Consider the following 57,671-nt stretch of genomic DNA (forward strand, 5'->3'; position numbering starts at 1 on the left):
GTCAAGAACGAGGTGATGAGCAAGGTCACCGGAGGGAAGCAGGCGTCCGCCCGAGAAATCAAGGATTCGACCGAGGCGACACCGGATACCTCCACTGCGAAGGACAAGCCGGTCACACCGCTTCAGCCACCCCCGTCACCGTCCGCGCCTCCACCACCGGATCCGAAACTGTTGGCACCGAAACCTGCACCCGACGACCAGACGAGACTGGGTGCGGACAGCTGCGCCACCGACCACAAGATGGCGGAAGCCGGGGTCACCAAGGAACAACTCGCCAAATCGAACGAGCCCGAGTTCACCGGTGCACTCGAGGCGAAGAAGACTGCCGAGGAGCACGACGCGAATGCGCCCGCTGCTGTGCGCGAGAAGGAAGCTCAGGTCATCGCCGGCGCCACTGCGGATGCCGATGCCACGGCGAAGACCGGATTGAGTTCGATTACCGCCTCGAAAGGCAGTGCGCTGCAAGCCGCCGGTGCGGGCAAACAGGCCACAAAGTCCGCCGACGAAGGGGAACGAAGCCGGATCACCGGCGAGATCAAGAAGATCTTCGACAAGACAAAGGCCGACGTCGAGGGGATCTTGACCGGTCTCGACAAGACCGTGTCCGAGCGGTTCGAGGAAGGTGAAAGGAAGGCCAAGGAAGCGTTCGTCGCCGACCACCAGGCCCGCATGGCTGCGTACAAGGCGAAGCGATACGGCGGTCCTGGTGGGTCCGCGTTGTGGTTGAAGGACCTGCTCCTGGACATGCCGCCCGAGGCGAACGCGCTGTTCCTGGAATCGAAGAAGCTGTACGAGTCGCGGATGGAGGACGTCATCGGCGGCATCGCCGATCTCGTGGGCTCCGAACTCGCACGTGCGAAGGCCCGGGTGTCCGAGGGGCGCGCACAGGTCCAGAAGCTCGTCGCGGAGCAACCCAAGAACCTTCAGAAGCTGGCCGGTGATGCCGCCAAGGAAATTGGTTCGCAATTCGAAGATTTGGAGAAGTCCGTCGACGAGAAGCAGGAGTCGCTCGTCGACGATCTGGCGGACAAGTACATCGAGGCACGCAATGCGGTCGACGAGGAGATCAAGAAGCTTCAGGCGGAGAACAAGGGATTCGCAGGCCAGGCCGCCGAGGCGATCGGCGGCGCTATCGACACGGTGAAGAAACTCAAGGACATGCTGCTCGGCGTCTTCACCCGAGCCGCAAACGCCGTCGAGAAGATCATCAAGGACCCGATGGACTTCCTCGGGAAGTTCGTCAACGCGGTCAAGACCGGCATCCAGAACTTCATGTCGAACATACTCACGCACTTGAAGAAGGGTCTGCAGGGCTGGTTGTTCGGTACCCTCGCCGAAGCCGGCATCGAGATCCCCGAGAAGTTCGACCTGAAGGGCATCATCGGTCTGCTGCTGTCCCTTCTCGGCCTCACGTGGACGTCGATCAGAACCCGGATCGTCAACGTGGTCGGCGAGAAGGCGATGAGCGCGATCGAGAAGGGTGTCGATTTCGTCAAGATGATCCTCACCGAGGGCGTCCCGGGATTGTGGAAGTTCATCGCGCAGAAGATCTCGGACCTGAAGGAACAGGTGATGAGTCGCATCCGCGACTTCGTCATCACCAAGGTGATCATGGCCGGCGTGACGTGGCTGATCTCGCTTCTCAATCCTGCGGCGGCGTTCATCAAGGCCTGCAAGATGATCTACGACGCCGTGATGTGGTTCGTGGACAATGCACAGCGATTGAAGGACTTCGTCGACTCCGTCCTCGACTCGGTCGAGTCGATTGCCGCCGGCGGAGTCGGCAAGGTGGCGGCTCTGATCGAGGGCACGCTGTCGAAAACCGTCCCGATGCTGATCAGCGGCCTGGCCAGCCTCCTCGGTCTGGGTGGAATCGCCGACAAGATCAAGAGCATCCTCGAGAAGGTCCAAACCCCTGTCGGCAAGGCGGTGGACTGGCTGATCGCCAAGGCGGTCAAGTACGGCAAGAAGTTCCTCGACAGGCTGAAGAAGTCCAAGTTCGGGAAGGCGGCCGCGAGCGTCAAGGCGAAGGCGAAGGCCGCCTACGCCAAGGGCAAGGCTTGGGCGAAGAAGAAGTACGAGGCCGGCAAGGCATGGGTGAAGAAGAAGTACGAAGCGGGCAAGACATGGGCGAAGCGCACATACCGGAAAGCCCGACGTCGAATCAAATCCGCTACACAGTCCATCGGGGACCGAATTCGAGAAAAGTGCAAGAATCTTCTAGGTATCAAGTTTCATTCCGAATTCCAGACCAAGTCGAATGGGAATACACACACTCTATACACCCAGAGCGGAGCGCCCAAAAATCTCTACGTGGCGTCATCACCCAAACCGATCTCTCATGCATTCAAGCATCTAGACGCCACAAAGAGATCGGATCTAAGAACACTCGAAAAGCAGTTTCAGAATGAAATGGATAATTACATCCAGATAATTAACGAAATATTCAAGGATAGCGAGGTGAATCGCCTGAAACTCGATAAAGCCACACGTAAACAATTCGATAAGGCGAAGTCCTCGGCCGCGCGTGCAGAGAAAGTCCAGAAAGATATACGGGCGTTTGCCCGAGAAAACATGAAAGACCCACTGGAAGGCCCCGGGGCTCACGCACCGGGAATAGGTACCATCGCACCCTACGGGGCGAAAATTAGTAGCCTGCGAGGCAAAAATCCCGTCTTGGAATGGAAGATGGAGGCTGAACACATCATTCCCGACGCCTTTATCCGGCGCGCGATGATGGGCCTGAAGAAGTCGGGGGAGGTGACGCAGGAGGACACCGGGTACAAACTTCAGCCGACGATACTTATATATGCGGGAGCCGCTAAGACCAAGACGTTCGGATCCACCCTTGACGGCCGCGGAGACCTGAAGCTCATACGCTCGATAAGGAATATTATGGGTATGATTAGAGACAAGATTGGAGGATCCGGAAAAAGATTCCGGAAGGTAAAGTCCTCAAAAAAGGTCAAGTTCAAAGGAGACTGGCGCGCCGTCCTGAAGGATCAATTCAACCGAAGGATTGAACCGCAGATCACCCGCATAGAAAAAACTTGGCTCGAACGAACCATGAGGTACGTCAAAGCGGAACAAGAAGCTATCGGCGATAGGAGAGGGAAGGACGCCACACCTAGACCATCGGATTCAGAATTGCAGTCGTGCTTCGATTCTCAGAAGCAGGTAATTGGGCAGGCAATCGGAAAGTTGGTGGCTGAAGCCGACTTCAAGTAACCACATCCGACCCAGTTGACCACAGAGCATGATCTAGCAGTCTCACACGGGTCCCGGTTGTCACCCAACACGGAAATCGGAAGGTGCCCTTTCGCGCATCACTCCCTACCCGACCGACCGTCCCAGCGTGTCTGCGTCGATGCACCGAAACGGTGCACTATCAAACCATCTCACCGCACGCCATCCGAGGAGGCGCCATGCCGACCTACCTGTCGCCCGGGGTCTACGTCGAGGAAGTTGACTCCGGGTCCCGGCCGATCGAAGGCGTCGGGACCGCCGTCGCTGCCTTTGTCGGTTTGTCGGAGAAAGGGCCGTTCAATGAACCGACCCTCGTCAGCAACTGGACCCAGTTCACCGGTCTCTTCGGCGGTTTCGTCGATGGCGCATGCCTCGCGCGGTCGGTCTATGCGTACTTCCAGAACGGTGGCGGCAACGCGTACATCGTTCGCATCGGCGACAGCAACGGCAACAGCGGTTCGAAGTCAGCTCCCAAGCCCGTCGAGGCTGCCCCGCAGGGCATTCTCGGCAACTTCCGTGTGCTCGCGATCGACCCGGCCGCAGCCGAATCCGGCATCGAAGTAGAAGTCGTGCCGAGTGACGCAGAGCCCGCGGACGGGACCTTCAAGCTCGTCGTCCGCAGGGGCGGTGAAACCGTCGAGGAGCATTCGGGTGTCACGCCCGGACGGGGCAAGACGAATGCCGCGACCGTCGTCAACGGCCAATCCCGGACGATCAAGCTCGAACAGATCCCCAACGCCCAGGCCTCCGACGAACTCGCCGTCGGCAAGAAGGTGACGCTGGCGGCACCCGCACAACCAGCGCTGCTGCCGTCCGCTCAACTCACGACCGACGACTACGTCGGTGACGTCTCGGAACGCACCGGTTTTTCCGGTCTCGAGGCGATCGACGAGATCACCATGATCTGCGTTCCTGATCTGGTCACCGCCTACCAGCGCAGCGCGATCGACCTCGACACCGTCATCTCCGTCCAGCAGGCCATGATCGCGCACTGCGAGCTGATGGGTGACCGGATGGCGATCCTCGACCCGCCGCCCGGCCTCAATGCGCAACAGATCAAGGAGTGGAAGAGCGACAAGGCAAACTACGACTCCAAGTACGCAACCCTGTACTGGCCGTGGGTGAGCACGGACGGTGGAACTTACCTCCCGCCTTCCGGTTTCGTCGCCGGCGTCTGGGCGCGCAACGACGACACGCGAGGTGTACACAAGGCCCCCGCGAACGAGGTGCTGCGCGGTGTCGTCTCCCTGCAGACGCAGATCACCCGTAACGAACACGACCTGCTCAATCCTGTAGGCATCAACTGCATCCGCTCGTTCCCCGGCCGTGGGATCCGCGTGTGGGGAGCCCGCACGCTGTCCTCCGATCCGGCCTGGCGCTATCTCAACATCCGCAGGCTCTTCAACTACCTCGAGGAATCCATCCTCAACGGCACGGACTGGGTCGTCTTCGAGCCGAACGATCAAGCGTTGTGGGCGAAGCTGCGCCGGACGATCAGCGCCTTCCTCGTCAACGAGTGGCGTAAGGGCGCACTGTTCGGCAGCACTCCCGACGAGGCGTTCTACGTCAAGTGCGACGAGGAGACGAACCCCGCCGAGGGAATCGATGCGGGTGAAGTGGTCTGCCTGATCGGCGTGGCCCCGGTGAAGCCAGCCGAGTTCGTGATCTTCCGACTGTCCCAGTTCTCCGGCGGCACCAGCCTGGTCGCCGAGTGATCGACGTATCGAACAGTGAGGAACCGCAATGCCTCTACCGGAATTCGACAGCTCGGTAGGCCACTCGTTCGGACTCGAGTTCGACGGGCTTCAGATCAAGGCCATCACCGAGGTGACCGGCCTGAAAATGGAACAGGACGTCATCGAGTACAAGTCCAACGAAGCGAAGGACGGAAAGTACCTCGTCAAGAAGCTTCCCGGACGTTGGAAGGCCGGTGAGGTCACTCTCACCCGGCCGCTCACCGAGGACCACGGATTCGACAAGTGGATCAAGGACTCTCAGCTGGGAAAGATGAAGGACGTTCGCAAGGGCGGCGCCATCGTGGTGTACGACTACGAAGGACAGCCCGTCAAGCGATACACACTCACCAATGCCTGGCCGAAGAGCCTTGAGGTCAGCTCTATGAAGGCCGGCGACACCAGCGTCATGACGGAGAAACTGGTACTGACCTTCGAACGCGTCGAGGTGGACGGTGCGTAGAACCAGCACCTCCACCCTGACAGTGGAGCACGAGCCGGACCGTTCGGCAGAAACTTCGGGTACCCGAGAAGCGCTGCGCACGGAATTCGGTTTCCTGTTGCCCCGTGGCTACATCGATTCGGCAGGCACCGTCCACCGCGACGGTGTCATGCGCCTCGCGACGGCCCGCGACGAACTCGTCTCCCAACGCGACGACCGGGTGCGGGAGGATCCGTCGTATCTGACGGTGGTGCTGATCAGTCGGGTCGTGTCCCGGCTCGGCGGCATCGAGGACGTGCACGCCGGAATCGTGGAGAACATGTTCGCGTCCGACCTCGCCTTCCTCCAGGATCTGTATCGGCGGATCAATCAGGACGGGCACACCCGGGCGGGCGTCACCTGTCCGGAGTGCGGATGCGACTTCGCCGTCGACATCGCCGGGGGCCGCCTGGGGGAATCGTGACGTACGGGACCGAACGTCTGCACGCCGAGGTCGCGTACATCGCCTATCACCTGCATTGGTCGTTCGACACGATCCTCGACCTCGAACACGCAGATCGGCAACGGTATGTGCGCTTGAGCCGGAACTTGGCGCCGGAATCCGCGAGGAGGTGAGCGATGACCATCCGATGGCCGTGGCAGCGCCGGTCGGCCGAACCCGCCCGGACACCGCCCGAACGTCCGGACGTTCGCCCCTCGCGGACCTCTCGCGAACGGCTGTCGTTGCCCCCGGTGCAGCGGGTGGTCGAACCGATCGAGTCGACCACACAGTTCGACGGATTCACTCGAACGCTCACAACCTCCCGATCGCCGGCTCTCGTCGAACCGCTCCCGACGGTCGGCGCCGGTGTGCCGTGGTTGTCGCTGACCGCGGCCCCTACGTCTACGCCGGTGTCCCGGCACGACGGTCCAACCCCCCACACCGTCGCACAGCGGCACCACCGGCCCCCGGGCTCCCTCCAGCGAGCAAGGGTCGGTGCCGTGCCGTCCACCCCCACCGACACGGCTCCGCCGCCTGCTCCCGTTCGCCACCTCGACTCGTCGCCCGTATCGAACGAGGTACCCGGTGCACATACCGAGATCGACGAGATGGTCACTGCGTCGCCACCGGACGACGAACGGGCACTCCCTACTGTTTCGACGTTCCCGGTCGACGAGCTTCCGGTGGGACGGATCCTGCCTCTCTCTGCTCACGCGGGCCACCAGGATTCGGACCCCGCGGAGGTTGTGCAGGACCGGCCCGTGGATCCACCGTCGGTGCTGCAGCCCGAGGTCGCACAGCGAGTATCCATCGAGCCACGCCCGCAGCCCCAGCTCGAACCGCAACCGCAACCGCAACGGACGCGGGCGCGTCCCCCGCATCACGAATCGCCGCACGTGGAACGGCAGAGCATCGATCGGCTTCCTCCCCCGCGCGAGCAGCCACTCCGCCGTCCCGTCCAGCGATCGGCGGCAGAAGTATCGGCGCCGTGCCTCGAACGTTCGTCATCGCCTCCGACCCCGGGGCCGGAACCGGCTCCGGCTCCGGCTCCGGACTCGACCGAGCATCCCGCCACACCCGAACCCCACCGTCGCCCCATTCGCCTCGACATCCGAGCCGATGACACCGCGGTCGAGACGGTGCAGCCCATACTCGACCTACCGTCGGTGCAGACACCCCCGCCTGAAGAACCTCGCCCTGCGAGCACACCGATCCCCGAACCGCTGCGTGCACCTCGTTCGGCGCCCACGTCCCTGCCCTTCGAAGAGCGCGTTGTCCAACGGGTCATCCCGTCACCCGAAGCCGTCACTTCACACGAGACCGTCATCCCGCACGACCTCGTCTCTGCGCCCCGCGTAGTCCCGGAGAGGACGTCCCCGTCGTCGTCCTCGGTCCCTGCACCTCCGATAGTGCAGCGCGACGTTGTTCCGGTTCCGGATCCCGGAGACAGTCCGGATCCCGAGCCGAGTCCGACCGTCACGGGCCCGGTCCTCGAGGCGAGTGAACCCGCCCCGATTGTCCCCGTGGTCGCTCGTCACACCGCCGCTCCCGACCCGGTCGAACATCGATCTCGCGGCGAAGAAGCTCCGCTGCAGGTCGCCCCGAGCGTCCAACGGGTCGACGACGCTCCCACGAACGGAGCGTCGAGTCGATCGCGAACGCCTGATCCGGTTCCGAACCGAGCACCGGACGTCGATCCCTCGCCTACCCGGACCGTCCCCACCGTCTCGAGAAATTCCGAGACGCCGATCGACGCAACCAGCCCTACAAGCTCTCCTGTGCAGCCGATTTTGACAGACGAGATCGAGTCGATCGAGGCATCCGAGAACCCGGCCGATACGTCGAGCATCGCTGATGACATGACGCCGGTGCCGGACGATGTCGCGTCCCGGCCGGTGGTTCCGACACATCCCCTACCACCGACACCGACACCGACACCGGAGACGGTCCGCTCCAGCTCTACCGACCGAAGAGAACCACTCGTCCCACCGCATCGGATCCCGTTGCAGCGGAACCTCACATCTGAAACCGTCACCGCTCCTGCTGCGCCGCAACCCCACCCGACTACGTCGGTGCAATTCGTCCCGGATCCTCCTCACACAGCGGTGCAGGATGAGCCGGTTCCGCTCATGCGAGTAGCGGCCGTTCGTGCCGATCCGCCCGGGACGCCCGGCGCCCCGCCCCCACCCCACCGCAACGCGGGCCATGACGTAGACTCAAGCCCCTCCGCACCCATGGTCACCCTTCGCGGTGCACCGAACCCACCGATCACAGTCCAGCGACACACCGGCACTTCGCAACCCGCAGGTATCGGATCGCCGATCACGGCTCCGGCGCCGGGACCGATCTCCGGCGGAATCGACCGACCGGTGTCGCTTCGGGAGATGTTCGCCCACGTCGCACGTGAGGTCGACGACGACGACGCCGAGCCGACACGGCAAGCCCCCGTCGCTCAGCGCCTGGAGGAGCCTTCCCCTCCATCCGAGCCGGCTTCGACCACGGAACCACACCCTCCGACCACGGCAACTCCGATCGCCGGTACCGCGTCCCCGGCCGGCCCCCTCGCGGGCATGAACATCGACGATCTCGCCAACCGCCTCTACGAACCGATCGTCACCCGCATCAAGACGGAACTGTGGCTCGACCGGGAACGCGCCGGTCTGCTCGCCGATCCACAAATCTGAGCCGAAGGAGCAATCGATGTCGACCTCCGACGACGACCCTGCCGTGAGCGTGTGTTTCACGGTGGAGGTGGACGGCACGGACCTGGGCTCCTTCAACAGCTGCGAAGGACTCGGGGTGGAGATCGTCATGGAGCAGCGTGAGGAGGGCGGCAACAACACCATGGTGTGGCAGCTTCCCACTCGCATGAAGTTCACCAACGTCAAACTCACTCGACCGGTCGGCCCGAACAGCCGCAAACTGACCGAATGGCTCAGCCAGGCCCTCGAGGATCTCCAACCCACCACGGCTGGCATCACTGCTCGTACGGCGGACGGAACGGTCATCGCCGGCTGGTCGTTGCGCGGCGTCGTGCCGGTCCGGTGGACCGGCCCGAGCCTGAACGTCGACACCGCGAAGGTCGCCACCGAGACCCTTGAGATCGCACACCACGGCATCCTGCCGGGACCTACGAAGTGAAGGCCGACGAATGTCCGATCCGATCGCACTGGCCAATACCCCCGGCACGGCCCCGGCAAAGAAGGCCGGAAAGGCTGCCGCGAAGAAACCGTCGCCACCACCCGAGGCGCAGAGCCACGCGGAGCTGCTCCTCTACAAGGCGGAGAAGGCCGTGGGTGGAAGCAAGCGAGGCAGTTCGTTGGGGACGATCGCGTTCCAGTTCAATCCCAAGGAGATCACCATCTCCAAGTCCGCGAAGTGGGACCGGAGCCCGGCCAAAGGAACGAAGAAGGCAGGCCCACCGGAATACTCCGGGCCCGAGCCGTGCAAGCTCACCCTGGAGATGTTCTTCGACGCGACCTTCAAACAGGACACCGACGTCGCGAAGTGCGTCGACAAGCTCTTCTCGTGTTGCGTCCCGGTCGACGAGAAGGACAAGAAGCCCATGCCGCCGCTGGTGGTGCTGAAGTGGGGTGGAACCACGAGTTTCAATGCCTTCGTCACCCAGGTGAGCGCGAAGTACACCCTCTTCTCGGCGTCCGGCAAACCGATCCGCGCTGTGTGCAGCGTGAGCCTGGAGGAGATGCCGGGCGAGACGAGCCGGCAGAATCCGTCGTCGGGTTCGGTCACCCACTCCCGGGTCCACGAGGTGATCGAGGGCGACACGCTGCACCTGCTGGCCTATCGCGAATACGGAGATCCAGCCATGTGGCGAGCGGTGGCCGCCTACAACGGAATCGACGACCCGACGCGCCTCCCGCCCGGCCGATCGCTCGTGCTGCCGAATGTGACGGACCTGCTCACGAAGATCGGATCGCTGCGATGACATCGGCATCCGGACTGGAGATCGAGGTCGACGGCGATCGTCTGGCCGACGATCTCGTGGCCGTGCTCGCAACGGCATTCGTGGATTCGAGCCTGCAGGTGCCCGACATGTTTGCCCTGCGCTTCCGCGACACCGACCGGACCCTGCTCGCCAAATCGAAGATCAAGATCGGCTCCGAGCTGAGGATCGCCGTCGTCACCGACGCGGTCGCCGTTCCGGAACCGTTGGTGACAGGCGAGGTCACCGCCGTCGAACTCGAATTCGACGGTACGGGAACGTTCACGACCGTGCGCGGCTACGACGCGTCCCACCGGCTCTTCCGCGGCCGGCACACCCGGGCCTTCACCCAGACGACGGCGTCGGACGCGGCGGTCGGCGTTGCACGTGACGCCGGCATCGAACTGGGCAACATCACGTCCACCGGAACCGTCTTCGATCACTTGTCCCAGTGCGGCCGAACCGACTGGGAATTCCTCGTCGGCCTCGCGCGACGGGTCGGTTTCGAGGTCGCCGTGCGCGAGAACAAACTCGACTTCGGTCCCCGGAAACCCGCCGAGGAGGCCCCGCAGGCCGAGGGCACCTCCAGCCGGGATCCGCTCGTGCTGACCTTCGGAACCGATCTGCTGCGGGTGCGTTCGGTGGTGACCGCCGCCGAGCAGGTCGCCAAGGTTCAGGTACGGGGGTGGGACATCGCGCAGAAGCAGGCGATCGTGGCCGAAGCGCCCGCGGAGACGAAGAGCGCGGTGCTGCCGACGATCACCCCGGCGGAGGTCGCGGCGACCTTCGGGGACCCCACCTACGTCGCCTCCGACGTCGCCTACCGCACCCAGCCCGAAGCCGACTCGGCGGCGACCGCTCTCGCCGAGGTGATCGGCGGGTCGTTCGCTCAGGTCGAGGCCCTCGTCCGCGGGAACCCGAAACTGCGGGCGGACACCCCGATCTGCCTGGCGAACATGGGTGAACCGTTCGACGGGAAGTACCTCGTGACCGCAGCCCGCCATCGGTACGTGCCCGGCGCCGGGGGCTACACCACGTCGCTGTCCGTCACCGGCAGGGAGGAACGCAGCCTGTTCGGGCTGTCGTCCGGCACCGGTGGCGAGGCGGACTACGGAGTGGTCGTGGCCGTCGTCAGCGACGCCCGCGACCCGGAACAGCTCGGCCGGGTCCGTCTGACCTTCCCGTGGTTGTCCGAGGACTACGTCAGCGACTGGGCGCGCGTCGTGCAGCCGGGCGCCGGGAAGGATCGCGGCGCACTCGTCGTCCCCGAGGTCGGAGACGAAGTGCTCGTCGCTTTCGAACAGAACGACCCGAATCGACCCTATGTCCTCGCCGGGCTGCACAACGGAATCGACACACCGGACACGAAGGGACCGGATCTCGTCGACGCCGGATCGGGAGCGGTCAATCGTCGTTCGTTCGTCTCCCGCAACGGACACCGGATCGATCTGCTCGACGAGGACGGGAAGACCGAAGGCATCCTGGCCGAGACCGGTGACGGACGACTGCGTCTGTCGCTGGACAAGATCGGCACCAAGATCGAGATACACAGTGACGGACGGATTCTCGTCGAGGGAACTCAGGGCGTGGTGATCGACGGCGCAGACTCGAAGATCGAGCTCACGTCGGGTGAGATCGTCCTGAAGGGCAAGCGTTCGGTCAAGATCGCGGGCGCCCGGGGAACGGTCGAGGCGGACACGACCGGCGTGAAGGTCGGCGGCCCGAGCGTGAAGGTGACGGCGAGTGCGACCGCCGAGTTCAAGTCCGGCGGACCGGCAATCGTCTCCGGTGCACTCGTCAAGATCAACTGAGGAGGTGGTCGTGCCCCCTGCCGCGCGCGTCGGTGATCCCACAGGCCATCCCGGAGTCATCGGCCCTCCGGGAGTCCCCACCGTCCTCATCGCCGGTCAACCGGCGGCGACGGTGGGAACCCCGCACATCTGCAGCTTCCCACCTCCCCCACCGCACCCACCCTCGGCGATCGTCGGACCCGGCTCGGCCACCGTCCTCATCGGCGGGATGCCTGCCGCACGGATAGGAGATATGTCCGCCTGCGGAGCTCCGATCGTCTCCGGCGCCCTCACTGTCCTGATCGGAGGTTGACCCATGTCCACCGATTTCGTCGGGCGCGGCTGGAACTATCCCGTCGGCTTCGACGCCGCGGGCGCGGTGGCACTGGCGTCGGGGCCCCGCGACATCGAGCAGGCGATCGAGCTGATCCTGCGAACCACACCGGGTGAGCGGCCGATGCGACCCGAATTCGGCTGCCGCGTACAGGATCACGTCTTCTCACCCGCCGACGACGGGACCGCCGCCGCGATCGCGGCCGACGTCCACGACGCCCTCACCCGCTGGGAGCCCCGCATCGACGTGGTCGACGTGGCGGTCCGGTTCGATCCGGAAATACCGACGACCTGCTACATCGACATCTCCTACTCGCTCCGCGAGCGCAACCACATCCGCAATCTCGTCTTCCCGTTCTATCTGATCGTCGACGAACCCGTCGAGTCGTTCACGGCCGTCGAACCACCGCAGAGGAAGTGACACCGTGCTCCCCGCCCCGAACCTCGACGACCGAACCTTCCAGCAACTGGTGGACGATGCACGTCGACTGGTTCAGGACAGATGCCCCGAATGGAGCGACCACAACATTTCCGATCCCGGCATCACGCTCATCGAGACGTTCGCGATGATGGTCGATCAACTCATCTACCGGCTCAATCGCGTCCCCGACCGGAACTACCTCAAGTTCCTGGAACTGATCGGCGTGGAGCAGCGACCACCGGGAGTTGCTCAGGGAGCGGTCACCTTCTGGCTCTCCGCACCGCAACCGCAGACGGTCGTCGTGCGCGCGGAGACCGAGGTGGCGACGGATCGCACGGACGTCACCGAACCGGTCGTGTTCTCGACGGTAGAGCGCCTCGACATCGTTCCCTGCAGCGCCGCCTGGGTGGGCGTCCAGCTGGTCGGCTCGGAACCGGTCGAACGCACCAACGAGATGCGCGGCTCGGCCGGGTTCACATGCTTCTCACCGGTCCCCCGCCCCGGGGACTCCCTGGTGATCGGCTTGTCGAATGCCGTTCCGCGCTGCGCGGTACTGCTCCGGATCGACTGCGAGGTCTCCGGCATCGGTGTCGATCCACGACGACCACCGCGGGTCTGGGAGGCCAGGACCCCCACCGGCTGGCAGCGCTGCGAAGTCGACCGCGACCAGACGGGAGGCCTGAACAAGCCCGGCGACGTGGTCCTGCACATCCCCCCGGAGCACACGGAATCGGTGTTCGCCGGCGTGCGCCGGGCGTGGATCCGCTGTCGGCTGCGGGAAACCGAGAGCGGCGAACGCACCTACTCCGAACCTCCCCGCATCCGGAAGATCACCGCCCGGACGATCGGCGGCACCACTCCGGTCATCCACGCCCGTGTGGTGCACGACGAGTTCCTCGGGGTCTCCGACGGCGCTGCCGACCAGCACCTTCGGGTGCGGCACACGCCGGTCCTGCGGTGGCCGGGATGCAGCATGGTGGTCGTCGACGCCGGTCAGGAGTCGCGGTGGCATCACGTGGAACACTTCGCCGAGTCGACCGCGCAGGACAAGGTGTTCCACGTCGACGCCGTCACCGGCGAGGTGTCCTTCGGTCCCGCCCTGCGTCAGGCCGACGGGACCCTGCGGCGGTACGGTGCGGTGCCGGCGAAATCGTCGGCGATACGCATGGCCGCATATCGGACGGGCGGCGGCGCCGAAGGGAATGTCGCGACCGGACGGATCCGGGTGCTGAAGACGAGCGTGCCCTATATCTCCCGAATCGAGAATCGCGGCCCGGCGATCGGCGGTGCACCCCCGGAAACCCTGGAGGAACTCAAGATCCGCGGACCGTTGCTGTTGCGCTCCCGCGGGCGCGCGGTGACCGCCCGCGACTTCGAGGAGTTGACACGCGAGGTCGCGCCGGAGACCGCGCGTGTGCACTGTCTTCCGTCCAACGACGCGTCCGAGGCGGGCGTGGTCCGGGTCCTCCTGGTTCCCCACGTCCGTCCGGACGATGCGGGACACATCGCCCTGGCCGATCTCGAACCCCCGGACGACACCGTCCAGCGAATCCGGCGGTATCTCGACGAACGCCGGCTCGTGGGCACCCGTCTGATCATCGAACCACCGGTCTATCGGGCCGTGACGGTCGTCGTTGTGAACGTGCGTCCGGGACCCGGATTCACTGCCGCCCAGGTCGAATCGGGCCTGCTCGATGTCCTGTACCGCTATCTCGACCCCGTGCGTGGCGGACGGGACGGCCGAGGCTGGCCGCTGGGCCGCGCGGTGCGCGACGGTGAGATCGCGGCGGCGATCAGTGCGGTGCCCGGCTTCGAGATGTCGAGCAGCACGTCGATCCGGTTGTACCCCGCGGATCCCGTCACGGGCAGTCGCGGGGAACGCGCATCGGTCCTGCCGCTGGCCGCGGACACGCTCGTTTACTCGTACGACCACCAGGTGGTGATGACGGCATGAGAGGCACCCTCGCAGCGCTGTCGTCCCCGCGACCACTCGTCGAGACAATGCCCGCGGTGTATCGACAGGATGCGCGCACACAACAGCTCTGCGACGCATTCGACGAGGTCCTCGCGCCGATACTGGCGACCCTCGATTCGTTCTGTGCCTACCTGGACCCACACACCACGCCGGAGGACATGCTCGGCTGGCTCGCCGGCTGGATCGGACTCGCCTTCGACAGCCACGAATCCGAATCCCGCCGACGCGACCTCATCGCCGCAGGAGTCCGGACGATGGCGGTTCTCGGAACCGTGCACGGGATCAGGGAGGCCGTAGCGTCCGTGTTCGACCTCGAGCCCGAGATCGAGGAGTCCGGAGGGACCGTGGGTTCCACGACGGCCGGTGTCGCACCACCGGGAAGTCCCCATCCCCATCTTGTCGTCCGCCTGACCGTCACCGACCCGAGGATGGTCGACGAACGCCGATTCGACGCCTTGGTCGAGGCGGTCAAGCCTGCACATATTCCGCACCGAGTCGAGATTTCCGGAGGCGCCGTTTGATCAACTCTCGACGAGACCGAGTTCTTCCTGCACCCGTCGATGGTCGAGTCGTACATGTTCGGCGGCGCTCATGTCGCCGGCCTTCTCGCGGATATCGACCATGATCCACCAGGGCCGATCCTGATATGGGTTCAGGTCCACCGCACGGTGGGCAGCGATGTCGGCTTTCACGCTGTCACCGAGCGCCACATAGTCCTCGGCGAGTCCCACGGCTGCGCTCGCAGCGGCACTGCGCAGCCGATGTCGCTCGGAGGCCACGAACTCCGCGGGACCATCCTCCTGGAGGAGGTCGCCGGTGTAGAGAGTGAGCGCGTATTCGAGGGATGCCACCCGGTCACGTGCCGCCTCCGGGTCGGTTCGGGCGGCGGCATTCGACAACGCGCGTTCGAATTCGACCACGTCCGAGAAGACGTACCCGGGCGTCGCCAATCGATACGACTCGTCGCTGCGCTGCAGCGTCATCCCGTACTCACCGAGCAGACCTCGCACGCTCGAGACTGCGACCTGCAGTCGGTGGCATGCCACCTCGTGCGCGGCACCGGGCCACAGCGCATCTTCGAGCACCTCCCGGTGGTAATCGAGGTTCGGGGTCATCGACAGGAGATGCAGCAGTATCCGTGCCTGGGGCCGGAGACCTGTGAGGTCGACGATTTGTCCGAAGGCCTCCAGTCGGTATCCGCCGAAGCAGAAGATCCCGATCGCGGGAAGCACGGCACCGCGGATCGGATCCGGCTGATGGGCCGTCATTGGCGCAAGTTCTTTGAGAGTGGGAGAGCGACTCTTGTCGTAGCCTGTTGCGTACGACAATGCCATCATCTCGGCTCGGTGCAGTCCGACGCCGTGTGCGGCGGCGGCTGCCTGTTTCGACCGGGCGACGATGTCGGGGGCGGCCGGGTTCAGCCCCAGGACACGACTCCACACCACGAGAACCGGCGCATTCAGGCGCTCGAAGCGGCGTGCCGCATCCTCGAACCGATCGAACGCCGTCGGGTCACGTCGGTGCAGCGCGACGAGCGCAAGCCCGAATGTCAGCAGTCCAGCGCCCCAGTGATCGTCGACCTTCTCGCACTCGACCAGCATTTCCTCGCAGATGTCGGCGCGCCACTCGGCGGGAAGGTCCCGCATGAGCACCAATTCCTGCAGGCCGCGGCAAACTCTCTCGAGCCACAGCAGGCCCTCCCGATAGCATCTCGACGCCAGATCGTTCACTACCGCAGGATCTGGCATCGCTCCGCGAAGCGCATCGACGATCGTGACCACCAACCGTGACGAGATCGCGGCAATCGGCTCGTCCGCGGCTTGCGCCTCGACCATTGCCTCTCTGGCCGAGGCGATGTCGCCCGCGCTGAGGGCGCACATCCCCTCTACGAATCGCGCCTTCGGCGCTCCTGGTTCGGTTGCGGCGCGCCCAGTGTTAGGGGCCCGCAATGCGGCCCGCAGGGGCCCGAGCCAGTGTTGCAGGAGTCGCGCGTCGACCGACGCTCCCGGCAGCCATGCCAGCAGTTCGCGCCGCTCGGATTCGCACCGTGCGACGAACTCCGGGTCGTCGAGCAACTCGCGCGCCGCTCGATAGACTTGTTCGGCTTCGGCGATGGCCCCCTCCCGCACGCGCAAGCGCGCCAACGCGAGTGCCAGCCACGGATCGGTCTGCCACTCGCTGCATGTAATAAGGGGATCGTCGTTCCCTATCGGCACGGTGCAGCTGGCTGCGTGTCGGACCAGTCGCGAGACCGCCGCCCAGTCCGATGCCTTGGCATAGGCGTGGGCGGCATGTCGGTGCTCGCCGGCCTCCTCCAACACCCGGGCTGTCCGTAGGTACCACGCCTTGGTTTCCCTCTCCCCGTTGGCTTCCAGCAATGCGAGCTCGAGGTATGTCCGGAGCACCTCGTGATACCGGAAGGTCCGACCGACGTCGTCGCACTCGGTGAACAGCTGATGTTCGGTCAACTGCTGAAGAATGCGTCCGCTGTCGCTGATTCCCAGCAGAGTGTCGCAGAGGGCAGGTGTCATGAGCTCGAGCGAGGCGGTGTGCGTCATGAACCATCGCTGATCGGCCGGCAGTTCCGCCAGAACGTTACGGGCGAGGTACGCCCGGACGAGTCTGGAGTGCCCCGTGAGGTGGCCGACGGCACGCTGCCGGTCGCAGTCCGCGAGTTTGGACGTGGCGAGATGAAACAGCTGCAAGCCTGCTGCCCATCCTCCTGTCCGGCGCGTCAGTCTGGCTGCCGGCTCAGGCGAGAGTGGCTCGCCGTAGAAGGTTGCGAACAGCTCTTCCACTTCCCACGACCGGAATCGCAACTGGTCCTGATCGATCACGCGAGCCTCGCCCGACACAACGAGTCGGGGTAAGTTGATTTCCAGGGTGCGCCGCGTTCCGAGGATGATGCGTAGACGAGGAGGGCGCAATGCGACGAAACGACCCAGTGCCGTTTCGGCGCCACTATCGGCGATCTCGTGAGCATCGTCGATGATCAACAATGCATCGACGTCGCCGATTTTGTCCAATTCGCCGAGAACAGCGTCGATCGAATTCGTTTCCGGGTCGAGAGCAACGCCCATTTCCCGAGCAGCAGCGCAGAGATATTTACCGAAGGCATGTTCGGTCGAGTCGTCCTCGGTCACCCGATACCACCCGACCGGGGAGTCAGTCGACGCGGCGACCTGGGACAACAATGTCGATTTCCCTGATCCCGCCGGACCGACGACGACGACCACGGGGGTCAACTCGTCATAGCATTGTTTCAACAACCTTTCTCGCCGCAACCCACGTTGAGCGGGCACTCGAAGTTTTGCCCTCAAAATTTCCGACGTTGGCATTTCGGATCCACCCCTGGCACCGGACTGCAATCCCCACCGTTCGAATATCCTCCCGAACGAAACCGAACGCCAGTGTTCGGTGGGCCGATTTCCGAACTCATTGCAGCTCCGAGGGACGGAACACTTACGGATGCCGCGAGTTGTAGAGCCTCGACGTCCGTGTTCGTGAGGATCCGACGTCGGTTTCTACCCGCCGCACAACCTGCCTCGGTTGCGAAACGAATGTTCCGCCTATCTGTACGACGCACGCAGAGTCTTCTTGTCCAGCTTGCCCAACGGGGTGAGCGGCAGCGCGTCGAGGAAGTCCACCGACTTCGGTGCGTGCACCGAACCCTTTGCGGCGCGGACTCTCTCGATCAGCTCCTCCGCGCGGACCGACCGGCCGTCGCGCAGCACCACGCAGGCCTTGACGGCCTCGCCCCACTTGGCGTCGGGCACGCCGACGACCGCGACGGACGCGACCGCCGGATGCGCGGAGATGACGTCCTCGATCTCGCGGGGGAAGACGTTGAATCCGCCGGTGACGATCATGTCCTTCTTGCGGTCGACGATGGTGAGGAAGCCGTTCTTGTCGGCCCGGGCGACGTCGCCGGTGTGCAGCCAGCCGCCCCGCAGCGCCTCGGCGGTCTCTGCGGGCTTGCCGAGGTATCCCTTCATCACCAGCGGCCCGCGTACGCAGATCTCCCCCAGTTCCCCGCGCGGCACCTCGTTCAGGTCGTCGTCGAGCAGTCGCACGTCGAGCCACGGGACCGGCCGCCCGCACGTGGCGAGGCGTTCCGGATCGTCGGCGAGGTGGTCCTCCTTGCGCAGCACGGAGATGGTCATGCCGCATTCGCTCTGCCCGTAGAACTGGAAGAACACCGGGCCCAGCCGCTCGATGCCCTCCCGCAGCCGCGCCGGGGACATCGCCGACGCGCCGTAGAACAGGGTCTCGAGGCTGGACAGGTCGCGGCGGTCGAAATCGGGGTGGTCGAGCAGCAGGTAGATCATCGTGGGCACCAGCATGGTGGCGTTGATGCGGTGCTTCTCGATCGTCTCGAGCACCAGGCCCGGCTCGAAATACGGCAGCACGTAGAGGGATCCGCCGCGCAGCAGCGTCGGGACGAAGAACGCGGCGCCGGCGTGCGAGAGCGGCGTGCAGATCAGGAAGCGCGGCTCGTCGGGCCACTGCCATTCGGCCATCTGGATCTGGGTGAGCGTCGCGCCGGAGCGGAACGAGCCCATGACGCCCTTGGGTTTGCCGGTGGTGCCGCCGGTGTAGACGATGCTCGACGTGTCCTCGGCCGCCACCGGCGCGGCGACGAGCCGCTGCGGCGTGAACTGTGCGGCCAGGACGAGGATGTCGGTGCCGACCTCCGACGGGCCGAGGGAGAAGACGTTCTTCAGCGTCGGCACCTGTGCCCTCAGTTCGGCGGCGCGTTCCTCGAAGTGGTTCGGATCGAAGATGAGGGTATCGATGGCGGCGTCGTCGACGATGTAGAGGTGGTCCGACAGCGAACCCATGGGATTGAGCGCGCTGTTGCGGCAGCCGGCGACCATCGTCGCGCCCATCGAGATGAGAACCTCGGGGCGGTTCTTCGACAGCATCGCCACCGACGATCCCTGCCCCACCCCGACCGAGGCGAGTGCCTGCCCGAACCGGCTGATCTCGTCGCGCATCTCCCCGCCGGTGAGCACCACGTCGCCGAGGTACAGGGCCGGCTTCTCGGCGCTGCGCTCGAGGGCGGTGATGAGCAGGTCCGCGGTGAACACGGGCCGATGCAGGTCGGCGTACTCCTCGGTCATTGAGAGTCCTTCTCCTCGATGGTCAGCGTGGTGACGGCTCGACGTGGCGGGGATCACCCCTTCGTCACCATAACCGCTCCGGCGGCAGAATTGGAACATGTTTCATTTCGGGACGGGGCTGCGGCCCTGACCTAGAGTGGGGCCACCTTCACGCTCGAGCACCGGGAGTCACACCATGCAGCCGGCCGGACAGACCCTGCACACCCCCGACACGGTGTGGTCGGCGACCGTCGTCGAGCACCACCGGCTCCGCCACGACGTCGCGGTGGTACGCCTCGAATGCGACGACGCGATGGTGCCGTTCGCGCCCGGGCAGTACGTCGACGTCACCGTGCCGCAGCATCCCCGGCTGCCGCGCCGCCTCTCCCCCGCACTGCCCCCGTCGCTCGACGGCAAGCTCGAGTTCCACGTCCGTACCGTCCCCGGCGGCTGGGTCAGCGGCAGCATCGTCACCGCCACCCGGCCCGGCGACGTGTGGACGATCGGCGCGCCGCAGGGCGGCAACCTGCACGTCGACGACTCCGGCCGCATCGTGATCATGGTGGCCGGCGGCACCGGCCTGGCCCCGCTGAGGGCGCTGATCCTCGACGTCGCGCGCCGGCCGGACCCGCCCCAGACCTTCCTGTTCGTCGGCGGCCGCACGCCCCGCGACCTGTACGCCGCCGACATGCTGATCCTGCTCGCCGAGACGCTGCCGTGGCTGACCGTGGTGCCGGTGGTCGAGTCGGTCGACGACCCCGGGATCCCCGACGAGTGGTACGACCGCATCGTCGCCCACGTCGGCGATCCCGGGTTCCACCCCGACGAGCTGCTCGAGGGCAGCCTCGACGAGGTGGTCACCTCCTACGGGGCGTTCGGCGACCACCAGGTGCTCGTGTGCGGGTCCGCGGCGATGGTCCGCGCGACCCTGCACACGCTCGTCGAGACCGGGACCCCCGCCGAGAACGTCCGGTTCGACCCGTACTGACCGGGCCGCGACGGCCGGCCGGTTGACCGGGCGGTACGCCCGCGACGATACTCGAGGGGGCCACCAGCGCGACGAGTGAGGGCTGCGCCGGGTCGTGACCGTTCGAATCACGGGAGCTGCCATGGGTATTGCGGATTCGCACGCCGACCCCCCGACGCCGGCAATCCTGTCCCGCGCCCACCTCGACCGGCTGATCGAGGTGCTGCAGGCCGAGGGATATCGCGTCGTCGGCCCCACCGTCCGCGACGACGCCATCGTGCTCGACGAGCTCGGGTCGGGACGAGAGCTGCCCGACGGGTGGGGCGTGTCGACCGCACCAGGGCGGTATCGGCTCCGGCGACGCGACGACACCGCCGTGTTCGGCCATTCCGCGGGTCCGCAGTCGTGGAAGCAGTTCCTGCACCCCGCACGACAGCAACTGTGGTCGACCGCGCCGGACGGCAGTTACCGGCCCCCACCCGCGGACGAGACCCGGTACGCGTTCCTCGGCGTCCGCGGCTGCGACCTGGCCGCGATCGGCATCCTGGGCACGGTGCTGACCCGCGGCGCCCATCCCGACGGGGCCACCGCGCGACGGTTCCGCGGGCTGTTCGTCGTCGCGGTCAACTGCACCGAACCCGGCGAGGTCTGCTTCTGCGCCTCGATGGCCACCGGTCCCGCCGCGGGCCCGGGGTACGACCTGGGCCTGACCGAACGCGTCGACGAGCAGGGACACCGTTTTCTCGTGGACGTCGGGACCGACGAGGGCGCCCGCATCCTGGACCTGCTCCCCCACCGCGACGCCACCGCGGACGAGACCACCGGGGCCCGCAACGCGGTGGCGGCGGCCGGCGACCGGATGGGACGGAGCATGCCCGAGGTCGACCTGCGGGCGATGCTCCGCGACGCCCGCGAGGCGGACGTCTGGGAGGATGTCGCCGATCGCTGCCTGACGTGCGGAAACTGCACGATGGTGTGCCCCACCTGCTTCTGTACGTCGACGGAGGACGTCACCGACCTCGCCGACGGGCACGCCGGCAGGTGGCAGCACTGGGCGTCCTGTTTCGAACCGGACTTCTCCTACATCCACGGCGGTGACGTCCGGGCGTCCGGCCGGAGCCGGTACCGGCAGTGGATCTCGCACAAGCTCGGCACCTGGCACGACCAGTTCGGCAGCTCGGGATGTGTCGGCTGCGGCCGCTGCATCGACTGGTGCCCGGTCGGCATCGACATCACCGCGGAGGCGGCCCGCCTCACCGGCGCGCTCGCCACCCACGACGACGAACCGGACGGGCACCGATGACGACCCCACCGCTCGACGGCATCCGGGCTCTGGCGGGGCTGGGCCCGGAGGCGCGGGATCGGATCGCCGCGCTCGCCCACCCGGTCCGCTTCGCCGCCGGGGAGCACGTCTTCCACGAGGGCGGGGAGGCGCGCAGTTGCTGGCTGCTCCAGGAGGGCCGGGTGGATCTGTACACGGTGGTGCCCGGCCGCGGCCAGGTCACCCTCGACACGTTCGTCGACGGTGACGTCCTGGGATGGTCGTGGCTGACGCCGCCCTACCGCTGGCATTACGGGGCCGTCGCGGCCGCTGCGACCTCGGCTCTGGAGGTGGACGCCGCGGCGCTGCAGGCGCTGAGCGAGGCCGACGCCGAGTTCGGATACACGGTGATGCGGACCCTGTTCGGGGCCCTCCTGGAGCGGTTGCAGGCCACCCGGGCGCGACTGCTGGACCTGTATGCGGGTCCCGATGTTCGGTGACCTCGCGCACGACACCGCAGCGGCGCCGGGCGCGCCGATGCTGCCCAGCGCCCACCGGGTTCGCTCGCGGACCGTCGAGACCGCCGATGCGGTGACGCTGTCGCTGGCCCCGCTGGGGGCGCCGCGACCGCGGTTCCGGCCCGGGCAGTTCATGATGCTCTACGCCCCCGGGGTCGGCGAGATCGCGCTCTCGGTCAGCGGGGATCCCACCGACACGACCGGGGAACTGGTCCACACCGTGCGGAAGGTGGGTGCGGTGAGCCGGGCCCTGCACGACGCCGAGCCCGGCGCGATCGTCGGCGTGCGCGGCCCGTTCGGGGTGGGCTGGGACCTCGAGTCGTGCACCGGCCGGGACCTGGTGATCGTCGCCGGCGGGGTGGGGTTGGCCGCGGTGCGGGCCGCCGTTCTCGGCGCGGTGGCCGCGCGCGGCGACTTCCGGCGCGTCGTGCTCGTGGTCGGAGCGCGCCGGCCGGCCGAGATCCTGTATCGGCGCGAGCTACAGGACTGGGCCGACGGCGGCGTGGAGGTCCGGCTGACGATCGACCAGCCGGTCCAGGGCTGGTCCGGGTCCGTCGGATTCGTCACCGAGCCGCTGAGCCGGCTCGACCTCGATCCCGCGCGGACGACGGCCCTGCTGTGCGGGCCGGAGGCGATGATGCGGTTCTCGGCCCGGGTGCTGCTGGGCAAGGGGATACGGCCCCCGGATATCCGGGTCTCGCTGGAACGGAACATGCAGTGCGGGATCGGGCTGTGCGGGCACTGCCAGCTCGGCGAGATCCTGCTCTGCCGGGACGGCCCGGTGCTGGATTACGCGGTGGCCGGACCGCTGCTGCACGTACGGGAGCTGTGATGGACAGGCCGAAGCTCGCGGTGTGGAAGTTCGCGTCGTGCGACGGATGTCAGCTGTCCGTGCTGGACTGCGAGGACGAACTGCTCGCGCTGTCGGGGGCGGTGCAGATCGCCCATTTCCTCGAACTGTCGAGCGCCGTCGACGACGGTCCGTACGACCTGTCGCTGGTCGAGGGCTCGATCACCACCGCCGCGGACATCGCGCGCATCCACCGGGTCCGGGAGCGGTCCCGGACCCTCGTCACGATCGGCGCGTGCGCAACCGCCGGCGGCATCCAGGCGTTGCGCAACTTCGCCGACGTCGCCGAGTTCACCTCGATGGTCTACGCCCACCCGGAGTACATCGAGACCCTCGCGACCTCGACGGCGATCGCGGCGCACGTGCCGGTCGACTTCGAGTTGCGCGGCTGCCCGATCGACCGGCGCCAGTTGCTCGAGGTGATCACCGCGTTCCTGGCCGGCCGCCGGCCGAACATCCCGAACACCAGTGTGTGCACCGAATGCAAGCGCCGGGGATTGACCTGCGTGATGGTCGCCGACGGCACGCCCTGCCTCGGCCCGGTGACCCACTCCGGCTGCGGCGCCCTGTGCCCGGCGCAGTCGCGCGGCTGCTACGGCTGTTTCGGGCCGACGACCGACCCCAACATCGCGTCGCTGGCCGGGTGGCTGCGCACGTGCGGCATGAGCGACGACGACATCGACCGCGCCTTCGCGACGTTCAACGTCGGCGCCCCCGTGCTCGCCGAGAGGCACCGCCGTGAGCGGGAGCCGTAGAGAGCTGACGGTCCGTGCTCTCGCCCGCGTCGAGGGCGAGGGCAGACTGAACGTGTCGGTGCGCGACGGGCGGGTGCAGCGCGCGGAGCTGAACATCTACGAGCCGCCCCGGTTCTTCGAGTCGTTCCTGCGGGGAAGGGATTTCCGCGAGCCTCCGGACATCACCTCCCGGATCTGCGGGATCTGCCCCGTCGCCTACCAGGTCAGCGCCTGCAATGCGCTGGAGCAGGCCTGCGGGGTCGAGCTCGACGAGCCGGTGCTGAACCTGCGCCGCCTGCTCTACTGCGGCGAGTGGATCGCCAGCCACGTGCTGCACATCTACTTCCTGCACGCCCCCGACTTCCTCGGCCTTCCCGACGCGATCGCCCTCGCCGAGCGTCATCGGAGCGCGCTCGAACGCGGGCTGGCCCTGAAGAAGACCGGCAACGCGATCCTCGAGCAGGTCGGCGGACGGCCCATCCACCCGGTCAACGTGCGGATCGGCGGCTTCTATCGCGCACCGACCCGCACGGAACTCGCCCCGCTCGCCGAGCGGCTGCGCCGCGCCCTCGACGACGCGCTCGACACGGTCCGCTGGGTGTCCGGGTTCGACTTTCCCGAGGTCGATCTCGATCACGACCTGCTCGCCCTGCACCGGCCCGACCGCTACGCCATCGAGGACGGGCAGATCCGGTCGTCGACCGGATCCTCCTTCGCCGCAGCACAGTTCCCGGACCATGTGGTCGAACACCAGGTCCCGCACTCGACGGCCCTGTACGCGCGGCTCGACGGGCGCCGGTACCTGACCGGACCCCTGGCCCGATACACCCTGAACTCCGCGCAGCTGTCGGAGACCGCACAACAGTCGGCACACGCGGCGGGACTGGGGACGCAGTGCCGTAACCCATTTCGCAGCATCGTTGTTCGCGCCGTCGAAACCGTCTATGCGGTGGAGGAGGCGCTCCGCCTGATCGCCGGGTACGAGCGTCCGGGCCGGCCCGGCACCGAGGTCGCCGCCCGCGCCGCGACCGGGCACGGTGTCAGCGAGGCACCGCGGGGACTGCTGTACCACCGTTACGAGCTCGGCGACGACGGACTGATCCGCTCGGCCGTGATCGTCCCCCCGACCTCCCAGAACCAGGCTGCCGTCGAACACGATCTGCGCACGCTGATCGCCGGCCACCTGGAGCTGTCCGATGCCGATCTGACGTCGCTGTGCGAACGGGTGATCCGCAACTACGACCCGTGCATCTCGTGTGCCACACACTTCCTCGACCTCACGATCGACCGCGGGTGATCGCGACGAACTTCGTGGTGATCGGCGTCGGCAACGAGTACCGCCGCGACGACGGCGTCGGGCCCGCGGCGGCCCGGGAGGTCGGCCGGTCCCGGCCCGGATGGCGGGTCCTGATCTCCGACGGCGAGCCGACGGCAATGCTGGACGCGTGGGCCGGGACGCGGTTGGCGGTCGTCGTCGACGCCACCGTCGGCACCGGTCCGCCCGGCGCGATCCGGCGTCACGAGATCGGGGAGGCGAGTCTCGCCCGCCGCTCGCGACACGCCGGCTCGCACAGCCTCGGCCCCGCCGAGGCGTGGGCGCTGAGCCGGATCCTGGGCGTCGACCCGGGTCGGGTCGTGGTCTACACCCTCGAGGTGACGGAGGTCGGTTACGGCGTCGGCCTGACGCCCGCCACCGCCGCGGCACTGCCCGCCGTGGTGCGGGCAGTGATCGACGAATGCGAGCGGTAAGGCCATTGCCGAGTCATCCGTTCGCGGGAACGGCTGCCTTCGCGGCGTCCTGCGCGGCGATGTACCCGAACACCAGGCCCTGACCGATCGTCGCCCCCGCACCCGGGTACGTGTTGCCGAACGCGTTTGCGGCGGTGTTGCCGATCGCATAGAGACCGTCGATCACACTGCCGTCCTCGCGCAGCACCCGCGCCCGCTCGTCGGCCTTCACGCCACCGCACGTGCCGAGGTCGCTCAGCGTCATCTTCACCGCGTAGAGCGGCCCTTCGGTCAGCGGCCGCAGGTTCGGGTTCGGCTCGACCGTCGGATCGCCGTAGTAGCGGTCGTATGCGCTTCCCCCACGACCGAATTCGGAGTCCGTTCCCGACGCGGCGTCGTCGTTGAACCGGCGGAAGGTCTCGGCGAACGCGTCCTCGGGTATCCCCATCGAGCGCGCCAGCTCGACCGGATCCGTGGCCCGGTGCGCGATGCCCGCCTTGTACCAGGAGCCCGGGATGGGCTGGCGCGGGAACAGCCCCGCCGCGAACAGGTAACTGTTGCGGTACTTCTGGTCGAAGACGATCCACATCGATTCGACCGGGTCGCCGGCCCGCTCGCGCTCGAGGACGACCTGACCGAACGACATGTAGTCCGAGGACTCGTTGGTGAACCGGCGGCCCGTGTGGTCCACGATGAACGACCCCGGCAGGGACCGTTCCGCCAGCATCACCAGCGGCGGCTTGCCCGGGGCCGTCGGCGCGACGGCGGGGAACCACCATGCCTGGTCCATCAGGTCGAGGCCGGCGCCCACCTCCTGGGCGACCTTGATCGCGTCGCCGGTGTTGCCTTCGGCGCCGAGGCTTTCGTTGTCGGCGAGCCTGTCGGACTGGAACTTCCGTCGCATGGCCATGTCGTGGTCGAACCCGCCGGCCGCGAGGACCACACCGCGACGGGCGGTCACGGTCACCTCACGGCCGTTCTGTTCGAGGACGGCACCGGTCACCCGCTCGCCCTCGGTGACCAGCCGCACCAGCGACGTCTCGGTCCAGACGGGGATCCCGGCCCGCAGCACCCCCGCGAACAGGCCCGCGGCGATCGCCTGCCCGCCGGCGACGTACTGCCGGCCGAGCGCGAGGCCGCCCACACCCTGCGCCAGCCGCCGGAAGATGCGCGGGAATCCCTTGAGGGGGACCCGCATCATGAGGTTCAGCCACTTGTAGTCGGCACCGGTGGTGGGCATCGGCAGCCCCGCCTCCATCAGGCCGGGGCGCAACCGGCCGCGCTCGTCGCCGAGCACCGACGTGTCGAACGGCCGGCACTCACAGGTACGTCCGACGGCGGCGCCGCCCGGCTGCTCCGGGTGGTAGTCGGCGTAGCCCTTGGCCCAGAAGAACTTCATCGGCGTGGTGCGCCGGAGCATCTCGACGGTCGCGGCGCCGTGATCGACGAACGCCTCGCCGCGCTCGGCCGGCGCCGAGCCGTCGACCACCGACCGCACGTAGGTGTGGCCCCGCTCGGGGGTGTCGCCCGAACCGGCCTCGCGCAGCACCGGGTTGGCGGGCACCCAGAACGCGCCGCCGGAGCGGGCGGTGGAGCCACCCACGTACCGGGTCTTTTCCACGATCAGCGCCGACAGGCCGAGCTCGCGCGCGGTGAGCGCGGCGGCCATACCGGTGCCGGACCCGATCACCAGCAGATCCACGGTGGTGTCGTGGGCGGGGGTCACGGCCGGTACGGGACTCGTCGCCATTCGAATTCTCCTTCACATCGTCGCTGCCTGGTCGGGTCGCGCCTCGGACCCGAGGCGACCCACTGCACGCATGCCCGACGACGCTAGGACAGTTCCACCACGCCGGCGGGCGGGTTCCCGGCCACCGGGACGTCCGTGGGCGCGGTCGCCACCGGCTCACCGCAGCGCGCGCAAACGCGATCCCGCAACCTCCCGATGCGTGGGACGACGACCCCGGCCGGGTCCACGGTGCCGCTAGCGTCGACTCGTCTCGCGACGAACCGTCGATCCCACAGGAGCAGCCATGACCACGTCCGGCACCGTCACGCACGCCGAACGCATCCGCGCCACCGTCGTCGAGTATCTGGCGGCCGTCGCCGACGGCAGCGGCGCCGACATCGCTGCGCTGTATGCGGAGGACGCCACCCTCGAGGACCCGGTCGGCTCCGCGCCGAGGACCGGACGGGCGGCGATCGCCGAGTTCTACCGCGCACTCGAGGGCTCCCGGCGCGCGACCGAACTGCTGGCGCTGCGGGTGACCGGGTCGTGCGCGGCGTTCCACTTCCGGGTCGTCACCGAGACCGGGGGCCGGGTGCACGAGGTCGAGCCGATCGACGTGATGACCTTCGACGACCAGGCCCGGATCACGAGCATGCGCGCCTACTGGGCGCCGTCGGACATGCGGCAGCGCTGAAAGCCCCGGCACGGTCCGCCGGACGCCGGTCGCAACCCGCCGCCGGAATGACGGACACTGGAGAGATACCGAACGGCGAGAGGAACCTTATGAGCGCGGAACACACGGTGCTCGATCCCCGGACGATGCGCGACGTGCTGGGCAACTTCTGCACCGGCGTCACCGTCGTGACCGGCCACGACGGCCGCGAACCGCTGGGTTTCGCGTGCCAGTCGTTCGCGTCGGTGTCCCTGGATCCGCCGCTCGTGTCGTTCTGCCCCGCCCGCACGTCGCGGACCTGGCCGAAGATCCGTGAGATCGGCACCCTCGCGATCAACGTCCTGGCCCACGACCAGCGCGACACGTGCATGGCGTTCGCCGTCAGCGGCGGCGACAAGTTCACCGGCGTGGACTGGACGCGCGGCGACAACGGCGCGCCCGCCATCGCGGGCGCGCTGGCCCGCATCGAGGCCACCGTCGAGGCCGAGCACGACGCCGGCGACCACACCATCGTCGTCGCGCGTGTGACGGGGCTGACCGCGCTGCACGACGACGGACCGCTGTTGTTCTACCGCGGCGGCTTCGGCAGGTATGCGGGCGAGACGCTCCTCGATCCCCGCACCGCCACCGACGTGAACCCGGTGCGGTGAGCGGCGAGGCGCACGTCACGGAATAGTGGACCGGCCGGTGTGGTTGGACCGATCGTGTGCCCGGATCCCGAACCCGGGCCCCGGACACGCGAAGGATCCAGGTGACCACACCACTATCGATTCTCGACCTGGCTCACATCGGCCGCGGCGAAACCGCGCGCGACAGCTTCGCCGCGAGCGTGGACATGGCGCAGCGCGCCGAGCGGTGGGGCTACCGCCGCATCTGGTACGCCGAACACCACAACATGCCGACCATCGCCTCGTCGGCCACCAGCGTGCTGATCGCGCACGTCGCCGCCCACACGTCCACGATCCGGCTCGGCGCCGGGGGCATCATGCTGCCCAACCACTCGCCGCTGACCATCGCCGAGCAGTTCGGCACCCTCGAGACGCTGCATCCCGGCCGCATCGACCTCGGTCTCGGCCGCGCCCCCGGCAGTGACCAGAACACCCTGCGGGCGCTGCGCCGCGACCCGTCGTCGGCCGACAGCTTCCCGCAGGACGTGCTCGAGCTGCAGGGCTACCTGCGCGGCACGTCGCGCATTCCGGGCGTCGACGCCGTCCCCGGCAAGGGCACCGACGTGCCGCTGTACATCCTCGGCTCGTCGCTGTTCGGGGCGAAACTCGCCGCGCTGCTCGGCCTTCCGTACGCGTTCGCGTCGCACTTCGCGCCGCAGGCGCTCGAGGACGCCGTCGCGCTGTACCGGCGCGAGTTCCAGCCGTCCGAGCAGCTCGCCGAGCCGTACGTCATCGCAGGCGTCGGCGTGATCGCCGCGGACACCACCGACGAGGCGAATGCACTGTTCGAGGCCACCAAGCGACAGCGCATCCGGCAGATGCTCGGCCGCGGCCGCACCTTCACCGACGACGAGGTCGAGATGCTGCTCGACGCCCCCGCCGGGCAGCAGGTGCTGCAGATGCTGCGGTACACCGCCGTCGGCACCCCGGCCGAGGCGCGTGCCTACCTCGACCGCTTCACCGAGCTCGCGCAGGCCGACGAGTTGATCGTGGTGTCGTCGGCGCCCGGGCGCAAGGCGTGGCTGCGTTCGCTCGAACTGCTCGCCGACGTCAGCGGGCTCGTCCCGGCCTGAACGGCCCGTGACCGCCCGTGACCGTCCTGAACGGCCGAATGTCACATCGTGTCGATCTGATCGACGCGATGTGACATTCGGCCACAACGGTATTGGGTGATCGAGGCCGGAGGGGCCGAGCACCTACCTGTCGCGCTGGTGCTTCGGCTTCCAGACCACCAGCGCGTTGCTGCGCGGCACCGGCACCAGCGCGCGGCGCGACGCGTGCAGTTGCGCGATCTCGGCTGCCATCTCGGACAGCCGCTGCTGCAGGGCCTCGACCTGATTGGTCAGCTCGATGATCCGCTTGATGCCCGCGAGGTTCACGCCCTCGTCCTGCGACAGGCGCTGGACCTCACGCAGCAGCGCGACGTCGCGCGGGGAGTAGCGGCGCCCGCCGCCCCGCGTGCGGTGCGGGGTGACGAGGCCGAGCCGGTCGTAGTTGCGCAGCGTCTGCGCGTGCATGCCGGCCAGTTCCGCCGCCACCGAGATCACATAGACCCGGGCGTCCGGGTCCATCGGCGAATCGTGCCGGTTGCGGTTCTCGCTCATCATGCACCTGCCCAGCCCGCCCGCGGATCGAAGCCGCTCGCCTGCTCCGCGTGCATGTAGATCCGCAGTGCGTCGATCGCCTGGTCGTCGAGGTTCTGGGGCACGGCCACCTTGACGGTCACCAGCAGGTCGCCGGCGCCGCCCCCGCGCTTGGGGACGCCGCGCCCGCGTACCCGCAGCACGCGCCCGTCGGCCGTACCGGCCGGGATCTTCAACCCGACCCGGCCCTCCAGGGTGGGGACCGAGACGGTGGTGCCGAGCACCAGCTCGCCGTAGCTGACCGGCAGCACCAGCGTCAGGTCGTCGCCGTCGCGGCCGAACACCCTGTCGGCGCGCACGTGCACCGTGACGAACAGGTCACCGGGCGGGGCGCCGCGCAGTCCCGCCTCGCCCTGACCGGCCAGCCGGATGCGCTGGCCGTCCCGGACCCCGGGTGGGATCCGCACCGTGATGGTGCGGGTGCGGTTCTGGATGCCGCTGCCGCGACAGTCCGTGCAGGGCTCGTCGATGATCGACCCGGTGCCCCGGCAGTCGTCGCACGGCTCGGAGAACCCGAACGCACCCTGGTTGCGCGAGACGATGCCACTTCCGTTGCAGCGCGGGCACACCCGCGGGCTGGTGCCGGGTCGGGCGCCACTGCCGTGGCAGGTGGTGCACGGCGCAGGGCTGGTCAGCCGCAGCGGGACGGTGACGCCGAGGGCCGCGTCGCGGAAGTCGAGCGTGGTCTCGGCGTCCACGTCGGACCCGCGCCGGGGCCGCGACGTGGTGCGCGCGTCACCGCCGCCGGTCCGGTTGAACAGGCCGCCGAACAGGTCGCCGAGACCGGCGTCACCGGCCCCACCGCCGCCGCCACCGAACAGGTCACCGAGATCGAAGGTGGTGGTGCCGCCGGAGAACCCGCCGCTGCCGGCGCCGGGACGGAACCCACCGCCGAAGCCGCCGGAGGCGAACATCTGCCGGGTCTCGTCGTACTCCTTGCGCCTGGCCGGATCGGACAGCACGGCGTACGCCTCGCTGACCGCCTTGAAGCGCTCCTCCGTCCGGGTGTCGCCGGGGTTGGCGTCAGGATGCAGATCCCGCGCCAGCTTGCGGTAGGCCTTCTTGATGTCGTCGGCCGACGCGTCGGAGGAGACACCCAGCTCCTTGTAGAAGTCCTTCTCGATCCACTCCCTCTGGCTCACCGGGCGTCTCCTCCTCTCGCTGTTTCCCTGTACTTACTCGTTGTCCGCACCGGACGCCGGCTTTTCCGCCGGTGCGTCGCCCGCGTCCGTCACGGTCACCATCGCGTGCCGCAGGATCCGCTCACCGAGCCGGTATCCCTTGCGCAGCACCGTGTCGAGCACCGGGTTCGCGCCGTCGCCCTCCATGTGCACAGCCTCGTGGATCTCCGGGTCGAAGGCGTCGCCCTCGTCGCCGAAGGGCTGGAGCCCCAGGCCCGACAGGACGCCGTTCAGCTTGTCCGCCACCGACTTCAACGGCCCCTGCTCGAGGTCGCCGTGGGCGCGGGCCCGGTCGAGGTCGTCCACGACGTCGAGCAGCTGGGTGACCACCGAAGCCTTGGCCGCCTCGGTCGTGACCACCCGCTCGCGCTCCACGCGACGCCGGTAGTTGGCGTACTCCGCGGTGAGGCGCTGCAGGTCCGCCGTACGCTCGGCCAGCTGAGCCGACTCGGGCGACGGTTCGGCCGCGAGCGCGGCCTCCTCGTGTTCTCCCGCAGCCGGAGCCTCGGTGTCCGCACCGCCGACGGGCTGCGACCCGGTTTCCGGGTCGCGAACCTCGAAAGTGTCGGGGTCGATCCGACGCTTGTCGGTGACGGTCACCGGCTCCTGCTCGGGCTTCTCCGCCGTCACTTCTTCTCCGAGTCGGTCGGCTCGTCGACGACCTCGGCGTCGACGACGTTGTCCGAGCCGGCAGCCGCGCCGTCACCGGCGGCAGCACCCGCGTCGGCAGCCTGCGACTCGTACAGGGACTGGCCGAGGGCCTGCGACTCCGTCGCGAGCTTCTCGACGGCGGTCTTCACCGCGGCGATGTCCGTGCCGGCGAGGGCGTCCTTGGTCTCCTTGATCGCGGCCTCGACCTTGCTCTTGGCGTCGGCGGCGACCTTGTCCCCGTTCTCCTGGAGGAACTTCTCGGTCTGGTGCACGAGCGACTCGGCCTGGTTGCGGACCTCGGCCTCCTCGCGACGCTTGCGGTCCTCCTCGGCGTGCGCCTCGGCGTCCTTGATCATCCGGTCGATCTCCTCCTTGGAGAGGCCGGAGCCCTCCTGGATCTTGATCGTGTTCTCCTTGCCGGTGCCCTTGTCCTTCGCGGTGACGTGCACGATGCCGTTGGCGTCGATGTCGAAGGTCACCTCGATCTGCGGGACGCCGCGCGGAGCCGGGGCGATGCCACCGAGCTCGAACGAGCCGAGCAGCTTGTTGTGCGCCGCGATCTCACGCTCACCCTGGAAGACCTGGATCTGCACCGACGGCTGGTTGTCGTCGGCCGTGGTGAAGGTCTCGGAGCGCTTCGTCGGGATGGTGGTGTTGCGCTCGATGAGCTTGGTCATCACGCCACCCTTGGTCTCGATGCCGAGGGACAGCGGGGTGACGTCGAGCAGCAGCACGTCCTTGACCTCGCCCTTGAGGACGCCGGCCTGCAGGGCGGCGCCGACGGCGACGACCTCGTCCGGGTTCACGCCCTTGTTGGGCTCACGGCCACCGGTCAGCTCGCGCACCAGGTCGGTCACGGCGGGCATGCGGGTCGAGCCGCCGACCAGGACGACGTGGTCGATGTCCTTGACGGAGATGCCGGCGTCCTTGATGACCTGCTGGAACGGCGCGCGGGTGCGGTCGAGCAGATCCGAGGTGATCTTCTGGAACTCGCTGCGCGAGAGCTGCTCGTCGAGGAACAGCGGGTTCTTGTCCGCGTCGACCGTGATGTACGGCAGGTTGATGGACGTCGACTGCGAGCTCGACAGCTCGATCTTCGCCTTCTCCGCGGCCTCGCGCAGACGCTGCAGGGCCATCTTGTCCTTGGTCAGGTCGACGCCGTGCTGTGCCTTGAACTTCTCGACCAGCCAGTCGACGACGCGCTGATCCCAGTCGTCGCCACCGAGGTGGTTGTCGCCGGAGGTCGCGCGGACCTCGACGACGCCGTCGCCGATCTCGAGCAGGGACACGTCGAAGGTGCCGCCACCGAGGTCGAAGACCAGGATGGTCTGTTCCTTCTCGCCCTTGTCCAGGCCGTAGGCCAGCGCCGCGGCAGTCGGCTCGTTGACGATGCGCAGCACGTTCAGGCCGGCGATCTGCCCGGCCTCCTTGGTGGCCTGCCGCTGTGCGTCCTCGAAGTAGGCGGGGACGGTGATGACGGCGTCGGTGATCTCCTCACCGAGGTAGGCCTCCGCGTCCCGCTTCAGCTTCATGAGCGTGCGCGCGCTGATCTCCTGCGAGGTGTACTTCTTGCCGTCGATCTCCACGGTCCAGTCGGTGCCGATGTGACGCTTGACCGAGCGGATGGTGCGGTCGACGTTGGTGACCGCCTGGTTCTTGGCGGGCTGGCCGACCAGCACCTCGCCGTTCTTGGCGAAGGCGACGACCGACGGGGTGGTGCGCGATCCCTCGGAGTTGGCGACCACTACGGGCTCGCCGCCCTCCAGAACGGAAACGACGGAGTTGGTGGTTCCGAGGTCGATACCGACCGCACGAGCCATAGTGTTTCTCCATTCTTCGCTGCGGCACACCGGTGTGCCGCATAGGTGTCCTTGCACAACCTGAGCCGGATCGGCTCAGCTGAGCGCAGTCGACTCAAGCTTGCACCCGCCCGGAATCCCGAGTCAAGTCAAAGTTGAGCCTGTGACGCTCAAGTTGTCTGCCTCCTCCAACGGCAGACCGCCCCGCGATGTTCCCTTTGTGACTCGGATCACAAGAATTGCGGGAGGCTACGATCCCGGGGTGAGCACGCGCCCGCAGCCGCCCCGCCCGGAGTTCTCCGTCACCCCGCTGCACCCCACCGCCTCCCCCGCACCGCCCGTCGGCGCCGCGGTCTCGGCCTGGGTCCTGTCGTTCGTCGTCTTCGCCGGACTGCTCGGCGCCGTCCTCCTCGACCGCGAACCCGTCCGGGACGCCCTCGAGCACTCGCTGCGCAGCGCCAACCCCGGCACCACCGCCGAGAGCATCGCCGACACCGTCGCCCTCACCCTCGCCGGTTTCGCCGCCGCCGGCCTGCTCCTCGTCCTGCTCGCCGTCATCTCCCTCGAACTCCTGCGCCGCGGCCACCCCCGGGCACCCCTCGCGCTCGCCGTCGTCTCCGCCGCCACCGTCGTCACGGCCGTCGCCGCCCGCAGCGTCCTCGCCGACGCCGGCGACGCCACCGCCGGCGTCCTGCTGTGGGCTCCCCTGCTCTGGGCCGGGCTCACCGTCGTCGGCGCCGTCGCGGCCCGGCGTCGCTGACGCCGGAGCCAGCCACACAGCTGTCGGACATCGACAACCGTCGCAACCGCTGTCGATGTCCGGGAGTTGTGTCTACCGTCGGGCACGTTCGGCAGCCCGAGCCAGCCGCTCCAGCACGACGTCGAACCGGAACAGTTCGGCCCACGTCCAGCGCACCACTTCGAGACCCAGCTCCCGGATCGCATCCTCCCGCAGCTTCTCCCGCAGTACTACGTCGGCGGCCCGACCCGGTGCCCCGCTTCCGTACTTGCCCATGCCGTCGAACTCGCCGACGATGCCGGGGTCCTCCCAGAAGAAGTCGACCCGGGCGACGAAAAGGCCCGCGGGCGTGCGCAGCTCGTGCTGCAGTTCCGGCGGGCGGGTACCTGCCTCACGCATCCGCAGGCGGCTGAGCGACTCGCCAGGGCTCTCGCTACGCCCGTCGAGGAGACCGGCGATCCGGCGCGCCGCGGCGATTCCCGCCCTGCTCCCGGCCGCGTCGAGCGCGGCCCGGAGGTCGAGTGCCGGGTGCATACGCATCGCCGAATCCCCGATCACCACCGCCTGCTCGGGCGGCAGGGTACGTGCGAGGTCGACGACGGTCCGGGCTGCGGAGGTGACGGGCACACCGTCGACGATCTCGACGTCATCGACGGCCAACAGTGCCGCGTGCGAGTGCAGATGCGTGGTGCGACGCGCACCCGTGGGACGGTTGTGCGTGAGGTGGACCCGGGAAAGGTCGGCGTCCCAGACGTCGAACCCGTGGACGATCGCCGCCGAAACATGGCTGATCGCGGCTCTCGATCCGAGCGCACACCGGACGGCGCGAATCCGGGCACGGTGCAGCTCGGTCGCGTCGAGCGTTTCAAGGACGGTGCGGGAAAGGTAGGCACCGGGAGCGATGCGCTGGAGTTCGCCCGTGCGTAGCGCCTGGCGAAGTTCTGCCTCCGTGGTCCCGGAGGCGAGGGCGGCGGAGCGGAGGATCGGATCGACCATGGCGTCGAGTCTGAGATCGATCCGGCCCGGTCGAGGCGACACGGAACCGGCAACCGCGAATCTGTGGATGAGTGCTCCGACTGTGGACAAATGTGTCCACATGCGTCTCGGACTTCGACAACCGTCGCGACCGTTGTCGAAGTCCGAGACCTGTCAGCCTGCGACGTCGGCGAGGATGCCTTCCCCGCTGCGCGCCGCCACGCTGCACGCGTTCGCGGTGAACCGGTCGAGCAGGGGATGCTCGGCGCGGGCACGCCAGGTGCGGACGGCGGCGACGCCGGCGGCATGGATCTCCGCGGCGGTCGCGTCCGGCCCGAGACCCAGCCGCTGGGCAGGGCCGATACCGAAACCGCCGATCAGCCGCTGCAGTTCGAGCAGGTCGTTCTCGCTCAGCGCGACCCGGGTCGAGCGCAGGCGGCCGAGCAGGCGCAGCTCGGTGAAGCCGTGGACGTCGGCGAGCAGCCGCTGCACCGAGGCGAGCAGCGGGCCGTCGCGGTGGGCGCGCAGGACCCGTTCGAGCGACATCAGCGCCGAATGCGCCTTGAGCTGATCGGCGCGCTGGCCGAACTGCACGTCGATCACCTGACGCAGTTCGTCCAGCCCGCTGCGCGCCACCAGTTCCGCGGCCAGCGTCGGCGAGTCCCGTACCCCGAGATGGATCAGCGTGACGGCCATGCGGATCCCGAACAGGCCGAACCGGTCGACCAGGTGCGCCCGCGTCCCTGGATCGACAGGCAGCGCAATGTCGGGGCGCGCGAACCGATCCGCCGACAGCATCGCCACCTGAAGATCCTGCGACGGCACCTGCGCGAGCGCCTCGAACGCGGCGAACTCGCTCTGCCGCAACGTCCGCGCGCCCAGCGCGAGCAGCCCCGCGACCGGCACGACGGCCTGGCACAGTCCGGTGCGCTCGAGCTCGCCCGCGAACCGGGCCGCGACCTCCTTGGCGGACATCATCGCGTCCATGCGGCCGGCGCCGACCTCGTCGGCGCGGGAAACCACGCCGATCACGCCGAGCGGACCGGACTCGCCGCCCACGTGCTGGCCGATCCGGCCGAGGAACTGCACGTCGGCGGCACCGAGGGTGCGCATCAGGTAGACGACGGCGTCGGCGCCGGACGCTTCGTCGTCGGGGGTCAGCAGCTCGAACGTCCGGGCCGAGACGTCCTGTGACAGCGACGACGTGCCCGGAGTGTCGATGATCGTGGTCTGGGCGAGCGCACTGGCGGGCCACTCGACGTCGATGCGGTCCACCCGGTCCGCGGTCAGCTCGCCGAGGTCGAAGGTGAGCCGGCCGTCGCGGCGCTGCACCGGCACCGAGAGGATCCGGTCGCCGTCGTAGCGGGCGGTGACCGAGGGGGTCGAGCCGCTGCGGTACCACGTGACGACGCGCGTGCACTCGGTGGCGTCGGTGGGGGCGATGTCCTGCCCGACCAGGGCGTTGAGCAGCGTCGACTTGCCGGCCTTGAGAGAGCCGGCGAGTGCGACGCGCAGCGGCTGCTCGAGCCGCGCCGCACACAGCGCGAGCTGCTCGGCGGCGCGCGGGTCGCCGCCGTACCGGGCACGCGCGTGGGCGACGAGCTCGCGGGCCTGCTCGACGCTCACGCGCCGGCCCCGGCCAGCTGCGCGGCCCGCTCGCGGAGGGTCGTCAGCGCACGCACGTGCGTCTCGAGTTCGGCGATGCGGCGCTGCCGCTGCGCCTCCTCGACCGTCGCGGCCTCCTGCGCGGCGCGCAGCGACTCGGACAGCGACCGCAGCGTCTGCTCGGCCAGCTCGGTGAAGTGGTCGCGCAGCTGGCGCTGGATCAGCCGGAGCCGGTCCTTCGACTCCTTGCCCACCTGGAAGCCGACGTCGTCGGTGAACTTGCGGACGGCGACCTTGGCGTCGGCGCGGCGCTTGGCGATGCGCGCCTGCTTGTCGTCGCGATAGGCCTTGGTGCCGAGCACGACTCCCGCCCCGACGGAGATCGGGTTGACCAGCGCCATGCCCATGAGCGTGGTGATGAGCCCGAACATGAGCACGCCGCCGTAGGAGCCCTTCATTCCCACGAGCATCTTCTGGCCGACGCCGATGCGCCCCGACTCGAGGTCCGAGAGCCGGGAGACGGGCTCGAGCAGCCCCTCGAGGTCGCCGAGGCGCAGATCCGGCAGGTCCACCGCACCGCAGTCGGCGAAGTGCCGGGCGACGACCTCCGCGAGCCACACCGAACGTTCGTGGGCCCACACGAAGTTGTCGCCCACGGATTCGGCGACCTGCTCGCCCAGCCATTCCCCGATCCGCGGCCATTCCTCACCGGGGTCGCATTCGTCGACGGTGGCCTCCGCCTCGCGGGTGACCCGGCGCAGCCGGTCCCGCAGGTCGTGGTCGATGTCGGCGGCGAGGTCTGCGATGCCGTCGGCCAGGGTCTGCTGCCACTGGGCGGCCCTGGTGCGCAGCGCCTCCGCGGCGGTCTTGGCGCGCTGCAGTTCTGCGACGGCCGCCGCACCGGTCTCGGGGTCGCGCAGCGCCGCGAGCTCGCTGCCCAGGCCGAGCGCGACGTGTTCGACGACCGACTTCACGTCCAGCGCGACGGACCGCCGGGCGGCGTCGGCGCCGCGCGCGACGACCCGCTCACGGAGGAACCCGTACACCGATTCGAAGCCCGACTCCTCGTGCAGCGACGCGTCGTCGAGGCGCAGGGCGTGACTGCGCAGCAGCGACGAGACGGGCAGCAGGGGCACGTCGAGGCCGGCGCGCTGCAGGTGCCCGCGGTCGGCGGCGACGATCTCGCGCCAGTGCGGGTACAGGTCCGTCTTGGTGATCAGCACCGCTGCGGCCGGGCACAGCTGCAGCACCTGCCGCAGGAAGCTCAGCTCCGGCTCGGTGAACTCCTGGCTGGCGTCGGAGACGACGAACACCGCGTCGGCCGCCGGAAGCAGACCCAATGTTGCTGCGGCGTGCGGGTTTCCGTGCCCGCCGACACCGGGGGTGTCGACGAGGACGAGACCGTCGGCGAGCAGCGGGCTCGGCACGTTCACCTCGAGCCGCAGCACGTCCCGGCCGCCCGCGCGCGGCGTGCCGGGCGTGACGTGCTGCAACTCGTCGATGGGCAGGTCCACCCGGACGGGATCGCGGCCGGGCTCGGCGAGCACGAGTTCGGCGAAGGTGCGGTCGGCGTTCTGCACGACGGTGGGCACCGCGGTGGTCTCGTCGTCGCCGACCGAGCACACCTCGAGGTTGAGGAGCGAGTTCACGAACTGGCTCTTGCCCTGTTTGAGCTGGCCGACGACGACGACCCGCAGCCGGGGGTCGACGACGCGAGCGCGCGCCGCCTCGAGCCTGGCGGCGAGGTCACCGCGCTCGGCGGCGCGGATGTGTTCGGCGGCCGCGTCGATCAGTTCGACGAGGGCCGCGCGGCGAGCGGCGGCATCTGCGGACGACGTGTGCATGGTGATCGCTTCGACTCGCCTTCTGTCGGAGTGCGGGCTGCACCGAGATTATGTCCTCCGCGACGAACGCCGGCCCCGCGTGGTGCACGCGGGGCCGGCGCCGGGTCCGTGCGGTGGGTCAGCCGAGGAAGGTGTCGAAGTCGGAATCGGTGCCGGCACCGGCGCCGGCGTCGATCCCGCCGTGCAGATCGGCGTCGGCACCGGTGTCGGCGGAACCGAACAGGCCACCGGTGCCGCCCGCGCTGCCGAAGACGTCGCCGGCGTCGATGGACGACCACGCGTCCGTCGTGCCGTCGAGGGCTCCCGAGAGCTGGCCGCCGAGCTGCGAGGTGCCCTCGGCCGCGCCGCCGAGGCCCGCACCGAGCGCACCGCCGGCGTCCGTGGCTCCCTCGAGCCCGCCCGTGACGGCGCCGCCGACCTGCGACGCGCCGCCCGCGGCGCCGTCGAGGCCGCCGCTCAGGCTGCCGCCCAGGTCGGTCGCGCTGCCCAGGCCGCCCGCCAGGCCACCGGTCAGCTCGCCGCCGAGGTCCGCGGCACCCTCCAGGCCACCGGTCAGGCCGCCGCCGAGCCCCGCCCCGAGATCCGCGGCGCTCCCGAGCCCGCCGGTCAATCCACCGGCCAGCCCGCCGCCCAGGTCCGCTGCCCCGTCGAGCCCGCCGGTCAATCCACCGGCCAGGTCCCCGCCCAGGTCCGCTGCCCCGTCGAGCCCGCCCGACAGTCCACCGGCCAGCCCGCCGCCCAGGTCCGCTGCCCCGTCGAGCCCGCCGGTCAATCCACCGGCCAGGTCCCCGCCCAGGTCCGCTGCCCCGTCGAGCCCGCCCGTCAACCCACCGCTCAGGCCGCTGCCGAGTCCGGCGCCGAGGTCAGCGACGGTATCCAGTCCCCCGGACACGCCGCCGGTGAGGCCGCCGACCGCCTCGCCGCCGCCGGCGAGCTGCCCGCCGAGGTCGAGCGCGCCGTCGAGGGCGTAGCCGAGCTGGCCGGTCAGGTCCGCGTCGGCGCCGAGACCGCCGCCGAGGGTGGTGGCCAGCTGGGAGCTCAGGTCCACGGTGGAGTCGAGCGTTCCGCCGAGGCCGGCCTCGAACACCCCACCCAGCGCGGAACCGAGGTTCGCGCCGGCTTCCCCGCCGACGGAGAACGCGGAGCCGAGCACCGCGGAGAGGGTGCCGTCGGCGCTCGATTCGACGGTCGTCGACAGGTCGAGCGCGACGTTGAGGGCGTTGCCGAGCTCCAGGGTCGCGGAGTTCTCGAGACCGAGCGCGCCGCCGAGGAGGCCGCCGACCGCGGTGCCGAGGTCCACGCCGCCGGAGGCGTCGCCGCCGAGGAGGGCGCCGAGGTCGATGCCGCCGACGAGCCCGCCGTCGGCACTGCCCTCGAGTACGGCGCCGAGGGTGCCACCGAGATCACCGGCGACGGAGCCGCCCGCCTCGAGCAGCGCGGACAGGGAGGCTCCGAGTCCCGCGGTCACGCCGGTGAGGGCGTCGAGGCCACCGCCGAGGTCCAGGCCACCGGCGAGCCCGGTACCGACCTCGAGGACGGATTCGAGGGCGCCGCCGAGATGTCCGGCGAGGTCGGTGCCCAGGCCCAGCGTGCCGCCGAGGGTCGCGCCGACGGCCGTCGCGAGGTCCGCGCCACCGGCGAGGGCCGCCTCGACCGCGGTGGAGAAGCCGCCGCCCGCGGCGAGCGCGGTGTCGAGCAGACCGCCCAGGGCCCCACCGAGCTGGCCGCCGAGCTCACCGCCGACGCCGAAGGCGGCCTCGAGCGCACCCGACAGGTCCAGGGCGGTCCCGGCCGTCGCGCCGAGCGCCGCGTCGAGCGCTGCACCGAGGTCCGCAACGACGCCGGTCGCGGCGTCGAGCCCGAGGCCGCCGGCGAGGGCGCCGGCGAGCGCCGCGCCCAGGTCCAGGTCGCCCGCCAGGTCGAGCGCGCCGGAACCGATGCCGCCGAGCGCGCCGCCCGCGCCGAGGGCCGCTCCGAACGCCGCACCGAGCGCGGCACCGAGATCGCCGCCGAGTTCCAGGGCCGCGCCCAGCGTGCCGGCGAGATCGGCGGCCAGCTCGGCCGCGAAGTCGGTGTCGAGGCCGAGACCGCCGCCGAGACCGCCGCCGACGGCACCCGCCAGGCCGAGCCCCGCCCCGCCGGCGAGACCGAGGCCCGCGCCGCCGGCCAGGCCACCGGCGAGACCACCGGCCGCACCGGCACCGATCGCGCCGGCCGCACCCGCCGCCCCACCGAGCGCCGCGGTCAGCTCGGCGGCCGTCCCCGCGAACAGTCCGCTGTCGGCGACCAGGGGCGCGACGGCGACGATGTCGGCGTGGCACACGTCGGCGAGACCGGCCTGGGCCAGGGCGGCGTCGGGGTTCGCGCAGTAGCGGGCGAGGGCCTCTTCGTCGCGCAGCAGGCTGAGGATGAAGTCGAGCACAGCGTTGGTGGACATCGCATCTCCTGAGGTCGGTGTTCTGCGATTCACGCTACGAACGGCCCGTCCCCCGCCCAAGGGGGCGGAGTCCCCCATCGGTCCGGGGCCCGTACGGGGGCGGGGGTTAGGGGATCGGGACGGATAGGGGGATCGCCCCCGCGCCGGGGCCGAAGGTCTCGAATCGGGCTAACGACATCGTGTCCGATTACGACATCCAACGCGACACGGCGGATCCGTCCGCCCCGACCAGGGGAGCGAAACGACATGGCAACAGGACTCGGAGTCACGATCGGTTCGGCGGACTCGGTGGCGGCCACCGCGTTCGATCGCGCCGACACGTACCGCCCGGTCGTCCTGTCCCGCGCCAGCGAGCTGCACCTTCCCGCCGACGACGCGCCGCACCTCGGTCGTCGTCCGGCCGCGCCGGGTTCGCTGGTGTTCACCGACTTCGTGAGCCGGGTCGGGGATCCGGTGGGGGTGCTCGCCGACAACGGGGCCTCGTACTCCGGGGAGGACCTCACCGCCACGGCGATCGGCTGCCTGGTGCACGAGGCGTCGCGTGACCTGCCGGAGGCGCCCACGATCACGGTGGCGCATCCGGCGCCGTGGGCCGGCTACACCGTCGATGCGTTGCGCGATGCGCTGTCGCGGGCCGGTCTGCCCGACGTGACGCTGATGCCCGAACCCGTCGCCGCGGTGCGCTGGCTCGACGCCGCCCAGGGCCCCCTCGGCGACGGCGTGGTCGTCGTCTACGACCTCGGCGCCCGCACTCTCGACGTCTCGGTGCTGCGCACCGGCGCCGAGCCGGTGCTCCTCGGTCGCCCGATCGGCAGCGAGGACGTGTGCGGCGGTCACCTCGACCACCTGGTCACCACCCATCTGCTGGACACCGTGCGCGACGACGTCCCCGACTTCGATCCGTTCGCCGCCCCCATGACGGCGGCGCTGGCCGAGCTGCGTGCCCGCGCGACGGCCGCGAAGGAACAGCTGTCGACCGACACCGAGACGGTCGTCGCGATCGACCTGCCCGGCGTGCGGCGGGACGTGCGTCTCGTCCGCGACGAGTTCGAGGAACTCGCCCGCGGCCCGCTGCAGGCGTCGATCGCGCTGGTGCACGAGGCGCTGCGCGGCGCCGGGGTCGAGCCGTCCGACGTGGGGCGGGTGCTGCTCACCGGTGGCGGCGGCGCGATCCCCCTGGTCGCCGAGCTGCTCTCGGCGGAGCTGGGCATTCCGGTGGTCGCCGGCCCGCGGCCCGCCCACACCGCCGCCCTCGGGGCGGCCCAGCCGCCGACGGTGAGCTCTGCGACGGCCCAGCCGCCGGTGAGCTCCGCGGCGGCCCAGCCGCCGATGGTGAGCTCCGCGACCGTCACCCCGCCGGCGGACGACGATGTGCCCACCACCGCGCTGCCCGTGACGACCCTGCACGACCGGCCGGCCGAGACGGTCTCGCCGGTTCGCCCGGCGATCGTCCCGGCCCCGGCCGCCGCGGCGGCTCCGGCGCCTTCCCGTTCGCGGCGCTACGTGCTCGCCGGGGCCGCGGCCGCTGCGCTCGTCATGCTCGGCGCGGGTGGTCTCGCGATGGGCACGCTCGGCACCTCCGACGCGTCGGAGACCGGTGCGGGCGTCGCCACCTCCGAGACCGTCCCGGGCGCGACCCCGGCCTCGGCGGGGGGCCCGGCGACGACCGCGACCACCGGGGCCGGCACGAGCGGCACCACCCCGGGTGCGGCACCGGGCACCCAGGCCGCGGCCACGGCGGCGACACCCGGGGCGCCGGGCGCCGTCGCCCCCGCCGGGAGCATTCCCGCCGGCACCCCCGCGCCCGGTGCGGCGCCGGGAGCGCCGGCCCCCGGTACCCCCGCGCCCGGCACCCCCGCCCCCGGCACCGTCGCCCCGGCACCCACGACCACGGTCGTCCCCGCCCCCGCGCCGGCTCCCGCTCCCGCCCCGGCGCCCGCGCCGTCCCCGAACTACGGCTCGCAGGTCGGTGACGCGCTCGGCGGCGCCGGTCAGGGTGCCGGCGCGGTCCTCGACGGCACCGGCAACGCGGTCGGCGGCGTCGTCGACGGGGTCGGTGGTGCCGTCGGTGGCGTCGTCGACGGTGTCGGCGGACTCCTCGGCAACTGACCGATGCCGCAGCCCACCCCCCTGCCGCGCGACGTCGCGCACGCCGTCGCCGCGACCCCGCCGCGGCTGCTGCTCACCGGTCCCGCCGGCAGCGGCAAGTCCGCATTGCTGTCCTCGGTGCGGCAGACGCTCGCCGGCCGGGGCCTCACCGTCGGAACCGATCCGCGTTCCCCCGCGCCGGCGGCGCTGGTGGTCGACGACGCGCACACCCTGCCCGCCGAATCGGTCCTCGCGCTCGCCGAGCAGGTGCGGCGCGGCGAGCGGCCGGTGGTCGTCGCGACGGAGCCGCGGCCGCACCGCAGCGATCTGCGGGCGCTGCTGTCCGCGTTCGGCGCGCACTCGGCGCTCGTCGAACTGCACCCCCTCAGCCCGCGCGAAATTGCCGGTCGCGCAGCAACTCTCGGTCTCACCCCGCGCCCGGAACCGATCCGCTCGGTGCACCGGCTGACCGGCGGCGCCCGCGACGTCGTCGACGCGGCCCTCGCGGCGTTGCGCGACGGCACCGATCCCCGGCGGGCCGCCGCGGCCCGCGTTCGCGACCGCCTCGGCGGCGGCGACCCCGACCTGCCCCGGGTCCTGGTCCTCGCCGGCCTCGGCGGCACCCTCGACCCGCTCGAGGTCGCCACCGTCCTCGGCGTCGACGCGGACCGCGCCCGCGAGCTCGTCGACGCCGCGCGGGCCAGCGGCCTGCTCACCGTCGACGGCGACGTCCCGATCCCCGCGGCCGCCGCGGTGCCCGCCGCCGTCCTCGGGACCCACGCCGTCCGCACGCTGGCGCACCGGCTGGCGGCGCTGCGCCTCGACGCGGGGCTGCTGACCGCGGACGCCGCCCGGGCTCTCGCCGAGGCCGGGGTGGCCGACGCCCGCCTCGCCGCCCTTCTCGTGACGCTCGCCGACGCGGCCGAGCCCGCGCAGGCCCGCACGCTGTACGACGCGGCGATCCGTGCCGGCGCCGACGCCGATGCGCTGGACGTGCGCCGCGCCGAGGCCGCCGGGCTCGCCGGCGACCTCGCCACCGCCGGACAGCTCACCGACCGTCTGCTCGACCGGGCCGGTGCACTGCCCGCCGGCGAGCTGGCCGCCGCCACCCGCATCGCCGCGACCGTGGCCGCGCGCCGCGGCATGCTGGGGCGCAGCGCGGATCTGTACGAGTGGCTCGGCCCCGAACGGGCCGGCGCCGACGCGCCCGTCGCCGCGACGGTGCTGCTCGCCGCGGGCCGCCCGGGCACCGCCGCCCGGTTCGGCACAGAGGCCGCGGCGCCGACGTCGTCCGCGGCGGCCGCGCAGCTGCTGGCCGCGGGCCTGCGCGAGTCCGTCGGCGGCGACGGGCGCGTCGCGATGAACACCCTCACGCGGGCCCTCTCGGTGCACGGGGCGGCCGACCGGACGCGGCTGCTGCCCGACACCCCGGAGGCGATCACCGCGCTGCTGTGCCTGCACTCCGGCGAACTCGCCCACGCCGGCGCCGTGCTCGGCCGCGCCACCGCGGCGCCGTCCGTGCGGCACCGCCTGCTCGCGGCGTGGACGGCGCTGATCGGCGGCGACCTGCCGGCCGCGACGGCCGCCGCCGACGAGTTCACCCCCCACGCCGCCGAGCAGCGGGACCTGCTGTTCCTGCACGGGCTGCGGGTGGGCCTGGCCCGCCGAGGCGGCGACGTCGGCGCGCTGACCGCCGCCTGGACCGCGGCGCAGGGCGTGGTGGCCGAGTACTCGGTGGACCTGCTGAGCCTGCTGCCGCTCGGCGAGTTGTGGCTCGCCGCGGTCCGGCTCGGCGAGGCCGACCGCATCGCCCACCTGGTCGGCCAGGCCCAGGATCTTCTGACGACCCTCGACGAACCGCCGCTGTGGGGCGCGACGCTGCACTGGTACGGGGTGCAGGCGGCCATCGCCGCGGACCGGCCCGCGGAGCTGCTGCCGCACGCCCGGGCCCTCGGGGCGGCGGCGGAGACCACCGCCTACGCGGCCGCCCTGGCCCGGGCCGGGCAGGCCTGGCTGCGGGTGCTGCAGGGCGATGCCGACCCCGCGCGCGTGCAGGCGGCCGCGGAATCGCTCGCCGCGATCGGCCTGCCGTGGGACGGGGCGCGGTTGGCCGGCGAGGCCGCGCTGCGCGTCGACGACACGGCGACGGCGACGGCATTGCTCCAGGTCGCACGGGCCGTGCGGCACCCGTCGGCCGCGCCGCGCACCGCCGCGCCCACGCCCACGCCCGCGGCCGACGCGCCGGCGGCGCCGAGCCCCCTGTCGGATCGGGAGGCGGAGGTCGCCGACCTCGTCGTCGCCGGCCTGACCTACCGCGAAGTAGGGTCGCGCCTGTACATTTCCGCGAAGACTGTCGAGCATCACGTCGCGCGCATCCGGCGGCGGCTCGGCGCCGGCTCGCGATCGGAGCTCATCTCGATGCTCCGTGCGCTCGGCCACGGCGCCGAGGTTCGGCAACCGGCAACCAGTGGGAACGGGGGGATTTCTGCATGTCCGTAGGCGTGGGCCTGAGAGTCGGCACCATCGTGTCCGCCGTGGCCGTCACCTCCGCCGAGGGCATCCGTCCCGACCCCGAGCCGGTCGAACGCCTCACCCGTCTGCACCTGCACTCCGACGGCACGGCAACGCTCGGCGTCCGTGACCCCGGCGCCGCCGACGAGTGCAGCTCCTTCTCCGGCTTCGTCGACCGAGTGGGCGAACCGGCCGGGGTGCGCGCCGAGGACGGCGCCCTCTCCCGCGCGGAGGACCTCGTCGCGACCGCGATGGAATGCCTGCTCGCCGACGCCGCACCCCTGGTCGGCGACGCCCCGGCGACCGTCGCCGCCGCACATCCCACCGCATGGTCGCCGGCGACCGTGGCGGTGCTGCGCAACGCTCTCGACTACGTCGGGCTGCGGCACGTCACCCTGATCTCCGACGCCGAGGCCGTCGCGGCCTGGTTCGAGTCCCGGGTCGCACAGCAGAGCGGCCGGCTCGTCGCCGTCTATCACCTCGACGCCGGCGGATCGACGGTGACGCTCGTGCGGTCCGGTGTCGCCGCGGGCCGCTCGTTCCGTTACCCCGAGGGGGACGCCCCGTCGGTACCCGCGCAGCTATCGGCCGCGCTCGGCGCGTTCGGCTGGCTCGTCAGCAACCTCGACGCCGTCGTGATCAGCACCGAGGAGCCGGTGGACCCGTCGGCGGCGCAACTCGTCGCGCAGACAGTGAAGGCCGGTATGGGCGTGCGGTGCGTGCTGCCGCCGCAGCCGCAGCACGCGGTGGTGCGGGGCGCGGCGCTCGCCGCCGCGGCCGGTTCCGCGGACATGCTCGGCGCCACCCGGATCATGCCGGCGGTCCGCACCGGCGCCGCGGCGCGCACCCAGCTCGACCCCGTCGCCCCCGTCGAGCCGCCCGTCGCGGCCACGGCCCCCGTCGCGGCGGCCGGCACTGTCACAGCGGCCGGCACTGTCACAGCGGCCGGCACTGTCGCAGCGGCCGGCACCGAGGCGGACGCGGTGCCCGGGGGCCCGGACCGGGCCCCGCACAACCGGCTGGTCGTCGGCGGCGCCGTCGCGGCGGCCGTCGCGCTGCTCGTCGGGATGGGCGCCCTGGTGTTCTCGCTGCGGGACACCCCCGCGGACACACCCGTGCGGGAGGCGGGCGCCGCCTACGAGTCGCTGTCGAGCGCGGTGCAGGTGCCCCCGAGCACCGGCACCCCGACCGGTACCGCCACCACCACCACGACGACCGCCCCGGACGCGGCGCCGGCCACCGTCGACTCCGGGCTCGTGGCGCTCACCCCCGCCCCCGGCACCGCCGTCGAGGCCGCGCCGCCGAGCACATCGGCCCGGGCCACGATGTCCCGGCCGGCCCCGTCCACCACCACGCGGTCGACCACGGTCGCACCGACCACGAGCGAGGCCACCCGCGAACGGGACCGGCCCGCCCGGACGACGACCCCCACGACCGTCGCGCCGACCGGGACGTCAACGTCGACGCCCCCCGAAACCACGGAACCGGACCCAACGGACACGACCGGTTCCGAGGCGGCAGGGTGACCCTCCCCGTCCCGTACGCTGTCACACGGTTGTGTCCGCTTCCGCGGCACGACCGCGCACGAAACCCGTCAACCCATTCTCGAAGGGCCCCCATGCGTCACTCGTCGGCGTCGCGCGCCGCTGCTCGTACCACCGTTCGCCGTGTCGTCGTCGCGGCGGCGTCGGCACTGCTGCTGGCCGGGCCGCTCGCTGCGACCGCCCACGCCGCCCCGGCCGATCAGCTGCCCGCGGATCAACTGCCCGCCGAACTCGTCGAGGCCATCAGCCGCGACCTGAAGATCAGCGCCGACGAGTACCTCGCGCGATCCGAACGCGCGCAGGAACTCGCGGACTACGCGCGCAGCTTCCGTGCCGAACGGCCGGAGGACTTCGCGGGGGCATGGCTGGGCACCGACGGCCGGCCCGTCGTCGCGGTCACCAACCCCGACGCCGCCCGGCAGGCCGAGAACGACGGCTACCACGTCACCGTCGCGCCGGTGTCCGCGGACGGGCTCGAGCAGTCCCTCGCCGAGCTGAACCGCTGGGTCGCCGCGCTCCCCCGCGAACTGTCCTCCCAGGTGAACGCGACGTCGATCGACGTGTTCAACAACCGCCTGATCGTCGACATCGCCAACAGCCCGGCCGGCCGCGCCCTGAACCTGCCGACGCTCATCGCCAACGTCCAGGTCATGCTCACCCCGGGCCAGCCGCCGAACGAGCCCGGCCCGCTCGGTGGCGACACCTACATCACCGCCGACGGGGACGTCCGCTCGACGCCGCTCGACCGCATCGGTGTCTGCTCGTTCGGCTTCAACGCCGTCGACGCCGACGGATCGGCCGCCAACATCACCGCCGGCCACTGCGACGCGGTCGCCCGCGAGGACGGCGGCTCCACCGTCTACCTGCCCAACCGGGAGAACATCGACGAGAGCCTGAAGATCGGCGCGTTCACCCGCTCGACCGTCGGCGAGGGCAGCACCCTGGACTACGGCATCATCGGCCTCGACCAGGCGGGCGAGGACGTCGGCCTGAACCGGCCCGTCATCCGCGGCGGCAACGGCTCGACGCTGACCGTCACCGGCACCGCCGCGCCCGTCGCCGGCGCCCCGGTGTGCAAGTCCGGACAGTCGTCGTACTTCACGTGCGGCATCGTCGCCGCCGACCGGATCGAGACCCAGCTGGTCCGTGCCGACGGCACGAGCACCACGATCCGCGGCTTCGCGACCACCGCCTGCACCCTCTCCGGCGACAGCGGCGGCGCCATCGTCACCGGCACCCTCGCGCTCGGCGTGATCAGCGGTTCCAACAGCTCCGGCGCCCCCGACTGTGTGGAGGCCAACCTCGTCCTCGCACCGCAGGGTGGCACCTCCAGCCTGGGCATCTCGATCCAGGACATCGAGGCCGAGACCGGCGCGCGGGTGCGCACCGGCGCTGCAGCCTGACCGGTCCCGCGCCACGCCGCGCGGCTGGGTGTTCGCGCGGCCGACCCCATATGATCGTCCCGTCCAGCACCGGCCCGCCCGGGGCCGGCATCTTCGCGCACCGTCGCGGAGATCAACGAGGAAGGCATCCATGCGACGCTCCTTCGCCCGTCGAGCAGCGGTTTACGGTTCGGCAGCGCTCATGCTGCTCGGCCCTGCCGCCGCCATCGCACAGGCCGACCCGGCCCCGATCGAGGCGACGGCGCTGCCGAACGAACTCGTGGAGGCGCTGGCCCGGGACCTGCAGATGAGCCCCGAGCGGTACCTGACGGATGCTGCCCGCAGCCAGGAGCTGGCCCGCTTCGCCGAATCGGCGCGGGAGGAGTTCGCTGCCGTGTTCTCCGGCGTGTGGCTCGAGCGGGACGGCACGCCGAAGGTGGGGCTGACCGAGGGCGAGGGTTACGACGCGGCCCGCGAGGCCGCCGAGGACGCCGGATTCACCGTCGAGGACACCGACCGCACCGAGACGCAGCTGCGCGACGAACTGAAGGCGCTGAACGACTGGCTGGCCACCCAGCCGCCCGCCGTCGCCGACCTGGTGCGCGGCGTCGCCATCGACGTCGTGAACAACGACGTCGTGCTGCGCACCGAGAACGTCGCCGGGATTCGGCTGCCCGACTTCCTGCAGGGTGCCCGGGTGCTGTTCGCGCCCGCGCCGCTCGTTCCGGAGCCGGCCGCCGGCGACCTGCGGCCCGTCGCCGACCTCGCCGCCCCGACGGCCCTGTTCGGCGGGGACGCCTACGCCGCGCTCGGCGCCGGCGAGGGCCTGCGCTGTTCGCTCGGCTTCAACGCCGTCGACAGCTCGGACCGCCCGGTCAACATCACCGCCGGGCACTGCGACCCGAACCGGCCGTCCGCCGGCACCCAGTTCGCGTCGAAGGTGTACCAGCTGCTCGGTGAGGAGCTCGGCCAGCAGCTCGGCACCTTCGAGAAGACCAGCCTGGACGGCCGCGACTACGCCGTGATCCGGCCGACCACCGAGGCCCAGGGCCGGTTCGAGAACAACGGTGTGCGGGTGCCGCTGGCGGCGCCGCTGCCGATCACCGGCGTCGCCGAGCCCGTCGTCGGTGCGCCCGCGTGCAAGTCCGGCGTCCGCTCGGGCTACAGCTGCGGTGTCGTGACCGCCTCGGGCCAGACCGTCGAGGTCGGCCACCGCGTGCTGGAGAACGGCTTCTCCACCAACCTGTGCGCCCTGCAGGGCGACAGCGGCGGCACGATCGTCACCGGCACCTTGGCCCTGGGCATCTCCAGCGCCTCCAACGTCGGTCAGTACGGCATGTGCGAGATTGCCGGCGTGGTCAGCGGCCTGCTGGGCGAGTCGCCGGAGTTGTTCGCGACGCCGATCTCCGCGGTCCTCGCCGAGAACCCCGGGCTGCGCGTGCGCACCTGGTGATCGCCGCTCCCTGAGAGCTCCACGAGGGCCCGCCTCCGGCCGGAGGCGGGCCCTCGTGCTGTGCGGCGTGTCGCGCCGAGCGAGACGACGGGAAACCAGCCGGCCGGTTTAGGATCCTGAGGTCCCGAGGTCCGGCCGCGGAGTGTGCTCCGCGGCCGGACCGTCGCATATCCCGGCGTCCGTTGACGGCGGTTCGACGAGAAGGTGAGTGACTGTTGTCAGCAGACCTAGCAACGGTTGGCGTCGACGTAGTGGTCTACGCCGTCGAGATCGTGGTGCACCTTTTCCGGCTGATCACGCTCCAGTCCTGACTGGCCCGGAGAACGACTGCGGCCCCGCCACCGGATCGGTGGCGGGGCCGCAGTGGGCTGAGGGCGAGGGTTACTTCTCGGCCCACTCCGTGGTGCCCGGAGGCGCCGCGAGGGTGTTGATCAGGCCGATGCCGGCGACGATCAGGGTGGGACCACCGACAACGATGGTGCCGATGACGCCACCGATACCCGCACCGGCGACCGTGCCGATGGCAGGCATGACGAAGGTGCCCACGATGGCGCCGATGATGGTGCCGGTCAGGCCGCCGACGGCGGTGGCGATGCCGAGCTGGGACGCGAAGTTCTGCTGCGCCTTGAGGTTCTCCTCGGGCGACGCGACGTCGCTCAGCTTGAGGCTGACCGGGTTGAGGCCCGGAGCGACCTTGTCCTCGGGCTCGACCGGGGTGGCCTTCGACGGGTCGGTGACCGGCGTCAGGGTGAGGGTCTTGCCGTCCTCGCTGATCTCCCGCTCGAAGGGCAGCTGCAGGTCGCCGAGCTGGATGGCCAGCGGCAGGCTCACGACCGCGTTGCCGTCGCCGTCCTGCAGCTCGACGCTCTTGCCGTCGCCGGACACGGCGAACGAACCGGCGTCGATGACGGTGACGACGGAGTCGCCCTCCGCCTTGGTCTCGTAGTTGATCTTCTCCGGTGCCGTGACCGCCGGTGCGGCGTAGGACGTGCCGGCGGTGACGCCGACGGCGGCGATGGTCATCGCCGCGACAGCGGCGAGCTTCCTGAACTTCATTCGATTCCGTTCTGTGACTTCGGCGCACGCCCCCGACGGACGCCCCCCAAGTTCTGACACCAATGTGCCCCTGCGCACCGTAGGCCCTGATCGCGGGTGCGCGAAGCACATCTCGCGCAGCATCATAACCGACATCACACGGATCCTCGCGTCCGGAATGTACCTAATCCGTTGCCACTCCGTTGCCGGACTCACGAGTACCTATGCCGAAGCGTGACCAGCTACCGCACGTTAGGTTTGCCTGACTCAATGAGTCGAAAGGTTTAACGCTTAACGTGAGCGGACACTCACGCTACGGCGCGATGCGGCAATTCGGCCGCCCCCCACGCGGTCGACCTCTGCTCAGCACCGCGCCGCAGCACCGCGAGACTAGACTACCGGCCGGTAACTTCCTATAGCTACCGGCTGGTAACTTAGTTCGGGTTAGGATGCGTGGGCTTATACCAGGCGGCGCGCTGCCGCCCCCGACACGAAAGGCCACCTATGAATGCCCTGACGATCACGTTGGGCACGATCGGCGTGCTGCTCAGTCTGGTGTGCTGGTACTCGTTCATCGGTGGCGCGATGAAGATGGTCAACGTCGTCCGGATCGGCCAGCCGGCTCCGGATCGGTGGCGGCCGTTCTTCCCGCGCTTCAAGCAGATGCTCGTCGAGTTCGTCGCACACACCCGGATGAGCAAGTTCCGCACCGTGGGCTGGGCCCACTGGCTGGTGATGGTCGGCTTCATGCTCGGCGCGATCGTCTGGTTCGAGGCATACGGCCAGACCTTCGACCCGGCGTTCCACTGGCCGCTGATCGGCAACACCGCCGTCTATCACCTGATCGACGAACTGCTCGGCCTCGGAACCGTGATCGGAATCACGGCGCTGATCATCATCCGGCAGCTGAACCACCCGCGGAAGCCCGCGCGGCTCTCGCGCTTCGCCGGCTCCGACTTCCGGGCCGCGTACTTCGTCGAGACCGTCGTCCTCATCGAGGGCCTCGGCATGATCTTCGTCAAGGCCGGCAAGATCGCGACCTACGGCCACGCCAACCCGTGGACCGACTTCTTCACGATGAACCTCGCCAAGCTGCTGCCGGCGAGCGCCGTGATGGTGTCGATCTTCGCGTTCGTCAAGCTGATGTCCGGCATGGTCTGGCTGTACGTCGTCGGCCGCAACATCACGTGGGGTGTCGCCTGGCACCGCTTCGCCGCGTTCTTCAACATCTACTTCAAGCGCGAGGACGACGGTGGCGTCGCCCTCGGCGCCGCGAAGCCGATGACGTCGAAGGGCAAGGCCATCGACATGGAGACGGCCGATCCGGACACCGACACCTTCGGTGCCGGCCAGATCGAGGACTTCTCCTGGAAGGGCTGGCTCGACTTCACCACGTGCACCGAGTGCGGTCGCTGCCAGTCGCAGTGCCCGGCCTGGAACACCGGTAAGCCGCTGTCGCCCAAGCTGGTCATCACCTCGCTGCGCGACCACGGCTACGCCAAGGCGCCCTACCTGCTCGCCGGTGGCCGCAAGGACCTCGGCGGCGACGAGGTCGGCCTGGTCGACGCCGAGGGCAACGCGGACGAAGCCAAGCTCGGGAAGATCCCGGCGGCAGCCCTGGCCGAGGCCGATCGCAAGCTGGTCGGCGAGACCGTCGAGGGCGAGCTCGCGCCCGTCATCGACACGGAGACGCTGTGGAGCTGCACCAACTGCGGCGCCTGCGTCGAGCAGTGCCCGGTGGACATCGAGCACGTCGACCACATCATCGACATGCGCCGCTACCAGGTGCTCATCGAGTCCGACTTCCCGTCCGAGCTCGCGGGTCTGTTCAAGAACCTCGAGAACAAGGGCAACCCCTGGGGCCAGAACGCCAAGGACCGGCTCAACTGGATCTCCGAGCTGGACTTCGACGTTCCGGTGTTCGGCCAGGACGCGGACAGCTTCGCCGACTACGAGTACCTGTTCTGGGTCGGCTGCGCCGGCGCCTACGAGGACCGGGCCAAGAAGACCACCAAGGCCGTCGCCGAGCTGCTCGCGACCGCCGGCGTGAAGTTCATGGTTCTCGGTGCCGAGGAGACCTGCACCGGTGACTCGGCCCGTCGCGCGGGCAACGAGTTCCTGTTCCAGCAGCTCGCGATGCAGAACATCGAGACCCTGAACTCGGTGTTCGAGGGCGTCGAGGACTCCAGGCGCAAGATCGTCGTCACCTGCGCGCACTGCTTCAACGCGCTCAACAACGAGTACCCCCAGGTCGGCGGGAACTACGAGGTCGTGCACCACACCCAGCTCCTGAACCGCCTGGTGCGGCAGAAGAAGCTGGTGCCGGTGGCGTCGGTGAGCCAGGACGTGACCTATCACGACCCGTGCTTCCTCGGCCGCCACAACAAGGTGTACGACGCACCGCGTGAGCTGATGGCGGCGTCCGGCGCGAAGCTCACCGAGATGCCGCGGCACGGCGAACGGTCCATGTGCTGTGGTGCCGGTGGTGCCCGCATGTGGATGGAAGAGAAGATCGGCAAGCGGATCAACATCGACCGCGTCGACGAGGCACTGTCGACGAATCCGTCGAAGATCGCCACCGGCTGCCCCTTCTGCCGCGTCATGCTCAACGACGGTGTCACCGCGCGTCAGGAGAAGGGCGAAGGCGAGGGCGTCGAGGTCGTCGACGTCGCCCAGCTCATGCTCGACTCCATCACCCGTCTCGAGCCCGCGACGCTCAGCGAGAACATCAAGGTGATCCCGCGTGAGCGGCCCGTCGCGGAACCGGTGGCGACCGCCGGCACCCAGGGAGCCGCCGTGGCCTCGGAGGCGACCGCCGAGACGGTGGAGAAGGAGCGCGTCGAGGAGATCGAGGAGGCGGCCGCGACCCCGGCGGCCCCCAAGACGGCCCCGTCCGGCGGCCTGCAGATGAAGGGTGCCGCCAAGGCTCCCGGCTCGAAGCCGGGCGGGCTGCAGATGAAGGGCGGCCTGAAGGCCCCGGGCGCGAAGGCTCCCGCAGCCGGCGACGGTGCCGCGGCCGGCGACGGTGCCGCGGCCGAGGCTCCCGCGGCCCCGGCCGCCAAGCCGGGCGGACTGCAGATGAAGGGCGGGCTCAAGGCCCCGGGCGCCAAGAAGGCCGCTCCGGCCGCCGCCGCTCCCGCCGCCTCTCCCGCTGCCGAATCCGCTCCGGCCGAGGCCCCAGCGGCCCCGAAGGCCAAGCCGGGCGGACTGCAGATGAAGGGCGGGCTCAAGGCCCCGGGCGCCAAGAAGACGGCTCCGGCCGCGGCCGCCCCGGCCGAGGCCCCGGCTGCGCAGGCACCGGCTGCCGAGGCCCCCGCCGCGCCGTCGGTTCCGAAGGCCAAGCCGGGCGGACTGCAGATGAAGGGCGGGCTCAAGGCTCCGGGCGCGAAGAAGGCCGCGCCGGCACCGGCCGCCGAGGCACCCGCCCCGGCACCGGCGGCCGAGGCCCCCGCGAAGGCACCCGCCGCCGAGGCACCCGTCACGGAGGCTCCGGCGGCTCCCGAGCCGCCGAAGGCGAAGCCGGGTGGCCTGGCGTTCAAGGGCGGAGCGAAGGCTCCCGGCGCCCGCAAGGCCGCCGCGCCGAAGCCTCCGGCAGAGAGGCCCGAGCCTCCGACGGAGAAGCCCGAGGCTCCCGCGAAGGCACCGGAACCGGCGCACGCACCCCCGGGTGAGGCGCCCGATCCGGATGCACCGCCGGAGAAGGCACCGGCCCCCGAGGCGCCGTCGACCAACGGCACCGAGGCCTCGCCGACCAATGGCACCGAGGCCTCGCCGACCAACGGCGCCGAGGCACCGGCCCCGCCGCAGGCCAAGCCGGGAGCGCTGGGCTTCAGGTCCGGCGCCAAGGCCCCCGGCCGGCGCGGGTAGCACCCACGGCGACGCCCCTCACCCGCTCGGGTGGGGGGCGTCGCCGTTTCCCGGAGCAGACATCCCTTGCACCGTCCTTGCACCTCCTGCCTACGCCTGCAACGGAGGCAAGCACGAAACGACGGGTGCAAGCTCGCCGTCAGGCCCTGAACGTCCCGGTGGGCCCCGGCCCACGTCCGGCCCGGGCGATCGCCTCCCGGATGCGGTCGGCGACCACCGAGGGTGTAGCCAGCTCGTCCCACACCCAGCGCACCACGGTCCAGCCGGCGTCGCGCAGACGATCCTCGCGCTGCTTTTCCCGCCACACCGTCTCCTCCGGGGTGATGTCGTCGCCCCGATACTTCACGCGACCGTCGAACTCGCCGATCACCCCGTGTTCCGGGAGCAGGAAATCGACCCGGGCCAGCCACCGACCGCGGTCATCGTGGATCACCGCCTGGGTCATCGGCATCGGTAGCCCGTCGCGGACAAACAGCACGCGACTGCGGGACTCGCCCACGCTCTCGCTACGCCCGTCCAGGAACCGCGCCGCGCGCAGGCCCTTCGCGTGGCCGGGATGGCGGGTGTTGCGAGCCAGTGCGCTGATCATGTCGGCGGTGGTGAGCCCGCACAGCCGCAGCGCGTGATCCCCTGCGACGACGGCCTGCTCGAACGGCAGGGTGCGGGCGAGGTCGGCGACCGTGCGGGCGACGGTGAGCACGCGCGCCCCGCCGACGTCGGTGACCTCGTCGGGAGCGAAGGGCGACGCGTGCAGGTTCCGCCCCGGCGTGCGCTTCGCTCCGCCGATGCGGTTACGGGTCAGGTGGACCTCCCCGAGCGGGGTGTTCCAGAGGGCGAGGCCGTGCAGGACGGCGGCAGAGACGTGGCTGAGCGCGGCGTCGGAGCGGAGCCCACCGGCAACGGCGACGGCTCGCCGGTGGTGACGGCCGTATTCGTCGAGCTGTGCGTAGCTCTCGGCCGGCAGATAGGCGCCGCGGTGGATGCGGTGCCAGTGCCCGCGGCCGCACAGCCGCCGGATCTCGCGATCGGTGACGCCGCGCTCGCGTGCGGCGGCGCGCCGGATGATGTCGTGTTCGTCGCCCATGACGGTCACGGTGCCGTATCCGGGCGGGCGCACACCGCAACAAACGCAGGAGGCGGCCCGATCTGTGGACGAACCGCCCGGCTGTGGACAGCCGGGCGTGCACCCGAAGCCGCGTCCCGACAACCGGATTCGACTGCCCCACCGGGTGCGAGCACGCGGGTCAGCCGTGCCGGGCGAGCAGCTCCTCGCGGCGCTTGGGATCGAGGTTCACGCGCGAGATGTCACCGTCGTAGTGGTCGAGCAGGCGCGGGTCCATCACCTTGCGCCACAACGGCGGAACGAACGACAGCAGGATCATGACGGCGTAGCCGGCGGGCAGCTGCGGCGCCTCGTCCATCGTGCGCAGCGTCTGGTAGCGCCGCAGCGGATTCGCGTGGTGGTCGCTGTGCCGCTGCAGGTGGTAGAGGAACAGGTTGCTGCAGCTGTGGTCGCTGTTCCAGCTGTGCCGCGGCGCGACGCGCTCGTACGTGCCGTTCGGATGCGTGCCGCGCAGCAGACCGTAGTGCTCGAGGTAGTTCGCGGCCTCGAGGAACATCACGGCCAGCACGGCCTGCACCACCAGCCAGGGCGCGACGGACCATCCGAAGACCGCGATCAGCCCGGCGTACAGCACGACGGTCAGCGCCCAGGCGTTCAGGACGTTGTTGCGCGGGCTCCACCAGGGCAGCCCGCGACGGGCCAGGCGCTCACGCTCGTACCGCCAGCCCGACCGGAGGCCGCCGAACACCGAGCGCGGCAGGAACTCCCAGTAGGTCTCGCCGAACCGCGCCGTCGCGGCGTCCTCCGGGGTGGCGACGCGCAGATGGTGACCGTGGTTGTGTTCGACGAAGAAATGCCCGTAGCCCGACTGGGCGAGGGCGATCTTGGCGAGCCGGCGTTCGAGGTCGGTGCGTTTGTGCCCGAGTTCGTGCGCGGCGTTGATGCCGACGCCGCCGACCACGCCGACGGTGGCGGCCATCGCGAACCGCTCGGGCCAGCCCATCGGCGCGACGGTCCACACCCAGCAGGCGAAGACGAGCCCCGCGTACTGCAGCGGCAGGTACAGGTAGGTGCACCAGCGGTAGTACCGGTCCTCCTCGAGGTCGCGCACGACCTCTTCCGGCGGGTTGGCCTTGTCGACGCCGGTGAACCGGTCGACGAGCGGGACGATCACCGCGATCAGCAGCGCACCGAACGCCCAGAAGACACCGAGGTGCAGGTACTCGACGAGCAGCCACGCGACGAACGGGCTCAGCGGGA

At 70.0% G+C, this 57,671-nt stretch carries 43 protein-coding genes (2 of these 43 running past the window's edge); 29 read left to right on the top strand and 14 right to left on the bottom strand.

Features of this window, described 5'->3' with window-relative positions; genetic code table 11:
- From KZJ41_RS21870 to KZJ41_RS21920, 12 genes are all read left to right on the top strand, one after another.
- Window positions 1-3,228: the 3' portion of a hypothetical protein gene (locus KZJ41_RS21870; RefSeq protein WP_251549585.1), read on the top strand. The gene continues 414 nt to the left of window position 1, outside the view; only the last 3,228 of its 3,642 coding nucleotides appear in the window; its start codon lies beyond the left edge, outside the window; it ends in the stop codon at window positions 3,226-3,228.
- 83 nt (window positions 3,229-3,311) lie between these two features.
- Entirely contained in the window at window positions 3,312-4,961 is a 1,650-nt protein-coding gene (locus KZJ41_RS21875) for a phage tail sheath subtilisin-like domain-containing protein (protein ID WP_251549587.1), read from the top strand.
- Window positions 4,962-4,989: 28 nt separating this feature from the next.
- Window positions 4,990-5,442 carry a phage tail protein gene (locus KZJ41_RS21880; protein WP_050035730.1) on the top strand — a complete coding sequence of 151 codons (453 nt, stop codon included), beginning with the start codon at window positions 4,990-4,992 and terminating at the stop codon, window positions 5,440-5,442.
- Window positions 5,435-5,884, top strand: a complete 450-nt coding sequence (locus KZJ41_RS21885) for a hypothetical protein (protein ID WP_251549589.1) — start codon at window positions 5,435-5,437, stop codon at window positions 5,882-5,884. The genes KZJ41_RS21880 and KZJ41_RS21885 overlap by 8 nt, the downstream gene beginning before the upstream one ends.
- Complete coding sequence (locus KZJ41_RS28525) at window positions 5,836-6,036, top strand: DUF6760 family protein (protein WP_306430604.1); 201 nt, start codon at window positions 5,836-5,838, stop codon at window positions 6,034-6,036. The genes KZJ41_RS21885 and KZJ41_RS28525 overlap by 49 nt, the downstream gene beginning before the upstream one ends.
- A gap of 2,566 nt (window positions 6,037-8,602) precedes the next feature.
- Window positions 8,603-9,043, top strand: coding sequence for a phage tail protein (locus tag KZJ41_RS21890; protein ID WP_065922223.1), 441 nt, complete (start codon window positions 8,603-8,605; stop codon window positions 9,041-9,043).
- A gap of 10 nt (window positions 9,044-9,053) precedes the next feature.
- Window positions 9,054-9,848: a LysM peptidoglycan-binding domain-containing protein gene (locus tag KZJ41_RS21895; protein ID WP_065922222.1), complete on the top strand. Its 795-nt coding sequence runs from the start codon at window positions 9,054-9,056 to the stop codon at window positions 9,846-9,848.
- Window positions 9,845-11,656: a VgrG-related protein gene (locus KZJ41_RS21900; protein ID WP_065922221.1), complete on the top strand. Its 1,812-nt coding sequence runs from the start codon at window positions 9,845-9,847 to the stop codon at window positions 11,654-11,656. The genes KZJ41_RS21895 and KZJ41_RS21900 overlap by 4 nt, the downstream gene beginning before the upstream one ends.
- 10 nt (window positions 11,657-11,666) lie before the next feature.
- Window positions 11,667-11,948 carry a PAAR domain-containing protein gene (locus tag KZJ41_RS21905; RefSeq protein WP_084648710.1) on the top strand — a complete coding sequence of 94 codons (282 nt, stop codon included), beginning with the start codon at window positions 11,667-11,669 and terminating at the stop codon, window positions 11,946-11,948.
- Between the two features lie 3 nt (window positions 11,949-11,951).
- Window positions 11,952-12,389: a GPW/gp25 family protein gene (locus tag KZJ41_RS21910; protein ID WP_161996958.1), complete on the top strand. Its 438-nt coding sequence runs from the start codon at window positions 11,952-11,954 to the stop codon at window positions 12,387-12,389.
- Window positions 12,390-12,393: 4 nt separating this feature from the next.
- Window positions 12,394-14,343, top strand: coding sequence for a putative baseplate assembly protein (locus KZJ41_RS21915; RefSeq protein ID WP_161996957.1), 1,950 nt, complete (start codon window positions 12,394-12,396; stop codon window positions 14,341-14,343).
- The gene (locus KZJ41_RS21920) at window positions 14,340-14,885 is read left to right on the top strand and encodes a phage tail protein (protein WP_161996956.1); all 546 of its coding nucleotides are present in this window, start codon (window positions 14,340-14,342) and stop codon (window positions 14,883-14,885) included. Before KZJ41_RS21915 ends, KZJ41_RS21920 begins: the two co-directional genes overlap by 4 nt.
- On the opposite strand, the gene KZJ41_RS21925 is transcribed toward KZJ41_RS21920, so the two are convergent.
- Together KZJ41_RS21925 and KZJ41_RS21930 are read right to left on the bottom strand one after the other, a co-directional pair.
- Window positions 14,886-17,702, bottom strand: a complete 2,817-nt coding sequence (locus tag KZJ41_RS21925) for an AAA family ATPase (protein ID WP_338021021.1) — start codon at window positions 17,700-17,702, stop codon at window positions 14,886-14,888.
- Between the two features lie 231 nt (window positions 17,703-17,933).
- Window positions 17,934-19,487, bottom strand: a complete 1,554-nt coding sequence (locus KZJ41_RS21930) for an AMP-binding protein (RefSeq protein WP_251549590.1) — start codon at window positions 19,485-19,487, stop codon at window positions 17,934-17,936.
- Window positions 19,488-19,662: 175 nt separating this feature from the next.
- Here KZJ41_RS21930 and KZJ41_RS21935 point away from each other — a divergent pair, with 175 nt between their 5' ends.
- The 7 genes from KZJ41_RS21935 (at window position 19,663) to KZJ41_RS21965 (ending at window position 25,545) form a co-directional block, all read left to right on the top strand.
- Window positions 19,663-20,454: an FAD-binding oxidoreductase gene (locus KZJ41_RS21935; protein ID WP_043796686.1), complete on the top strand. Its 792-nt coding sequence runs from the start codon at window positions 19,663-19,665 to the stop codon at window positions 20,452-20,454.
- A 121-nt stretch (window positions 20,455-20,575) separates the two neighbouring features.
- Window positions 20,576-21,736 carry a 4Fe-4S dicluster domain-containing protein gene (locus KZJ41_RS21940; protein WP_006945151.1) on the top strand — a complete coding sequence of 387 codons (1,161 nt, stop codon included), beginning with the start codon at window positions 20,576-20,578 and terminating at the stop codon, window positions 21,734-21,736.
- Entirely contained in the window at window positions 21,733-22,194 is a 462-nt protein-coding gene (locus tag KZJ41_RS21945; protein WP_251549594.1) for a Crp/Fnr family transcriptional regulator, read from the top strand. Before KZJ41_RS21940 ends, KZJ41_RS21945 begins: the two co-directional genes overlap by 4 nt.
- Entirely contained in the window at window positions 22,184-23,044 is an 861-nt protein-coding gene (locus KZJ41_RS21950; RefSeq protein ID WP_006945147.1) for an FAD/NAD(P)-binding protein, read from the top strand. Before KZJ41_RS21945 ends, KZJ41_RS21950 begins: the two co-directional genes overlap by 11 nt.
- Window positions 23,044-23,817, top strand: a complete 774-nt coding sequence (locus KZJ41_RS21955; protein WP_251549601.1) for an oxidoreductase — start codon at window positions 23,044-23,046, stop codon at window positions 23,815-23,817. Before KZJ41_RS21950 ends, KZJ41_RS21955 begins: the two co-directional genes overlap by 1 nt.
- The gene (locus KZJ41_RS21960) at window positions 23,801-25,093 is read left to right on the top strand and encodes a Ni/Fe hydrogenase subunit alpha (RefSeq protein ID WP_251549602.1); all 1,293 of its coding nucleotides are present in this window, start codon (window positions 23,801-23,803) and stop codon (window positions 25,091-25,093) included. Before KZJ41_RS21955 ends, KZJ41_RS21960 begins: the two co-directional genes overlap by 17 nt.
- Window positions 25,090-25,545 (top strand): hydrogenase maturation protease, encoded by a 456-nt coding sequence (locus KZJ41_RS21965; protein WP_043796679.1) that lies wholly within the window; start codon window positions 25,090-25,092, stop codon window positions 25,543-25,545. The genes KZJ41_RS21960 and KZJ41_RS21965 overlap by 4 nt, the downstream gene beginning before the upstream one ends.
- Window positions 25,546-25,558: 13 nt before the next feature.
- Here KZJ41_RS21965 and KZJ41_RS21970 read toward each other — a convergent pair whose 3' ends face one another.
- Window positions 25,559-27,274, bottom strand: coding sequence for a 3-ketosteroid-delta-1-dehydrogenase (locus tag KZJ41_RS21970; protein WP_043796677.1), 1,716 nt, complete (start codon window positions 27,272-27,274; stop codon window positions 25,559-25,561).
- A 283-nt stretch (window positions 27,275-27,557) separates the two neighbouring features.
- Here KZJ41_RS21970 and KZJ41_RS21975 point away from each other — a divergent pair, with 283 nt between their 5' ends.
- From KZJ41_RS21975 to KZJ41_RS21985, 3 genes are all read left to right on the top strand, one after another.
- Window positions 27,558-27,947 (top strand): nuclear transport factor 2 family protein, encoded by a 390-nt coding sequence (locus KZJ41_RS21975; protein WP_043796674.1) that lies wholly within the window; start codon window positions 27,558-27,560, stop codon window positions 27,945-27,947.
- Between the two features lie 89 nt (window positions 27,948-28,036).
- The gene (locus KZJ41_RS21980; RefSeq protein WP_029545566.1) at window positions 28,037-28,576 is read left to right on the top strand and encodes a flavin reductase family protein; all 540 of its coding nucleotides are present in this window, start codon (window positions 28,037-28,039) and stop codon (window positions 28,574-28,576) included.
- 101 nt (window positions 28,577-28,677) lie between these two features.
- Complete coding sequence (locus KZJ41_RS21985; RefSeq protein WP_006945119.1) at window positions 28,678-29,667, top strand: LLM class flavin-dependent oxidoreductase; 990 nt, start codon at window positions 28,678-28,680, stop codon at window positions 29,665-29,667.
- Between the two features lie 123 nt (window positions 29,668-29,790).
- On the opposite strand, the gene KZJ41_RS21990 is transcribed toward KZJ41_RS21985, so the two are convergent.
- Genes KZJ41_RS21990 through dnaK form a run of 4 tightly spaced genes read right to left on the bottom strand, consistent with a single transcriptional unit; the run spans window position 29,791 to window position 33,889 of the window.
- Entirely contained in the window at window positions 29,791-30,198 is a 408-nt protein-coding gene (locus KZJ41_RS21990; RefSeq protein ID WP_006945118.1) for a heat shock protein transcriptional repressor HspR, read from the bottom strand.
- Complete coding sequence (gene dnaJ, locus KZJ41_RS21995; protein ID WP_251549604.1) at window positions 30,198-31,379, bottom strand: molecular chaperone DnaJ; 1,182 nt, start codon at window positions 31,377-31,379, stop codon at window positions 30,198-30,200. Before dnaJ ends, KZJ41_RS21990 begins: the two co-directional genes overlap by 1 nt.
- 33 nt (window positions 31,380-31,412) lie before the next feature.
- The gene (grpE, locus tag KZJ41_RS22000; protein WP_006945115.1) at window positions 31,413-32,048 is read right to left on the bottom strand and encodes a nucleotide exchange factor GrpE; all 636 of its coding nucleotides are present in this window, start codon (window positions 32,046-32,048) and stop codon (window positions 31,413-31,415) included.
- A complete protein-coding gene (gene dnaK / locus KZJ41_RS22005; protein WP_006945114.1) occupies window positions 32,045-33,889 on the bottom strand; it encodes a molecular chaperone DnaK in 1,845 nt (614 codons plus the stop codon). Before dnaK ends, grpE begins: the two co-directional genes overlap by 4 nt.
- Before the next feature lie 241 nt (window positions 33,890-34,130).
- Between dnaK and KZJ41_RS22010 the strand changes: the two genes are divergently transcribed.
- Window positions 34,131-34,628: a hypothetical protein gene (locus KZJ41_RS22010; protein ID WP_251549606.1), complete on the top strand. Its 498-nt coding sequence runs from the start codon at window positions 34,131-34,133 to the stop codon at window positions 34,626-34,628.
- 72 nt (window positions 34,629-34,700) lie between these two features.
- Here KZJ41_RS22010 and KZJ41_RS22015 read toward each other — a convergent pair whose 3' ends face one another.
- From KZJ41_RS22015 to KZJ41_RS22030, 4 genes are all read right to left on the bottom strand, one after another.
- Window positions 34,701-35,603, bottom strand: coding sequence for a hypothetical protein (locus KZJ41_RS22015; RefSeq protein ID WP_251549608.1), 903 nt, complete (start codon window positions 35,601-35,603; stop codon window positions 34,701-34,703).
- A gap of 153 nt (window positions 35,604-35,756) precedes the next feature.
- A complete protein-coding gene (locus tag KZJ41_RS22020; protein ID WP_251549610.1) occupies window positions 35,757-37,208 on the bottom strand; it encodes a dynamin family protein in 1,452 nt (483 codons plus the stop codon).
- Complete coding sequence (locus KZJ41_RS22025; protein WP_251549612.1) at window positions 37,205-39,031, bottom strand: dynamin family protein; 1,827 nt, start codon at window positions 39,029-39,031, stop codon at window positions 37,205-37,207. Before KZJ41_RS22025 ends, KZJ41_RS22020 begins: the two co-directional genes overlap by 4 nt.
- A gap of 118 nt (window positions 39,032-39,149) precedes the next feature.
- Window positions 39,150-41,468 carry an IniB N-terminal domain-containing protein gene (locus tag KZJ41_RS22030; RefSeq protein ID WP_251549614.1) on the bottom strand — a complete coding sequence of 773 codons (2,319 nt, stop codon included), beginning with the start codon at window positions 41,466-41,468 and terminating at the stop codon, window positions 39,150-39,152.
- 246 nt (window positions 41,469-41,714) lie between these two features.
- Between KZJ41_RS22030 and KZJ41_RS22035 the strand changes: the two genes are divergently transcribed.
- The 5 genes from KZJ41_RS22035 (at window position 41,715) to KZJ41_RS22055 (ending at window position 50,446) form a co-directional block, all read left to right on the top strand.
- Complete coding sequence (locus KZJ41_RS22035) at window positions 41,715-43,577, top strand: Hsp70 family protein (RefSeq protein ID WP_251549616.1); 1,863 nt, start codon at window positions 41,715-41,717, stop codon at window positions 43,575-43,577.
- Window positions 43,578-43,580: 3 nt separating this feature from the next.
- Window positions 43,581-46,055: a LuxR C-terminal-related transcriptional regulator gene (locus KZJ41_RS22040; protein WP_251549618.1), complete on the top strand. Its 2,475-nt coding sequence runs from the start codon at window positions 43,581-43,583 to the stop codon at window positions 46,053-46,055.
- Window positions 46,046-47,593 carry a hypothetical protein gene (locus KZJ41_RS22045; RefSeq protein ID WP_251549620.1) on the top strand — a complete coding sequence of 516 codons (1,548 nt, stop codon included), beginning with the start codon at window positions 46,046-46,048 and terminating at the stop codon, window positions 47,591-47,593. Before KZJ41_RS22040 ends, KZJ41_RS22045 begins: the two co-directional genes overlap by 10 nt.
- Window positions 47,594-47,685: 92 nt before the next feature.
- Complete coding sequence (locus KZJ41_RS22050; protein ID WP_065922207.1) at window positions 47,686-49,014, top strand: S1 family peptidase; 1,329 nt, start codon at window positions 47,686-47,688, stop codon at window positions 49,012-49,014.
- Between the two features lie 130 nt (window positions 49,015-49,144).
- Window positions 49,145-50,446, top strand: coding sequence for a S1 family peptidase (locus KZJ41_RS22055; protein ID WP_006934301.1), 1,302 nt, complete (start codon window positions 49,145-49,147; stop codon window positions 50,444-50,446).
- 381 nt (window positions 50,447-50,827) lie between these two features.
- Here the strand turns inward: KZJ41_RS22055 and KZJ41_RS22060 are convergent, their stop codons facing one another.
- On the bottom strand, window positions 50,828-51,502 hold the full coding sequence (locus tag KZJ41_RS22060) for a hypothetical protein (RefSeq protein ID WP_050035751.1): 675 nt from the start codon (window positions 51,500-51,502) through the stop codon (window positions 50,828-50,830).
- 483 nt (window positions 51,503-51,985) lie between these two features.
- Here KZJ41_RS22060 and KZJ41_RS22065 point away from each other — a divergent pair, with 483 nt between their 5' ends.
- Window positions 51,986-55,348 (top strand): heterodisulfide reductase-related iron-sulfur binding cluster, encoded by a 3,363-nt coding sequence (locus KZJ41_RS22065; RefSeq protein ID WP_251549622.1) that lies wholly within the window; start codon window positions 51,986-51,988, stop codon window positions 55,346-55,348.
- A gap of 139 nt (window positions 55,349-55,487) precedes the next feature.
- On the opposite strand, the gene KZJ41_RS22070 is transcribed toward KZJ41_RS22065, so the two are convergent.
- Window positions 55,488-56,432 (bottom strand): type IV toxin-antitoxin system AbiEi family antitoxin domain-containing protein, encoded by a 945-nt coding sequence (locus tag KZJ41_RS22070; protein ID WP_251549624.1) that lies wholly within the window; start codon window positions 56,430-56,432, stop codon window positions 55,488-55,490.
- A 160-nt stretch (window positions 56,433-56,592) separates the two neighbouring features.
- On the bottom strand, window positions 56,593-57,671 hold the 3' portion of the coding sequence (locus tag KZJ41_RS22075; RefSeq protein ID WP_044475789.1) for an alkane 1-monooxygenase. 73 nt of this gene lie beyond the right edge of the window; the window shows 1,079 of its 1,152 coding nt (coding positions 74-1,152); its start codon lies off the right edge, out of view; its stop codon occupies window positions 56,593-56,595.

The organism is Rhodococcus sp. 11-3 (genome assembly GCF_023704055.1).
Classification (GTDB): domain Bacteria; phylum Actinomycetota; class Actinomycetes; order Mycobacteriales; family Mycobacteriaceae; genus Rhodococcus; species Rhodococcus aetherivorans.

Coding starts and splice junctions, on each gene's coding strand:
- KZJ41_RS21980 (WP_029545566.1), top strand. CDS start 28,037: ATGAGCGCGGAACACACGGTGCTCGATCCCCGGACGATGCGCGACGTG.
- KZJ41_RS22050 (WP_065922207.1), top strand. CDS start 47,686: ATGCGTCACTCGTCGGCGTCGCGCGCCGCTGCTCGTACCACCGTTCGC.
- KZJ41_RS22060 (WP_050035751.1), bottom strand. CDS start 51,502: ATGAAGTTCAGGAAGCTCGCCGCTGTCGCGGCGATGACCATCGCCGCC.
- KZJ41_RS22035 (WP_251549616.1), top strand. CDS start 41,715: ATGGCAACAGGACTCGGAGTCACGATCGGTTCGGCGGACTCGGTGGCG.
- KZJ41_RS21935 (WP_043796686.1), top strand. CDS start 19,663: ATGCAGCCGGCCGGACAGACCCTGCACACCCCCGACACGGTGTGGTCG.
- KZJ41_RS22065 (WP_251549622.1), top strand. CDS start 51,986: ATGAATGCCCTGACGATCACGTTGGGCACGATCGGCGTGCTGCTCAGT.
- KZJ41_RS21895 (WP_065922222.1), top strand. CDS start 9,054: ATGTCCGATCCGATCGCACTGGCCAATACCCCCGGCACGGCCCCGGCA.
- KZJ41_RS21940 (WP_006945151.1), top strand. CDS start 20,576: ATGGGTATTGCGGATTCGCACGCCGACCCCCCGACGCCGGCAATCCTG.
- KZJ41_RS21920 (WP_161996956.1), top strand. CDS start 14,340: ATGAGAGGCACCCTCGCAGCGCTGTCGTCCCCGCGACCACTCGTCGAG.
- KZJ41_RS28525 (WP_306430604.1), top strand. CDS start 5,836: ATGCGACTTCGCCGTCGACATCGCCGGGGGCCGCCTGGGGGAATCGTG.
- KZJ41_RS22045 (WP_251549620.1), top strand. CDS start 46,046: ATGTCCGTAGGCGTGGGCCTGAGAGTCGGCACCATCGTGTCCGCCGTG.
- KZJ41_RS22040 (WP_251549618.1), top strand. CDS start 43,581: ATGCCGCAGCCCACCCCCCTGCCGCGCGACGTCGCGCACGCCGTCGCC.
- KZJ41_RS21945 (WP_251549594.1), top strand. CDS start 21,733: ATGACGACCCCACCGCTCGACGGCATCCGGGCTCTGGCGGGGCTGGGC.
- KZJ41_RS21925 (WP_338021021.1), bottom strand. CDS start 17,702: ATGCCAACGTCGGAAATTTTGAGGGCAAAACTTCGAGTGCCCGCTCAA.
- KZJ41_RS22070 (WP_251549624.1), bottom strand. CDS start 56,432: ATGGGCGACGAACACGACATCATCCGGCGCGCCGCCGCACGCGAGCGC.
- KZJ41_RS22055 (WP_006934301.1), top strand. CDS start 49,145: ATGCGACGCTCCTTCGCCCGTCGAGCAGCGGTTTACGGTTCGGCAGCG.
- KZJ41_RS21910 (WP_161996958.1), top strand. CDS start 11,952: ATGTCCACCGATTTCGTCGGGCGCGGCTGGAACTATCCCGTCGGCTTC.
- KZJ41_RS22030 (WP_251549614.1), bottom strand. CDS start 41,468: ATGTCCACCAACGCTGTGCTCGACTTCATCCTCAGCCTGCTGCGCGAC.
- KZJ41_RS21990 (WP_006945118.1), bottom strand. CDS start 30,198: ATGAGCGAGAACCGCAACCGGCACGATTCGCCGATGGACCCGGACGCC.
- KZJ41_RS21950 (WP_006945147.1), top strand. CDS start 22,184: ATGTTCGGTGACCTCGCGCACGACACCGCAGCGGCGCCGGGCGCGCCG.
- KZJ41_RS21890 (WP_065922223.1), top strand. CDS start 8,603: ATGTCGACCTCCGACGACGACCCTGCCGTGAGCGTGTGTTTCACGGTG.
- KZJ41_RS21930 (WP_251549590.1), bottom strand. CDS start 19,487: ATGACCGAGGAGTACGCCGACCTGCATCGGCCCGTGTTCACCGCGGAC.
- KZJ41_RS22015 (WP_251549608.1), bottom strand. CDS start 35,603: ATGGTCGATCCGATCCTCCGCTCCGCCGCCCTCGCCTCCGGGACCACG.
- dnaK (WP_006945114.1), bottom strand. CDS start 33,889: ATGGCTCGTGCGGTCGGTATCGACCTCGGAACCACCAACTCCGTCGTT.
- KZJ41_RS21975 (WP_043796674.1), top strand. CDS start 27,558: ATGACCACGTCCGGCACCGTCACGCACGCCGAACGCATCCGCGCCACC.
- KZJ41_RS21900 (WP_065922221.1), top strand. CDS start 9,845: ATGACATCGGCATCCGGACTGGAGATCGAGGTCGACGGCGATCGTCTG.
- KZJ41_RS21955 (WP_251549601.1), top strand. CDS start 23,044: ATGGACAGGCCGAAGCTCGCGGTGTGGAAGTTCGCGTCGTGCGACGGA.
- KZJ41_RS21880 (WP_050035730.1), top strand. CDS start 4,990: ATGCCTCTACCGGAATTCGACAGCTCGGTAGGCCACTCGTTCGGACTC.
- KZJ41_RS21970 (WP_043796677.1), bottom strand. CDS start 27,274: ATGGCGACGAGTCCCGTACCGGCCGTGACCCCCGCCCACGACACCACC.
- KZJ41_RS22025 (WP_251549612.1), bottom strand. CDS start 39,031: ATGCACACGTCGTCCGCAGATGCCGCCGCTCGCCGCGCGGCCCTCGTC.